Consider the following 47491-nt stretch of genomic DNA (forward strand, 5'->3'; position numbering starts at 1 on the left):
TGCAATTGCATACCTTTACTCGTTTCCTTGCAATACTAGGGGAGTCCATATACGTTCCTCGTTCTTGAGGATGACAGAGTTGCGAGCATATAAAAGAAAAGGGTTGATGCTTTCACATCAACCCTTTTAACAATTGTACTTTAATCGCAATTATTCACGTTCGTGAAGTGCTTTAAAGTCACGTTGCTCTTCACCAGTGTATAGTTGACGAGGACGACCGATACGGTTTGTTGGGTCGCTGTGCATTTCGTTCCAGTGTGCAATCCAACCGATAGTACGAGACATCGCGAAGATTACTGTAAACATAGACACTGGAATGCCGATAGCTTTCAGAATGATACCTGAGTAGAAGTCTACGTTCGGGTATAGCTTCTTAGACACAAAGTATTCATCAGAAAGAGCGATACGCTCAAGTTCCATTGCTACGTCAAGTAGTGGATCTTGGATGTTTAGCTCTTTAAGTACTTCGTGACACGCTTCGCGCATTACTGTTGCACGTGGATCGTAGTTCTTGTAAACGCGGTGACCGAAGCCCATCAAACGGAATGGGTCATCTTTGTCTTTCGCTTTTGCAACATACTCTTCAATGTTATCTACGCTACCGATCTCTTCAAGCATACGTAGACATGCTTCGTTTGCACCACCGTGAGCTGGGCCCCAAAGTGACGCGATACCTGCTGCGATACAAGCAAACGGGTTAGCACCAGATGAACCAGATAAACGTACTGTAGATGTAGAAGCGTTTTGTTCGTGGTCTGCGTGTAGGGTGAAAATCTTATCCATTGCACGAGCTACGATAGGGTTTACTTCGTACTCTTCACATGGGTTTGCAAACATCATGTGTAGGAAGTTTTCAGCGTAGCTTAGGTCGTTGCGTGGGTAGATAAACGGCTGACCAATAGAATATTTGTAACACATTGCTGCCAGTGTTGGCATTTTTGAAATTAGACGGTAAGCCGCAATTTCACGGTGTGTATCGTTGTTGATATCAAGTGAGTCGTGGTAGAACGCTGCTAGAGCGCCTACTACACCACACATTACAGCCATAGGGTGAGCATCACGACGGAAGCCGTGGAAGAAACTAGCAATTTGCTCGTGTACCATAGTGTGACGTGTCACGGTAGTCTTGAACTTTTCGTATTCAGCTCGAGATGGGGCTTCACCGTAAAGAAGTATGTAACATACTTCTAAGTAATCAGCGTTATTGGCAAGTTGGTCAATTGGATAACCACGGTGTAAAAGGATACCTTTACCACCGTCAATAAAAGTGATTTGAGACTCACAAGATGCAGTGGCAAGAAAACCAGGGTCAAAAGTGAAAAAACCATTAGATCCTAGTGTACGAACATCGATCACTGGAGTACCTAGTACACCTTCTGTAATCGGCAGCTCGATTGGCGCTTGACCTTCAATGTGAAGGGTAGCTTTCTTATCCGCCATAACAATCTCCTTTGTTTATTATTTAATCCGTCCAGGATGTTTATGAGCCATTTTTTTACTGGTCTTACGTGGGAAAGTCAATTTTTCTGCAGCTTTGTGTGCACTTGTTAGTATTTTTCACATTAAATTCGTTAAAAATCTGGTCTGTGTAGCATTATTTGTTGCGTCAATTGTATTAGAATGTTGCGAGCCGTATAGTGGCGATGAAAAATTTGGTTAAAAGCTTATAAATGCAAGGCTAAGAAGAAATGTGAGGTGTCTATCTTAACCGTGCCGTTAACAATTTTTTTACAATTATCTAAGGCTCAACTTCAGTTATTTGTTAAGTTAATGTTAAATTTTGAAGGTTTGCGATCAAATTTTGTCCATAACAATATCATAAGGTTATTTAATGACCATAATGCTCAATGGAGCTGAGTGAGCAAGCCCGTGAAAGAAAGAAAGACAAGACCTGTTAATTTAGATTTACAGACCATCCACTTTCCGATCACTGCAATAGCTTCCATCCTACACCGTGTGTCTGGGGTGATTACTTTTGTTGCGATTGGAATTTTGCTTTGGTTACTATCCATTTCCCTCTCATCCCCAGTAGGCTTTATGGAAGCTAGCGACATTGTCGACGGTTTCTTCGTGAAGTTTATTCTGTGGGGCATTTTAACCGCTTTGGCTTACCACATTGCTGGTGGTATTCGTCACCTTCTTATGGACTTAGGTCACTTTGAAGAGCTGGAATCTGGCGCGAAGAGCGCTAAGGTTGCATTCGCAGCGACAGCGGTATTGTCTCTACTAGCGGGGATCTTAGTATGGTAAACAACGTTTCGACATTTGGCCGTAATGGCGTTCACGATTTCTTATTGATTCGTGCAACTGCAATCATTATGACGCTATATACAATTTATTTGGTGAGCTTTTGTGCCTTCACCGATATCTCTTACGTATCATGGACTCAGTTCTTTGGTGGAACCTTCACTAAAGTATTTACCATGTTAGCGCTTACTTCGGTTCTTGTTCACGCTTGGATCGGTTTGTGGCAAGTGCTAACCGACTACATCAAGTGCGCTAAACTGCGTGTTGGCCTTCAAGTAGGTGTAGTTGCGGTTCTTCTTGGATATTTCTTCTCTGGTCTATTTATTTTGTGGGGTGCGTAAGTGACTATTCCTGTTCGTGAGTTTGATGCCGTAGTTATCGGCGCTGGTGGTGCTGGTATGCGTGCCGCACTGCAAATTTCAGAGCAAGGCCTATCATGTGCATTGCTTTCTAAAGTTTTCCCAACTCGTTCTCATACCGTATCTGCTCAAGGTGGTATTACGGTTGCGCTAGGTAATGCGCACGAAGATCACTGGGAACAACACATGTACGACACAGTAAAAGGTTCTGATTACATCGGTGACCAAGATGCTATCGAATACATGTGTAAAAATGGCCCAGAATCAGTTATTGAACTAGAAAAAATGGGTCTTCCATTTTCTCGTTTCGACAACGGCACCATTTACCAACGTCCTTTTGGTGGCCAATCGAAAAACTTTGGTGGTGAGCAAGCGGCTCGTACCGCTGCAGCAGCTGACCGTACTGGTCACGCATTGCTACACACGCTTTACCAACAAAACATCAAACACAAAACAACCGTGTTCTCTGAGTGGTACGCGCTTGATCTTGTGAAGAATGAAGACGGTGCCATTCTTGGTACAACAGCACTTTGCATGGAAACAGGCGAAGTATGCTACTTTAAAGCAAAAGCAACAGTCCTAGCAACTGGTGGTGCTGGTCGTATCTACGCATCAACAACTAACGCACACATCAATACTGGTGACGGTGTGGGTATGGCGATTCGTGCCGGCGTGCCTATGCAAGACATCGAAATGTGGCAGTTCCACCCAACGGGTATTGCCGGTGCGGGGACGCTTGTAACAGAGGGTTGCCGTGGTGAAGGCGGCTATCTCCTTAACAAAGATGGCGAACGTTTTATGGAGCGTTACGCTCCAAACGCGAAAGACTTAGCGGGTCGTGACGTTGTTGCTCGTTCAATGATGGTAGAAATCCGTGAAGGCCGTGGTTGTGACGGCCCTTGGGGTCCACACATTAAACTGAAACTGGACCACCTAGGTAAAGAAACACTGGAGTCTCGTCTACCTGGTGTATGTGAACTGTCTCGTACATTCGCACACGTTGATCCAGTAAAAGAGCCGATCCCAGTGATCCCAACATGTCATTACATGATGGGTGGTGTACCAACACAAGTTTCCGGCCAAGCGATTAAGCAGGGTACAGATGGTAGCGATGTAGAGGTACAAGGTCTATTCGCTTGTGGTGAGATTGCTTCAGTATCCGTACACGGTGCTAACCGTTTAGGTGGTAACTCACTGCTTGACTTGGTTGTATTCGGTCGTGCGACAGGTCTACACCTAGGTGAGACACTGAAGAAGCAAGCGGATGCGAAGCCAGCAACGGAAGAAGATATCGCTCGTTCTCTAGAGCGCTACAACCGTTGGGAAAACAGCACAGACGGTGAAGATCCAGCGCAAATCCGTAAAGATCTACAGCAATGTATGCAGAACAACTTCTCTGTATTCCGTGAAGGCAAAGCAATGGCTGAGGGCTTAGAAGAGCTTAAAGCGATTCGTGAGCGTCTGAAAAATGCACATTTGTCTGATAAGTCTACGGAGTTCAATACCCAGCGCGTCGAATGTCTTGAGCTTGATAACTTGATGGAAACGGCTTTTGCAACAGCATTTGCGGCTAATTACCGCACAGAAAGTCGTGGTGCACATGCTCGTTTTGACTTCCCCGATCGTGATGATGAACAGTGGCTGTGCCACTCTCTCTACAACCCTGAGTCAGAGAGTATGAGCAAACGAGGTGTAAACATGGAGCCTATCCATCGTGAAGCATTCCCACCAAAAGCACGCACGTACTAAGGAGACATGACCATGAAATTGACTTTCTCTTTGTATCGTTACAATCCAGACGTCGATTCGAAGCCTTACATGCAGGATTACACACTAGAGGTGGAAGAAGGCTCAGACATGATGCTTCTGGATGCGCTCATTCTATTGAAAGAGCAGGATCCGACCATCGCTTTCCGTCGCTCATGCCGCGAAGGTGTATGTGGTTCAGACGGCCTAAATATGAACGGTAAAAACGGCCTTGCGTGTATCACGCCACTGTCAACTCTTAGTAGCAAGGATAAAATTATTGTTCGCCCACTGCCGGGTCTACCTGTTATTCGTGACCTGATTGTTGATATGACTCAGTTCTATGATAACTACGAAAAAGTAAAACCATTCTTAGTGTCTGATGGTAACACACCACCGGCACGTGAAAACTTACAAAGCCCTGATGAGCGTGCTCATTTAGATGGACTGTACGAATGTATCATGTGTGCATGTTGTACAACGTCATGCCCATCGTTCTGGTGGAACCCTGACAAGTTCATCGGACCAGCAGGCCTACTTGCCGCGTACCGTTGGCTAATTGACAGCCGAGATACTGCAACAGATGAACGTTTGTCTGATCTTGATGATGCATTTAGCGTTTTTCGTTGCCATGGCATCATGAATTGTGTAAGTGTTTGTCCTAAGGGATTAAATCCGACGAAAGCGATTGGTCACATCAAGACCATGTTAGTTAATCGTTCGGTTTAAGTTATAAAAAAAATTGCCGCCCTAGAAGTTTTGGGGCGGCCTTTTAATAGCTCGGCATAGACCGCAGCAAACGTGAAAACTACTGGTTAAGGGAAAATATGCACAACGGCGTGATGAAGGCATGGCTCGAGTCTTCACACTTGGCTGGCGCCAATGCAACGTACGTAGAAGAACTCTATGAACTGTATCTAAGTGACCCCGATTCGGTAAGTGACGAATGGAGAAGTGTTTTTGAAGAATTGCCTGTGCAAGCTTCAGAAGCGGTGGAACAACCACACTCTCGTGTTCGTGAATACTTCCGTCGACTCGCTCAAGAAACAAAGCATTACAGTGTCCAAGTTAGTGATCCAGATGTCGATGCGAAACAAGTAAAAGTTCTGCAACTGATTAATGCTTATCGATTCCGAGGGCATCAAGCAGCAAATCTAGACCCCCTAGGTTTATGGAAGAGAGCGACAGTTGATGAACTGGACCCTTCTTTCCACACTCTTACCGAAGAAGACCTCAATGAGACGTTTAACGTCGGCTCTTACGCGATTGGCCAAGAGACGATGGTGCTTAAAGATTTACACAAATCTCTAAAGCAAACCTATTGTGGTTCAATTGGTGCTGAATACATGCACATGACTAATACAGAGCAAAAACGTTGGATTCAACAACGTTTAGAGTCTGTGTCTGGTCAACCCTCTTTCAACAAAGAAGAAAAGCAAGCTTTCCTAGAAGAGCTAACCGCTGCTGAAGGTCTTGAGCGCTATCTTGGTGCGAAATTCCCAGGCGCGAAACGTTTCTCGTTGGAAGGTGGTGATGCACTTATCCCAATGACGAAAGAGATCATTCGTCATGCTGGTGGACAAGGCATGCGTGAAGTCGTTGTTGGTATGGCTCACCGTGGTCGTCTAAACATGTTGGTTAACGTGCTTGGTAAAAAGCCGCAAGACCTGTTTGACGAGTTCGCGGGTAAGCACGACGAAACGTGGGGTACTGGTGATGTTAAATACCACCAAGGTTTCTCTGCGGATTTCGCGACACCAGGTGGCAACGTTCACTTAGCACTAGCATTTAACCCATCACACTTAGAAATCGTAAACCCAGTGGTTATCGGTTCAGTACGTGCACGTCAAGATCGCCTAGGTGATACTGATGGTAGCCGTGTACTGCCAATCACGATTCACGGTGACTCAGCAATCGCTGGTCAGGGTGTTGTGCAAGAGACGTTTAACATGTCTCAAGCTCGTGGTTTCTGCGTAGGTGGTACGGTTCGTATCGTTGTAAATAACCAAGTTGGTTTTACAACGTCTAACCCTCGCGACACACGCTCTACGATGTACTGTACCGATATCGCTAAGATGGTACAGGCTCCGATTTTCCACGTTAATGCTGATGATCCAGAAGCGGTTGCTTTTGTTGCTCGCTTAGCACTGGATTACCGTAATACTTTCAAACGTGATGTTGTTATCGACCTAGTTTGTTACCGTCGCCACGGTCACAACGAAGCCGATGAGCCGAACGCAACTCAGCCTTTGATGTATCAAAAAATCAAGAAGCACCCAACACCACGTAAGCTTTACGCTGACGTGCTAATGGAGCGCGGTGAGTTTGGTATTGATACGGCAACTCAACTGGTTAACGAATATCGTGACGCACTTGATCACGGTGAAGTTGTGGTTAAAGAGTGGCGCCCAATGGCACTTCACTCTGTAGACTGGTCTCCTTATCTAGGTCACGACTGGAATATTGACTGGGATAACAAGGTTGATATCGAGCGTCTAAAAGAGCTTGGTACTAAGATCTGTCAATATCCAGAAAGCCACAAGCTACAAAGCCGAGTTAATAAACTGTACAACGATCGTACTGCCATGGTGAATGGTGAGAAACAAGTCGATTGGGGTATGGCTGAAACTTTGGCTTACGCAACACTTGTTGACGATGGCAAGCGTATTCGTATCTCTGGCCAAGATTCAGGCCGTGGTACTTTCTTCCACCGTCACTCAGTACTGCACAACCAATCAGACGCAAGCACGTATGTTCCTCTTGCGAACATTCATGATAAGCAGGGTCCATTCCAAGTATTTGACTCAGTATTGTCTGAAGAAGCAGTGCTAGCGTTCGAGTATGGCTACGCAACAGCAGAGCCAAGCGGTCTAACCCTTTGGGAAGCGCAATTTGGTGACTTCGCAAACGGTGCACAAGTTGTTATTGACCAATTTATTTCGTCAGGTGAGCAAAAGTGGGCACGTCTATGTGGCTTGACTATGCTGCTTCCTCACGGTTATGAAGGCCAAGGTCCAGAGCACTCTTCTGCACGTCTTGAGCGTTACCTTCAATTATGTGCTGAACAAAATATGCAGGTTGTTGTTCCTTCAACACCAGCACAGGTTTACCACATGATTCGCCGTCAGGTTGTTCGACCAATGCGCCGTCCTCTGATTGTAATGTCACCTAAGTCATTGCTTCGTCACCCGCTGTGTACGTCTTCTCTAGAAGACCTAGCAGAAGGTACGTTCCAACCAGCTATCGCAGAGATTGATGATATCGCTTCTGAGAACGTAAAACGCGTCGTATTCTGTTCAGGTAAGGTTTACTTCGACCTACTTGACCAAAGACGTAAGAACGAGCAAGACGACGTTGCTATTGTTCGTATTGAGCAGCTATACCCATTCCCTTACGAGGATGTTCGCGCTGCAATTGCACAATACACAAATGTTGTTGATTACGTTTGGTGTCAAGAAGAGCCTCAGAACCAAGGTGCTTGGTACAGCAGCCAACATAACTTCCGAGCTGCTATCCCAGTAGGCGCTGATATTCAATACGCAGGTCGTCCTGCATCAGCATCACCAGCTGTAGGCTATATGTCGGTACACTTGAAACAACAAAAAGCGTTAGTAGATGACGCTCTGACCCTACCAAAGAACTAGAAGTAAAAGGAAAATACAGACATGACAATTGAAATTCTGGTTCCAGATTTACCTGAATCTGTGGCTGATGCAACAGTTGCGACTTGGCACAAAAAACCAGGCGAAGCGGTTGCACGTGATGAAGTCATTGTAGATATCGAAACAGACAAAGTAGTTCTAGAAGTACCTGCGCCTGAAGCGGGTGTTCTGGAAGCTATCATCGAAGACGAGGGTGCTACGGTACTTTCTAAGCAGCTTATCGCTAAGTTGAAGCCTGGCGCGGTTGCAGGTGAGCCAACAACTGATACAACAGAAGACACAGAAGCATCTCCTGACAAACGCCATAAAGCAGCGCTTACAGAAGAGAGCAACGACGCACTGAGCCCAGCTGTTCGTCGTCTTCTAGCTGAACACAACCTACAACCAGCTGACGTGAAAGGCACTGGTGTTGGTGGTCGTATTACTCGTGAAGACATCGACGCACACCTAGCGGCAGCGAAAGCGGCGCCGACAGCAGCTGCACCAGCGGTTGAAGCGCCAGCGGCAGCTCGTAGCCAGAAGCGCGTGCCTATGACTCGCCTACGTAAGACAGTAGCTAACCGTCTTCTAGAAGCGAAAAACAGCACAGCAATGCTAACGACTTTCAACGAAGTAAACATGAAGCCAATCATGGATCTTCGTAAGCAGTACAAAGACCAATTCGAGAAGCGTCACGACACGCGTCTTGGCTTCATGTCTTTCTACGTGAAAGCGGTAACTGAAGCGCTTAAGCGTTACCCAGAAGTAAACGCATCTATCGATGGTGATGATATCGTTTACCACAACTACTTCGACATCAGCATGGCGGTATCTACGCCACGTGGTCTAGTGACTCCAGTACTGAAAGACTGTGACACGCTAGGTTTCGCTGACATCGAAAAAGGCATCAAAGAGTTAGCGATCAAAGGCCGTGACGGCAAGCTAACTGTTGATGAACTAATGGGTGGTAACTTCACTATCACAAACGGTGGTGTATTCGGCTCTCTAATGTCTACGCCAATCATCAACCCACCACAAGCGGCTATCTTGGGTATGCACAAAATCCAAGAACGTCCAATGGCAGTTGATGGCAAAGTAGAAATTCTACCAATGATGTACCTAGCGCTTTCTTACGACCACCGTCTAATCGATGGCCGTGAATCAGTTGGCTTCCTAGTGACCATTAAAGAGCTACTAGAAGATCCTGCTCGTCTGCTATTAGACGTTTAGTATCGCTAAAACGTCTAGTTAGCCCAGTTAGCTAGACGTAAAAAGTTTCAAAGGCTAGGCTGCTCAACGTCTGGCCTTCACTTGAACTGTTAAGCCATTACAAAATGGACAGCAGTTGATTTGAGAAGACCCTACAGACGTAACACAGGAAACTGTGTCGTTATGGAAATAATAATCCCTTAAGGGAAAATAAACGGAATATCAAAATGAATTTGCATGAATACCAAGCCAAACAGCTGTTTGCAGAATTCGGTTTGCCTGTACCAGAAGGTTTCGCATGTGATACTGCACAAGAAGCTTTCGAAGCTGCTGGCCGTATCTCAACTGAGAAAAAAGTCGTTAAGTGTCAAGTACACGCTGGTGGCCGCGGTAAAGCGGGTGGCGTAGAGCTACACGACACAAAAGAAGGCGTTAAAGAGTTTGCACAAAAGTGGCTAGGTAAAAACCTAGTGACTTACCAAACAGACGCTAATGGTCAGCCTGTAACTAAGATCCTAGTTGAAGAAGCGTCAAACATCGCTAACGAACTTTACCTAGGTGCTGTTGTTGACCGCGCAACACGTAAAATTGTATTCATGGCGTCAACTGAAGGCGGTGTGGACATCGAGAAAATCGCTGAAGAAACTCCAGAGTTGATTCACCAATCTGCGATCGATCCTCTAGTAGGCCCTCAAGCTTACCAAGGCCGTGAACTGGCATTCAAACTTGGTCTAGTTGGCGATCAAATCAAACAGTTCGTTAAGATCTTCATGGGTCTTGGTGAAATGTTCGCTCAATACGATCTAGCTCTGCTGGAAATTAACCCACTTGTTATCACTGGTGAAGGCAACCTTCTTTGTCTAGACGGCAAGATCAACATCGACTCAAACGCGATGTACCGTCAACCTAAATTGCGTGAAATGCACGATCCATCTCAAGAAGATGAGCGCGAAGCACACGCAGCACAGTGGGAACTAAACTACGTAGCACTAGATGGTAACGTTGGCTGTATGGTTAACGGTGCAGGCCTTGCGATGGGTACGATGGATATCGTTAACCTACACGGCGGCAAACCAGCAAACTTCCTTGATGTAGGCGGCGGCGCAACGAAAGAGCGTGTAGCTGAAGCATTCAAGATCATCCTTTCTGATGACAATGTTAGCGCAGTACTAGTAAACATCTTCGGTGGCATCGTACGTTGTGACATGATCGCTGAAGGTATTATCGGTGCGGTTAAAGAAGTAGGCGTAACAGTACCTGTTGTTGTTCGTCTAGAAGGTACTAACGCAGACCTAGGTCGTGAAGTACTTGCTAATTCTGACGTTGATATCATTGCAGCTGAATCTCTAACAGATGCTGCTCAGAAAGTTGTTGCTGCTGCGGAGGCGAAATAATGTCTGTATTAATTAACAAAGACACTAAAGTAATCTGTCAGGGTTTCACTGGCGGTCAAGGTACATTCCACTCAGAGCAAGCTATCGCATACGGTACGCAAATGGTTGGTGGTGTATCTCCTGGTAAAGGTGGTCAAACTCACCTTGGTCTTCCAGTATTCAACACTGTACGCGAAGCAGTAGAAGTAACTGGCGCAACAGCAACGGTTATCTACGTTCCAGCACCTTTCTGTAAAGACGCAATCCTAGAAGCGATTGATGCAGGTATCGAATTGATCGTAACGATCACGGAAGGTATCCCAACAACAGATATGATCGACGTTAAAGTGAAGCTAGAAGAAACTGGCGTTCGCATGATCGGTCCTAACTGTCCAGGTCTTATCACTCCAGACGAGTGTAAGATTGGTATCATGCCTGGTCACATCCACAAGAAAGGTAAAGTAGGTATCGTATCTCGTTCAGGTACTCTTACTTACGAAGCAGTGAAACAAACAACAGATGAAGGCTTCGGTCAGTCTACATGTGTTGGTATCGGTGGTGACCCAATCCCAGGCTCAAACTTCATTGATATCCTAAAACTGTTCCAAGAAGACCCTGAGACTGAAGCAATCGTAATGATTGGTGAGATCGGTGGTACCGCGGAAGAAGAAGCGGCGGCGTTCATCAAAGAGAACGTAACTAAGCCAGTTGTTTCTTACATCGCAGGTGTTACTGCTCCTCCAGGTAAACGTATGGGCCACGCTGGCGCAATCATCTCTGGCGGTAAAGGTACTGCTGAAGACAAATTCGCAGCACTAGAAGCAGCAGGCGTTAAGACAGTTAAGTCTCTTGCTGACATCGGTAAAGGTCTACGTGAGATTACTGGTTGGTAATCAGCGCTTTAAGCGATAAATAATAAAAAGGCTTGGTCGATGACCAAGCCTTTTTTGTATGTTTTTTTAGATGCGCGATGCGCGATGCGAGAGCGTAACGTTAAGCTCGGCTCTTAACCATCTGAGACAACATAAACATCGTAGCAGCACTAATCACTACAGATGGGCCTGCTGGTGTGTCGTAGAACCAAGATAGGCTCAACCCACCACATACTGCGACTGAGCCAATAATTGAAGCAAAGAATGCCATCTGCTCAGGTGTACTTGAGAACTTTCTTGCTGTTGCTGCAGGGATAATCAGTAATGATGTCATGATTAACGCACCAACAAACTTCATACCAACAGCAATCACGATGCCGACCAGTAACATTAGAATCAGACGCATTAAATCAATGTTGATACCATCAACCGCTGCAAGATCTTCGTTTACCGTTGTCGATAACAGCGGTCGCCAAAAGATAGTTAACACCAGTCCAATGACAGCCGCACCTGCATAAATGAACATTAAATCTGTCGGGGAAACGGCAAGCAGGTCACCAAATAGGTAGCTCATCAGGTCGACACGAACGTTATCGAGAAAGCTAACTGCGACTAAGCCTAGTGATAGCGCACTGTGTGCAAGAATGCCGAGTAGGGTGTCGGTGGCAACAAGCTTCTGTTTTTGGAGTGTTACTAGGAGTACAGCCAACATCAAGCAGCAAATCAGCAGCGCGAAATAAAGATTAATATTGAATAGGAAACCAAGCGCTAAACCCATTAACGATGCGTGAGCCAATGTGTCACCAAAGTACGCCATCTTACGCCACACTACGAACGACCCGAGTGGACCTGCAATAAGCGCAATGCCTAGGCCAGCGAGAATAGAAGGTAAAAGAAACTCAAGCATTAGTGGTGATGTCCGTGTTTATGGTTAGAGCAGTCATGTACATCTCCAGATACAGGCTGGCCTGCTAAGTCATGGTGATGGTGGTCATGTTGGTGATGGTAGAACGCCAAGCTCTCTTGCACCGCGGTACCGAATAGGGCGATGTAAGAAGGGTGATGCTTGATATCTGCAGGCGCACCTGAACAACAGATGTGGTGGTGTAAACAGATCACGTCGTCTGTTTTTGCCATCACTAAATGTAAGTCGTGTGAAACCATAAAGACTGCACAGCCAAAGCGGTGACGAATAGAATCAATCAGTTCGTAGAGATCGATTTGACCTTGTACATCTACGCCTTGTGCAGGTTCATCAAGAACCAATAGGTCTGGCCTTCTCAAGAGAGAACGAGCAATTAGTACGCGTTGGTTTTCACCACCTGATAGCTGATGCATGTTGCTTTTCATCAGATGCTCAGCGCCAACGAGTTTTAGAGCTTCCAAGATCTCTTGTTTACTGAATCTACCGGTGAGCTTAAGGAAACGCTCTACATTGAGAGGCAGAGAATCATTCAGCTTTAGCTTTTGAGGAACATAACCAATTTTTAGTTTTTTTGATTTGGTAATCTTTCCAGAGTATTTGTGTTGGAGCCCAAGTAGTACTTTTACTAGGGTTGATTTTCCCGCACCGTTTGGCCCAATTAGGGTAGTGATTCTGCCACGCTCTAAATTTAGAGAGATATTGTCTAGGACTTTTCGACCGTCAAACTCGACGCTCACAGAATCTAGTTGGATTAAGTTATCCATGAATAGAACTCATTTGCAATTCGCTAATGTTATAATGTAACATTTACCTCAAGCCTAAGCTACTTTTCTATTATCGAGGAATTATGTCACGTTCATCTTATATACTTGCTACTTTGCTTTTAGCGCCAAGTGTTGCAAGTGCTAATACCATTCTAACAAGCTTCAAACCAATTCAAATGATTGTGACAGAATTAACGCAAAGCGTTAGTGAACCGGATGTGTTGATGAACAGCAATGCTTCGCCGCACGATTATGCGCTTAAACCGTCTGATGTCAAAAAAGTTCACAGTGCAGACATGGTTGTTTGGTTTGGCCCTGACTTAGAAGCGTTTCTGACTAAGGTGATTGAATCGAATGATAACGTTATCGAAATCGGTAAAATCCCTGGTATCAACTTACGAGAGTTTGGTCATGAAGAGCATGATCACGGTGCACATGAAGGGCACCATCATGGCAGCCATGACCCACACTTTTGGTTAGGCATCGATCAAGTGGAAGTAGCTGCTAAGTACATTTCAGATAAGCTAATTGAAACTGACCCAGATAATGCAATGGCGTATCAAGAGAATCTAGATTCATTCCTGATTGCATTGAAAGAAAAACAGCAGTCTATTCGCGAGCAACTGGCTCCAGTGAAAGACAAAGGCTACTACGTTTTCCACGATGCGTATGGTTACTATGAAGAAGAATTTGGCCTAAATAACTTAGGTCATTTTACAGTAAGCCCAGAGCGTAAACCGGGTGCAAAAAGCTTGATTGCGATTAAGAAGACAATAGTACGTGAAAACGTTCAATGTGTGTTTTCTGAGCCTCAATTTACACCGGCTGTAATTGACTCGGTGACTCGAGGAAGCAATGCGAAACAAGGTCAATTAGACCCAATTGGTTCTACAGTTGAAGTGAAGAGTGGAAGTTATTTCGATTTTCTTCAGCAACTTACCGATAGCTACGCAAGCTGTCTAAGTGCAAAGTAATCAATAGTAAGTAACTTTTACTCTACTTTGCTCTCTATATGATTATGAATAATGCCGCTTTTTGCGGCATTTTCGTGACCGCTAAGATAAAACCTTTCAACAAACAATAAACCTTCTTTCTCCTTCGTAGATTTCCGCTAAAATGGAAAGATAATAATAAGCACAAAAAAACTCAGTTTCTGGTCGAGCAGGTTAAGACATTGCGGTAGCCGAAACTTCATACGTTGTTGCTGTTCAGGATTAGAAGTTGTATCGAATCGTCTTCCGAATGTTCATGCTAATGAGCATTTCATTTAGCGCTCTTGCGTTAAATACATCACCGTCTGTCTTTTATCCTTTGCCTGTTCAAGCGCAAGGGAATTTTCTCGCGGCTAAAAATCTCTATCTAGGCGCAGGTGGTGGGCTTTGGATCCATGATGTGCATGGAAAAGTCCTGTTTTACGATGGTCGAGCTTTGCTACCACGAAAAGGCAGCCTGCTACAGTTCTCATCGGAACGCGTTGCTTTCCTGAACGATGAGTTTTGGACGTTTTTTGATAATGAGGTATATCGACATACTCCTGGGCTTGGTAACGAGCTTGCATTTAGCCTTAGCCCTGGTTCAGAGATAACCAATATTGGTGCCTCTGACAATTATATCTGGGTGACCGACGGCAATAATTTCTACACCTATAATACTCAGTCGTTAGAATTTAATACCTATTCACTTCTCAAACTGTACCGATACAACAACAGCAGCGACATTACGATTAATGATGCTGAGTGGGTATTATCAAAATGGGTATTGGCAACCAGTTCCGGCACTTACCTATCCGAAAATCAAGAATTTACTCATGTTGCTGCCTCCGATAAACACTACATCGAGACCGTGTACTTTTCGAATGCGCGACGTGAATTACTGATTGGTACATTAAATGGTGTTGTGATTGTTGATTTGGCTAATTCTGAGAAAGAGACCAAGATCAATGGCTCGCATGTGCTCTCTGTTGCTGAAACCACGAATCAATATTGGATTGGTACTGAGCACGGCTTGATTAGCTACAACTTTATTACCGGCGAAATCACTCGTTTTGAACAAGCTGCTAACCAAGACTTTTCGTTACCGGGCGAGAAAATTTACTCACTAATTAACGATCATGCTGGTGGGATGTGGGTCGCGACCAACAACGGTATTCGGTATTTTTCTTTGTTTAGTAAGACATTCTCAAGAACGCCACTCACCGGAATGGGCATGCACTCCAGCAGTATGGTGATCAATAAAGTTGAGCCAATCGGTGAGCATCTATCTTGGGTGGCATCTTCGATGGGCCTCTACCTCGTTGATTCTGAAACTGAAGAGAGGCCTAGGCGCGTATATCCCAAACCAGTAAAGGACTTTCAGGTTTTTGGTAGGTCAATTTGGTTGGCGACCGAAGAAGGGATTATAAGCTTCAATACCGAGACGTTGGAGTTTGAAGCGCTGAATTTGCCAAGAGCCATTGAAGGCGTCCACATCGAGAATTTTGCTCTTCAAGGTGATAACACCCTTTGGATGACCTCTGGTCAAAGCCTCTATTCATTATCGATCGACCATATGGAGCTTACGGGCTACGGAATGGATTGGTTGGTGGATAAGTTCCTGCCAGCAAAAATTACAGATCTAAATATTGGTTTACAAGGTCGTGTCTACATCGGCACCGACCATGGCTTCTATTCCTTTGTTGATAAACGGATCAGTTTTAGTCGTTCCAGCGAACGATTTGGCAAAGTGGTTGATATAGAAAAAGCTAATGATGGCTCTCAGTGGTTTGCGGGTAGTTATGGCGTTTATCGGATCCCTCACGATGGTTCGATGATAGAAGAGATCGCCTTGGTTGAAGAGAATATCAGTCCGAGTTGTCTGATTAGCGATGAGAATGGTGTGTGGTTGGGGTCTTCAAAAGGACTTAGCTATTATGGACTGGATGGTCAACTGCACAAGCACATAGGTTCACCATTTGGTTTGATCACCAATGAATTGGCGGCCGGTGCATGTGAACTCTTTTATAGTGAGGAGAATCAATCCTCACGGTTAGTTTTAGGTTCTAAGTATGGTGTGGTGAGTGCATTGTCTAATGAGTTGTTGGTATCTACCACGCCTCATAGCCGAGCATTGCTGAGTAAGATAAGTGTTAACCAAAAGACCGTATCATTGGGTGGGAAGGCCGCGGATTTAGCCGAGATCCCTTATGGTTCATCGATTGGCTTTAAGCTAGGCACTTTGCCTGCTACATTTGCCCCTGCGATGGAGTATCGACTCAATGATGATGAACCTTGGAGTGAGTTTGAAGGTGGCTTATTAACACTCGACCACTTGCTTCCGGGAGATTATACGCTCGAAGTGAAGCCGGTAAAGGATTCACACTATCGTTTTGTCTCCACCAGTCAAAGCTTCTCTATAGCGGAACCTTGGTATCTCAGTAATTGGGCTGCTGCGAGCTCTCTTATCTTACTGATTTGTGTGGTCACCATTTTGGTTTTTTGGCGTTCGCGTTACGTCACTTTTGCCAACAGACATCTTAAAGCACAAGTAGCTTTGAAAACTGATCAGTTGAGGCACCAAAGTCGGATACTACTGACGACTAATCTGCAACTTAAGAAGCAGTTATCGGTTAAGAATGCGCTTGTGTCTCATACAGCCGACGAACTCTCTTCAGAGGTTAACCAAGTTGCAGCCATGCTCCCTAATTGGAGTGATGAACAAGGTAAATCGCCGATTCTTGCGTTAAAGAATGGTTTGGCTCAATTGAGTAATCGCCGGCAAGGTGGTGGTGCCGTTGGTTACGATATGATCTTAATCTTGGAGTCGGTGCTTAAGGCGTGGCAAGAAGACTTAGCTAAAGCCGGTATTGAGCTAGAGATAAAAGTAGAGACGAAGCATAGACATGTCTCTTTGCTGTATTTTAATCTAGACATCATCTTCAATAGCCTGATCGCGAGCATCATCAAGCGTAACTTTAAGTCGCAGAGTATGGTGGTCATGGTGGAGGAGCTGAAAGAACACTTGGTCGTTACCATTTTAGATCATGGCATGCCTTTCCCTAAGTTAACTTCCAGTATTAGTGACAACAGTGGTAAGTCGACCGACTTAAACATAGAAAAGTTGCCGTTGCTGATGAATCAGAGTGGTGGTGAAATCAATGCCTTTGTGTCGGATTCCCAAAATAAGGTTCAGCTTACTTGGCCAATCGACTATCAGGTATTAGATAGTCTCGAAACCAGTACAATAGAGCAGATTGAGACTATTAAGCTCGCTAATACCTCACCTGAGCAGTTAAAGCTTAGTGCAGAGCAAGAGTGGAAGAACCGAGTGTCTCAGCTTGTTAGTGAGCACTACGCTGATGCTGAGTTTGGTACCGCTACTGCTGCTAAGTATCTATTTATGTCTGAGAGAAGCTTACAAAGGCGCTTTAAGATGGCTTATAACAAGACCTTTAAAGAACATTTGAATGAGGTTCGCTTGGAGCATGCGTGTGAGCGGTTACTCGCGGGAGAGAAGATATCAGACGTTGCTTTTGACTCTGGCTTTAATGACCCGTCTTATTTCAGCCAAAGGTTCAAACATCACTTTGGTGTGTCTCCATCTAAGTTTGCTGAAAACAGTGAAGACTAGAGCGAACAATATTAACCAGCCAGTCTTACGCTAACGACAGATAGTTTCATTGAAGCCTCGACATTCGTGTTGGGGCTTTTTTATGCTTCTACGAGATACGAGATACGAGATACGAGATACGAGATACGAGATACGAGATACGAGATGTTTGGGTTAGTTTTTTGAAGATTGTTTTGCAGGGATTAAACAAGATAAGAAAAAAAATATCGTGGTATAGCCGGGGGGACTATACCACGGGTGCCAATGACACCTTCGCTTGCTGCCGGAGTGATATGGCAAGCCACATCACCTCTGGAATTAAATTAAAGAGAAGGAGTTTCTCTTCGATGGAGTAACTATACGATTAGTGACTTATTTTACTTATAAAATTAACGACAGAAGGCTATGAGAAAAGCGACATTTTCATAAGCTATTGATATTTAATGGTTTGTTATGTTTCTGCTTGTGGTGTACTAGTGAGGTAGTTCTCACTAGTTGTTGAAAGTGACGGTTTTGACGTAAACGTTTTTAACGAAACTTACGAGTATATATTTTCGAAAACATTGATTTCACACAATAGAATTGTGGTCATGTATGTGTATTATGCTGTTAATAACAATCTTTCTCATTATCAATCACGAATTGGGTATTTATGAAACTCTCACAACTAGAGCAAGGAAAAGCGGCTTCTATAGTTGCCTTAACCGGCTTAACACCAGAAGTTAGAAAAAAGCTAATGGTCATGGGTATGTTACCAAACACTGAAGTTACACTAATCCGTCGCGCGCCGATGGGGGATCCGCTTCAAGTGGAGGTGAGAGGAGTCTCTATCGCCATTCGTGAAAGCATCGCAGAACAAATCGAGGTTATCTAAATGGATTATCAAGTTCTTACCGTTGGTAACCCGAATAGTGGTAAAACAACGTTATTCAATGCACTAACCGGTGCGAAGCAGCATGTTGGTAACTGGGTAGGCGTAACCGTAGAAAAGAAAACGGGTGTCTATTCACATGCGGGTGACCAATTTCAGCTAACCGACTTGCCTGGTATCTACGCACTAGATAGTGGTAATGATGCGAATAGTATTGATGAGTCTATCGCGTCGCGAGCTGTTCTGACTCACCCTGCTGACGTGATCATTAATGTTGTTGATGCAAGCTGCTTAGAACGAAGCTTATACATGACATTGCAATTGCGAGAGTTGGGTCGTCCAATGATCGTTGTATTGAACAAAATGGATGTATTAAAGCGCGAGCGTCAGGTGATTAACCTGAAAGCGCTAGAGAAAGAGCTAGGTTGCCCGGTTCTTAGCTTGTCTGCGAACGATAAAGGCCAAGTGGCTCGTTTCAAAGAGCGCCTACATAAGCTTCTTGTTCAAGGTGTGAGCCTTGATCCTATCTCTATTAACTATGACGAAGCATTAGAAGCACTTATTCCTTCTGTTGAATCACATTTTTATGATGCTGATGTTTCTCACCGAGCGCTTGCGATTCGTGCTCTAGAAAATGATTACTTGGTGCTAAACGGTTTAGCTCCGCAAACACGTACTCAAATTGATAATGTGCGTCTTGGCGCCGAGTTTGATATCGACCTTGCGGTAGCAGACGCGAAGTACACCTTCTTACACGATCTGTGTAAACGTGTTCGCCGCAGTGAAGGCAAACTAAGCCGTAACTTCACAGAGAAAGCTGACCAATTCATTCTGAACAAATGGGTCGGTATCCCTTTCTTCTTTGTCATCATGTACTTAATGTTCATGTTCTCTATCAATATCGGTAGCGCGTTCATCGACTTCTTTGATATTGGTGTTGGTGCAATTTTGGTTGATGGTGGACACCATTTATTAGACGGACACCTACCAGTTTGGCTGGTTACTATTCTTGCAGATGGTATCGGTGGCGGTATTCAAACTGTCGCAACCTTTATTCCGGTTATCGCGGCGCTTTACTTGTTCTTAGCGGTACTTGAAAGTTCAGGCTACATGGCGCGTGCTGCGTTTGTACTTGATAAAGTGATGCAAAAGATTGGTCTGCCGGGTAAGGCGTTTGTACCGTTAGTGCTTGGCTTCGGCTGTAACGTACCGTCTATCATGGCTACTCGTACTCTTGATCAAGAGCGTGAGCGTAAACTAGCTGCATCTATGGCACCATTTATGTCATGTGGTGCTCGTCTACCGGTATACGCACTTTTTGCAGCGGCGTTCTTCCCTGGTGCTGGTCAAAACGTGGTATTTGCTCTGTACATCATGGGTATCCTTGCTTCTGTATTTACTGGTTTGTTCCTTAAAAACACTGTCTACCCAGGTAGCAGCGATAGCTTAGTAATGGAAATGCCTGACTACGAGCTGCCAACTGTACAAAACGTGATGTTGAAAACGTGGCAGAAACTGAAGCGATTCGTACTTGGTGCAGGTAAAACGATTGTGGTTGTGGTAGCAATCTTAAGCTTCTTGAACTCTCTGGGTATGGACGGGAGTTTCGGTAACGAAGACAGCGAAAATTCAGTACTTTCTAAGGCAGCGCAAGTTGTGACTCCTGTGTTCCAACCAATTGGCATTACAGAAGAAAACTGGCCAGCAACGGTAGGTATCATTACTGGTATCTTCGCGAAAGAAGCGGTAGTAGGTACCTTGAACAGCCTTTACACAACGCCTTCTGATGAAGAAGCGGCTGAGTTTGATTTGGCGGCGAGCTTAGAAGAAGCGGTGATGACGATCCCTGAGAATCTAGCCGGTCTGAGCTACTCGGATCCTCTAGGCATTGAAGTGGGTGACTTAAGCGATTCTGGTGCAGTTGCCGAAGAGCAAGAGGTTGACTCGTCTATCTTTGGTAACCTGAAAGACAAATTTGTTTCTGGTCACGCTGCGTTTGCTTACTTAATCCTTATCTTGCTTTACACACCTTGTGTGGCTGCAATGGGTGCTTACGTTCGTGAATTTGGTCAAATGTTTGCACGCTTTATTGCGGTCTGGACTATGGCGCTTGGCTACTTTGGTGCAACTTTCTACTACCAAGCGGCAAACTTTGCAGCACACCCTGTGACAAGTGCAGTGTGGATGGTCGCGATTGCTGGTGGCTTTGTGATTACCTACCGTGTATTTAAGAAAGTTGGCAGCAAGCAAAAAGCATTAGAGGTGCAAGTCGTATGATTTTAACTGAACTTCATCAGTACATTGACAGCCAAGGTGTCGCAGCTCGTAAAGAGATTGCAGCGAAATTTGGTATGAGTGAAGACGGCGTGGATGCGATGTTGAGCGTGTGGGTCAAGAAAGGCAAAGTATCTCGCTTGGTTGACACCAACAAACATGGTCATACAACGCGTGTTCGCTACACCATCAGCAAACAAGATGGTCTGTCACTGAATGTGATGATGTAGTTTGGTCAATATCTAACAAAAAACCGCAGCCTATGAGCTGCGGTTTTTTTGTTTGTGTTTATCGACTTAAGACTCTTTGGTTTCACCTAACCCAAGCACTTTAAGGCCGATACTCAGTAACAATATGGATACTGGAAGAACCAAAATATCCCATCCAATACTGTCGAAATTGACGAGCACAAGCTCCAAAAACTTCACGAAGAGAATGATGATAATCACTTCAGCCAAAATGTTTTTCAGGTGACCAATATTGGGGGTTTTTATCCAACTAAGTACTTTGCTTTTATTGACTTGTTGGTCGCTTTTTGCAGCATTGCTCTTATCCGAAATGAACAGAGTGAACACTCCGTGAGAAAAGATGAAGAGTACAAACGCAATCAAGAACGTATCCAGAGACTTAATCAAGTACGAGATCGCAATATCTGTTGTGTCTAAATGCGCGAGCGATTCTGGTGGTACCTGATTGAGCATGAAGATCGCAAAAGCAGAGTAAGTTTTGGTTGCTCCCATAAAGAATAAGAGTAGGGAAGCAAGCATAGAACAGATGATGGCGATCCAGCTGATATGACGAAATAAGTTGAAGGTTTGTTTCATGATGCTCTCTCTATGTTGTGTGCAAGAGAGTATACGCAGGAGTTTGTGTTGTGATAATGGGGCGTTTTTGTGAATTATTATTACACATTGGTAATAATCGTGATGCCTAGCAAGAGGCATCACCTGTGTCACAAGGTTAAGCTTTCTTAAAGATAGAGCTTAGTGACAGAACATTTTGAATACGAGTTAGGATAGCTGCTTGCTCTTCTTCACTGCGCTGTTCACCTGTGGTGTTGCCCCACACTGGGCCAGGCCACGCCACATCATTTTTGAAACGTGCGATATGGTGGATGTGCAGTTGTGGCACCATGTTACCTAGTGCGCCTAGGTTGAGCTTATCCGGTTGGAATGTAGCTTCTAGTGCTTGGCTTACTGCTTGAGATTCATGTAAGAACTGCTGTTGCTCTTTCATTGGTAAGTGATGCAACTCTTTGAGGTTGGCACGTTTTGGGACCAGAATAACCCAAGGCACGGCGTTGTCTTTGTGTAGTAATGCAAGGCTAAGCGGGAATTCGCCAATAACTGTGGTGTCTTTTGCCAATTGAGGATGAAGTTCGAAGCTCATGATCTTTCCAATTAATTGTTTTAGTTGAGTATAAGGTTGGAAAGAGAATGTGGCTAGCGCTTACGACCTCAATAAGCAGATGTCCTAGCACGCTCTCTCATCAATGAAGGGGATGGCGGGGGAAGGATAGTGGGAACGCGCCATTGATCCTGTCTCGGACTTACGGCATTCATTGCCGTCATCTCCTAGAGCGACGAAGGAGCGTAGTAGGAGATCTCTTGCAACGGAAGTTTGCGGATAGTTAAGTAAATATAACCTCCAAATAAAACAAAAGGTTGACGTTTTCACGTCAACCTTTCTAATTATCTCGAATCTCGAATCTCGAATCTCGAATCTCGAATCTCGAATCTCGAATCTCGAATCGCTTACATGCGTTCTAGAGTCTCGATGCCTAGAAGCGACAGACCTTGTTTGATTGTCTTCGCTGTTAGGGCAGCAAGCTTCAGACGGCTCTGTTTAACCGCTTCGTCTTCTGCTACTAATATAGGGCACGCTTCGTAGAAGCTAGAGAACTGACCTGCTAGTTCGAACAGGTAGCTACACATGATGTGTGGTTGACCTTCACGAGCAACAGATTGAACCGCTTCTTCAAATTGTAGAAGTTTCGCGATAAGTGCTTTCTCTTTCTCTTCAGTGATTTTGATTTCACCTTCAAGAGAGTCCATAGAAACGCCAGCTTTAGCAAATACAGAAGCAACACGAGTGTATGCGTATTGCATGTAAGGTGCTGTGTTACCTTCGAACGCAAGCATGTTGTCCCAATCGAACACGTAGTCAGTAGTACGGTGCTTAGAAAGGTCTGCGTACTTAACCGCTGCCATTGCAACTGTGTTAGCGATCGCTTTCTTCTCGTCTTCTGCTAGTTCTGGGTTCTTAGATTCGATCAGTTGTGCTGCACGAACTTCTGCTTCATCAAGAAGGTCAGCTAGACGAACCGTACCGCCTGCACGAGTCTTGAATGGCTTACCGTCTTTACCTAGCATCATGCCGAACGCGTGGTGCTCAAGAGAAACCGATTCTGGGATGTAACCTGCTTTACGAACGATAGTCCAAGCTTGCATTAGGTGTTGGTGCTGACGAGAGTCGATGAAGTAAAGAACGCGGTCTGCGCCTAGCTCTTCAAAACGGTATTTTGCACAGGCAATATCAGTTGTTGTGTAAAGGAAACCGCCGTCGCGCTTCTGGATGATAACGCCCATTGGGTCACCATCTTTGTTTTTGTATTCGTCTAGGAATACAACTTGTGCGCCGTCATCTTCTTTAGCAAGACCTTGCTCTTTAAGATCAGCAACGATGCCTGGAAGCATGTGGTTGTACATGCTTTCGCCCATTACGTCATCACGCGTTAGTGAAACGTTTAGACGATCGTAGTTGCGTTGGTTTTGAATCATTGTTACGTCAACAAGCTTCTTCCACATCTCTGCACAGAACTCGTCGCCGCTTTGCAGTTTCACTACGTAGCCACGTGCTTTAACTGCGAACTCTTCGTCTTCGTCGTAAAGCTTTTTAGATTCACGGTAGAAGCCTTCAAGGTCAGCAAGTTCCATTGAAACTTCACCTGATTCAGCCTGAACGCGCTCAAGGTTTGCGATAAGCATACCGAATTGAGTGCCCCAATCACCGATGTGGTTAGCACGGATAACTTTGTGGCCTAGGAATTCCAGTGTACGAACAACGGCATCACCGATGATTGTTGAACGCAGGTGACCAACGTGCATTTCTTTTGCAACGTTTGGCGCTGAGTAGTCAGCAACAATGGTTTGTGCTTCAGCTGCCGCAACACCAAGGCGAGAGTCAGCAAGTGCTGCGTCTGCTTGTTTTGCTAGGAAAGCCTCATCTAGGAAGATGTTAAGGAAACCTGGACCTGCGATCTCAACTTTAGAAGCGATACCGTCTAGGTTTAGAACGTCCAATACTTTCTGAGCAAATTCTCGCGGGTTAGTGCCTAGTCGCTTAGCAACGCCCATTACGCCGTTTGCTTGGTAGTCACCAAATTGTGGTTTTGCAGATTGGCGAACAGCAGCAGGAGAGCCTGCAGGTGCGCCAGCGGCTTCTAGAGCCTGAGATACTTTGTCATTAATAAGTGCTTGGATATTCACACGCGTTTCCTTCAATTCAAGGATGATAAGAGTGGCCGTTATTTCGAGGTCATTAAATTTGGTTAATTATGCGTCTAGTTAACGATTTAATGCCGAAATGAACAACAGACACTGTTTAAGTTCACAAAAATGGCAGTAATCATACCAATTTTGTGCGGTTTCTTATAGGTCGAATTGATAGAAAATTAACATTTCCTAAGGGGTTTTTGACATTCAATTTTCGCCATGCCGCGTTTGTGTATTTAGGAATGTGAGCCAACGTGCTTATCGGCTGTCTTTTTATATACGCAGTGCTTGTTGAACAAGGTAAAACTGATACCATGCAGCCATTATTTGGAGAACGCAGACAATGACAATGAGCCTCAAGCAAGCTGAATTAGAACCGCAACAAATGATCGCCCGCCTTGATACGTTTATGGCGAAAATTGAGAACCTAGGTAACGTACTGGGTTTGGATCTGAGTTTTGCTCAAGCGGATCATATCGCGCTAAGAATCAATGAAACGGAATTAGCGAAAGCGGCGCATCAAGCATGGTCTGAATTCGGCTCTACGATTTCACAAGCGATGATCAATGGTCGTCCAATTGTTGTAATTGCTTTTGATCAGCCTTTGCAAAGCCGTGGCTGGAGCATTGAGTGTTTAGAGTTACCATACCCCGCAGAAGGCAAGATTTACCCGAGCCAAGATTGGGAACACGTTGAGTTCGTAATTCCGTCTCATGCTCACACGGCTGACGAGTACTTAGCGGATCTGAAAGACACTTACCCGCAGTTCGCTGCTAACTTTGAAACGCTGGCTGAGCAAGGTATTAAGATCAAGCTGTCTAGCCCGAAAGGTGAGTGTGAGCGTTTGAACAACCCAACCGTTGCATTTAAGCATCAAGGGATCTGTATCAAGCTGCACCCACATTCGTTGAAGAAGATTGTAGAATCAGAGCAAGCTTAGTTTTAGTCGATAGTTTAAAGGGGCGAGATTCCTGATCTCACCTAGGCTCATCGGAACGACGAGGTTGCCGGTTAGTGGATGTGTTGGTCTATCAACTGTAGTGAATGCTTGATTTGATATTAAAATTTTCAGATAGAGCGCGGATGTGTGCAGTGGTTGTGCCTTACTATCATTCGGTTTGACTGTATCTCTTCTGAGTCATCGTTTTTACTAGCAAGAGAACACCGTCATTCCCGATAGCGACGAAGGAGCGTAGTCGGGAATCTCATAAAGCTGGTCTGATTATCAGATACAAAAAACGCGTAATGGGGCAATCCTATTACGCGTTTTTTATTGGGTTCTAATCGTTGTTGAACCTACAGAATGACAGTCTTGTTGCCGTAAACAAACACGTGATCATTGATCACCTTGTTTAGCGCCTTACTTAGAACATTCTTCTCTACGTCACGCCCCGCTTGCGCCATGTCTTTCGCACTGAAGTTATGATCAACAGGAATAACGTCTTGCTTAATGATTGGGCCTTCATCCAAATCGTTAGTCACGAAGTGCGCCGTTGCACCAATGATCTTTACGCCGCGCTCATACGCTTGTTGGTAGGGTTTCGCACCGATAAATGCAGGCAAGAAGCTGTGGTGAATATTGATGATCTTGTGGTTGTACTTTTCAACAAATCCCGGAGTAAGCACTCGCATGTACTTAGCCAAAACAAGGTAATCAGCCTCGTATTGGTCAATCACTTCTAGCATTTTTTGCTCATGTTCTTCACGGTTCAGACCTTCGTGTGAAACATGGTGGTAAGGAATATCAAAGCGCTCGGTTAGGCTTTGTAAAATATCGTAGTTACCGACAACCGCTGCGATTTCAACGTCTAAGCTACCATCGAAGTTCTTCATTAGAATGTCGCCAAGGCAGTGTGCTTCTTTCGTCACGAGAATAACCACACGTTTTCGAGAAGAGCCAACGAGCTTACGTTTCGCGTTTTCTGGCAGGGCTTGGTCTAGGTCTGCTAGAAAGGTTTCATCATTGAAATACCCTTCAAGCTCTGTGCGCATAAAGAAGTGTCCACTAGTGTTATCTACGAACTCGTTATTGTGAACAATATTGAGTTGGTGCTTGTAACAAATGTTGGTGATCTTTGAGATGAGGCCTGGGGCATCAGTACAATGTGTTAGTAATGTTTTTCTTTCCATTTGCATCTTACTTCCATGAAATATTTTTTATTCTTCAAATTAAATACAGGCCGTCGAACGGTGAACTGAGCTGCAATATCACCGTTATAATTAATCTATTATCAATTTGGTTTCAACAAATTCTGCTGCTCATTTATCGCTTTGATAAATTGTTTGATGTCGAAATATCAGTTTTCAGATAGCAAAACAGGCAGAAGCTTCATTTTTAAAGTTTTGACCGTAGTACGCATTTGAGCTTCAACCGGGGCATTTTCGCCTTGGCCAAAAATAGAGGTGATACTTATGGATAAAGAGTTACTAGCAAAAAAACTGTACTGCAAACGCGTGAGTTCATTGGCTGGGCAGCACAGAGCTAGATGGAAATGTTCTCGATGAAATGTGGGAAAGCAAAACCCCGCCAAGCGATGCAGTAAAAGCGATACAGCCAAATGATAATGAATTTGAGGGTGCTCCTTGGCTATCTCGTTATCTCAATCGAAAATAAGCAATTAACCTTTAAGCTAAAATAGCAATCTCGATTTTCATTTCTGTTCTCTAAATCATTTGAAACAACCCAGACACCTCCGGTGCGAAGTCATTCTTGATTCGCGCCGGCTCACTAAACCTGCCATAATTCGCCTTCACTTTTTCTAAACTTCGTACTCTATGATATCTAAAACGTTTTCTGCTGATGGCGCACTGGGTAAAGCAATCCCAGGCTTTCAACCAAGACAAGCTCAGTTAGACATGGCTGAAGCAGTTTCACAGGCCATTCAGCAACAGAGCCAATTGGTGGTAGAAGCAGGGACGGGTACCGGTAAGACATTTGCTTATCTTGTACCGGCACTGCTTAGTGGCAAGAAAACCATTATTAGTACGGGGTCTAAAAACCTTCAGGAACAGCTGTTCCACCGTGATCTGCCTTTGATGACCGATGCCCTTGGTTTTCATGGTCAAGTTGCCCTGCTCAAGGGCCGTTCAAACTATTTATGTTTGGATAGGTTGAGCCGCCAAATGATCGAAAGTCATGGCACTCATACAGATCCAACGCTACTCGCTCAGTTAGTCAAAGTTCGTAGCTGGTCGTCATCCACGCAAACCGGTGATTTGGGTGATTGTGATGATATTGCTGAAGATAGCCCAGTAATCCCAACGATTACCTCGACCAACGACAATTGTTTAGGCAAAGAGTGTCCAAGTTATACTGATTGCTTTGTACTTAAAGCGCGTAAAAAAGCGATGGATTCCGATGTGGTCGTAGTAAACCATCACCTTTTCCTAGCCGATCTCGCGATTAAAGAGACCGGATTCGGTGAGCTTATCCCAGAGGCAGGTGTGTTTATCTTCGATGAAGCGCATCAACTTCCTGACATTGCAAGCCAATATTTTGGTCAGTCTGTATCGAGTAGACAAATTCACGAGCTCGCCAAAGACATTGAGATTGGCTATCGCACCGAAGCGAAAGACATGCGTCAGTTACAAAAGGTCGGTGACAGGCTGGTTCAGTCCTCATCTGATTTAAGAATCGCGCTCGGTGATACGGGGTTTCGTGGTAATTGGCGTGAGGCCTTAAAATCTGAGTCAATTGCACGAGAACTTGTTCGCCTGCAAGATGCATTGCAACTGGCTGTAGATGTATTGAAATTAGCACTCGGGCGAAGCCAACTATTGGATACCGCTTTCGAGCGTGCAAACATGATTAAGTCACGTATTGAACGTGTATGTGATGTGTCGATTACGGGTTATTCGTATTGGTATGACACAACACCGCGCCATTTTGCTTTGCACATTACGCCGCTTTCAGTTGCTGACAAATTTCACGAGCAGATTGAGCTGAAGCCGGGCGCTTGGGTGTTTACCTCAGCAACCTTGGCGGTATCGGACGATTTCGACCACTTCACTTCGCGACTAGGCTTAAAGCCCTCGGCTCAGTTTTCACTGCCGAGCCCATTCGATTATCCGAATCAAGCACGTTTATGTGTGCCTCGTTATCTTCCAGAACCGAATAGCCCGGGCTTAGCCGATAAACTGGTTCGTATGCTGACACCGGTAATTGAGCAAAACCAAGGCCGCTGTTTCTTTCTGTGCACCTCACACAGCATGATGAAAGAGTTGGGCGAGCGATTCCGAGAAACCCTGACGGTTCCAGTTCTATTGCAAGGTGAGACAAGTAAGCAAAAAACCTTAGCCGAGTTCATGGAATTGGGTAATGCCTTGCTGGTGGCGACAGGCGCTTTCTGGGAGGGGATAGATGTTAGGGGCGATGCATTAAGCTGTGTTATCATCGATAAATTACCCTTTACAGCCCCTGATGACCCTTTACTTAAGGCTCGCATTGAGGACTGTAAGTTAAAAGGGGGTGATCCTTTTGCACAAGTACAGTTGCCAGACGCTGTGATTACCTTGAAACAAGGTGTCGGCCGATTGATACGTGATAAGCGTGATAATGGTGCTTTGATTATTTGCGATAACCGATTGGTGACTCGCGATTACGGTGGCATTTTTTTGGCGAGTTTACCGCCTATCCCTCGTACACGTGACTTAGGGGTCATTAAAGAATTCTTAGCTAAAGACCATTCAACCGCTGCCGAGTAACTGGCATTGTTGAGCTTAGCCATTATTTTTAGATTAGATAACGAATATTTGAGACACAAATGAGCGCGAAAATTCTTGCAGTAGATACCGCAACTGAAAACTGTTCAGTTGCATTAGTAATTGGTGACCAGGTGTTCGCTCGTAGCGAAGAGGCACCTCGAGACCATACGAAAAAAATTCTACCTATGGTTGATGAAGTACTGAAAGAAGCGAATATCGCTTTAACCGATATTGATGCTATCGCGTTTGGTCAAGGCCCAGGCAGTTTCACGGGCGTACGTATTGGTATTGGTATTGCTCAAGGCTTGGCTTTTGGTGCAGATTTACCAATGATCGGTGTCTCTACATTGGCAGCGATGGCGCAAGGCAGCTACCGTAAATTTGGTGAAACTCATGTAGCAACCGCTATTGATGCGCGTATGAGTGAAGTTTACTGGGCTCGTTACAGCCGTGAACAAGACGGTCGTTGGACTGCGGTTGATGCTGAGTGTGTTACACCGCCAAGTGAATTGGCTGCGCAGCTTGAAGCTGACTCTGAAACATGGGCAAAAGTGGGTACTGGTTGGGAAGCTTACGCCGAGCATATGGATACACTCGCGATCAACACCAAAGCGTGTGAAGTGCTATTCCCAGAAGCTCAAGATATGGCGTTCCTAGCTCAATTCGCTTATGCAGAGGGTAAAGCGGTTGCTGCGGAAGAGTCTGAGCCAGTTTATCTGCGTGATAAAGTGACGTGGAAGAAGCTGCCAGGTCGCGAGTAATTTTTTACAAGGTTCTGATGCAAGTTAGATCTAAATGCGTATTATTTAGATTTGAGAGGGCAGATATTTAGTCATGGTATCAATTAATAACTTACCTCCTTCTTCGATAGGCAATACGTCTAAGCCGAATCGAGTTAAAAAGAAGGAGCAGGCAAAAAAATCTGATGCTAGCACTGCGGTTGGGCAACCAACCAAAGTGGCCAATGCTGTCTCTCATTCTATTCGTCAAGTTAAAGAGTCTGAGCTACACAAGGCTCAAATCCAGTATGATCTTCCAGAAGGCCGAGGACGTAAGGCTATGGAAGAATACATGGATGTAATGAACCAGGCGAAAAAAGAAGAACTTGCAAAGCTCATCGGTGTCGATATTTACATCTAAAGCGTTTTATTAATGCCTGTTGAAGGACCAGAACCATGTCTAATTACTTATCTAAAATACGCTTAATTGCCCTTTCTATTGGTATCTTGGTGCTTGCAGGGTGTTCATCACTTCCTAGTGAGCTTGAAGCAAAATCAGAGCCTGTTATCAGCGACTACCAGCAATGGGTCGACCAACTGCCGGATGCGAAAAGTGTTCGGTTAGGCGGCGTCATTTCTAAAGTGACAAACTTAAAAGACAGAACTCGAATTGAAGTTGCTAACATGCCAATTTCAAGCAATGGTAAGCCAGATCTCGATGCCGAACCGAGTGGGCGCTTTGTTGGTTATATTGAAGGATACGTTGAGCCGTTAAGCTTTGCTGAAGGCCGTTTGATTACGCTAGTTGGTCAATCAGACGGTAGTGAAGATGGTAAAATCGGCGAGTACCCTTACACCTTCCCAGTGATGAAGGTAGATAACCAACGACTGTGGAACATTACGGAACGTGTCGTTGTTAACGATTTCGCACCAACCTACTATTCGTGCAGAAGCCTACATTGCCGTAGCTTCCAAACTATGCCAAGGCACGGTCGAGTTATACAGGACGTAGAGTAGCTCACTTTGCTAGGCCTAGATTGTACAGTCAGATGGAATGAGATGTTTGATGATTGAAAAGTCATACTCCCTTGCGAGCGGGACGCTTGCCACACAGCAGATGGGCAATTCAGAAACGACCGTTACGACGGTCGTTTTTATTCATGGGTGGTTAGATAATTCTGCGAGTTTTTCTTCTGTTATTGCCAACCTACAAACCAGACTACCTGATTGTCATCTGATTGCGATTGACCTCTTTGGTCATGGTCTTTCGTCGCATAAGTCGGGAAGTTACTACCCATTTCATGACTATATCGATGATTTACATCAGATTGTGACTAAATTATCGCCAAACAGACTGGTGCTAGTAGGACATTCACTTGGTGCATTGATAGCAAGTTGCTATAGTGCCGCCTTTCCTGAAAAGGTGTCAGGATTAATTCAAATTGAAGGTCACGGACCTCTTTCTGAAGCTCCCCAAGAAACGGTCTCTCGTCTAAGAGATGGGGTACTCAGTCGTCTTCGACAGCGGAGAAAGCCTTCACGTCCTTTAGCAAGCCTAGAGGATGCTATTAAGCTGAGAGCACACGCCAATCAAATCAATGCCGAACTCATTGCTCCTATTGTAGAACGAGGGATTGCCGAGTTAGACGACTCCTGGCAATGGCGATGCGACCCTAATCTAAAATGTGACTCTTTATATCGAATGTCACAGGCGCACGCAGAAGCGATTATGGCGGCTATTGAATGCCCTCAACTCATAATATTAGGCAATGATGGATTTAGACATTTGCAGCATAATCGCTACAAATCAGCCCATAGTCCTCTAAAAATCGAGACTGTTCCCGGCGGACATCATTGTCATTTAGAGAGCCCAGAGCTAGTTTCAGAGCTAATTCTTGGTTTAGTTAACAAAATTTAAACAAGTGTTTGAGCCTTTTAGTGCTCATGCACTAAAGCTGTGCTGTAATACCGTAATGATAAAAGCGGCGAAGCAGTCGTCAGCTGATAAACGAGGAGTAACATAGTGGATAAACCTTGGCTTTCACGTTATCCAAGTGACGTACCAGAAACGATCAACCCAGATCAATACCCATCTCTTATCGAAATGTTCGAGCAGTCTGTACAGAAATACGCAGACCAACCTGCTTTTGAGAACATGGGCTCAGTAATGACATTCCGTAAGCTTGAAGAGCGCAGTCGTGCTTTTGCTGCTTACCTGCAGAATGATTTGAAGCTCAAGAAGGGTGATCGCGTTGCACTGATGATGCCAAACTTGCTGCAATACCCAATTGCACTCTTTGGTGTATTGCGCGCTGGTATGATTGCAGTGAACGTCAACCCACTGTACACACCTCGTGAGCTAGAGCACCAACTGAACGATTCAGGTGCAAAGGCGATTGTTATCGTTTCGAATTTCGCGAGTACGCTTGAGAAAGTGGTCGACAACACTCCTGTGAAGCACGTAGTACTGACTAGTCTTGGTCAAATGCTACCTCGTGCAAAAGGTACTATTGTCGATTTCGTCGTGAAATACGTGAAAGGTATGGTGCCTAAGTATGATCTACCGGGTGCTATCTCGTTCAGAAAAGCGCTGCATAAAGGTCGTCGCCTTCAGTATGTAAAACCATTTATGACTGGGGATGATATTGCATTCCTTCAGTACACTGGTGGTACTACGGGTGTTGCGAAGGGTGCAATCCTAACGCATCGCAATATGATCGCGAACGTACTTCAAGCGAAAGGGGCGTATGGTCCGGTTCTGCATGAAGGCCGAGAGCTAGTGGTAACAGCATTGCCGCTGTATCACGTATTTGCACTGACAGTAAACTGCTTGCTGTTCGTAGAAATGGGTGGTCGTAACCTTCTTATCACTAACCCTCGTGATATTCCTGGTTTCATCAAAGAGCTGCAAAAGGTTCCGTTTACCGCAATTACTGGTGTAAACACACTGTTCAATGCGTTAGTAAACAACGAAGATTTCCACGAATTAGACTTCAGTAACCTACGCCTATCTGTTGGTGGTGGTATGGCGGTTCAACGCGCTGTTGCTGAACAATGGAAGAAAGTGACAGGTATCCACCTGTTAGAAGGTTATGGTTTAACCGAGTGTTCACCGCTGGTAACGGGTAACCCATATGACCTAAAAGATTACACGGGTGCTATCGGTTTACCGGTACCTTCAACCGATGTTCGTATCATTGATGATGAAGGTAACGTGGTTGCTAATGATCAAGTGGGTGAGCTGCAAGTTCGTGGTCCTCAAGTGATGCAAGGTTACTGGCAACGTCCAGAAGCGACCAAAGAAGTGATTGACCAAGACGGTTGGTTATCGACGGGTGACATTGTTAAGTTTGATGACGAAGGTTTACTGCACATTGTTGACCGTAAGAAAGACATGATTCTTGTGTCTGGCTTTAACGTTTACCCGAATGAGATTGAAGATGTCGTTGCACTGCATGGTCAAGTGCTAGAAGTAGCAGCGATTGGTCAACCTCACGAAGTGTCTGGTGAACTGGTTAAGATCTATGTGGTTAAGCGTGATCCTAGCCTAACCAAAGAAGACATTATCGCGCACTGTCGTGAACACCTAACGGGTTACAAAGTGCCTAAACTGGTTGAGTTTAGAGAAGATCTTCCAAAGACCAACGTAGGTAAGATCTTACGTCGCGTATTACGTGAAGAGAACGATGCAGAACTTGCTAAACGCGCAAGTGAGTAACAAGCACAGTTTCGCCTGAAATCATTGAAACGCTTAATCTAAGCGGGCGTGGTAAAATGGTGTTAGAATGCCGACAGTTAATGTCGGCATTTTTGTATCCGGCGATCAAATAGAAACCAGTGAGAGTTTTTGTGGATTATCAAATCATTACCCAATTGAAAGACCTTGAGCGAGTTTGCCAACAAGCACGTGAAGCCGATGTCGTTATGCTTGATACGGAGTTTGTTCGTACAAGAACCTATTACCCTCAATTAGGCTTGATTCAGTTATTTGACGGTGAAACGCTGTCTCTGATTGACCCTATTGCTCTTGATGAAATGACACCGTTCGTTGGGTTATTGAAAGACGCTTCAGTACTGAAAGTGCTACACGCATGCGGTGAAGATTTAGAAGTATTCCAGAACGCATTTGATTGTACACCAACCCCAATGGTCGATACTCAAATCATGGCGGCGTTCTTAGGACATGGCTTATCAACGGGCTTTGCTGCTTTGGTTTCAGAGTTTGTTGGTGTGGATTTAGATAAGAGTGAATCTCGCACTGATTGGCTGGCGCGTCCGCTTTCTCAAAAGCAACTCGACTACGCGGCAGCAGACGTTCATTACTTAATGCCTATGTACAATAAGCTTCTTGAGAAAGTGATGGAAGCAGGCTGGTGGGAAGCGGCGCAACAAGAGTCTGATCTACAGGTGGCGAAGCGTATCCGTAAAGTAAATCCAGATACGGCTTACCTTGATATCAAAGGTGCATGGCAACTTAAGCCACAGCAACTTGCTATCTTGAGACCACTTGCAACATGGCGTTTGAAAGAAGCGATTAAGCGCGATCTCGCATTGAACTTTATCTTTAAAGAACAAGATCTTTGGGCTGTCGCGCGTTTTGCGATTAAGAATCCGAAGCGTATGGAAGAGGAAGGTTTTGATTTCCGCTCTGTACGTCGTCATGGCGCGAAGATCAGCTCAATCGTTAAGTTAGCGGAACACACGCCAGAAGAAGAGTACCCAGCACCAGTTGAACGCTTGATGGACTACCCGGGCTATAAGCAAGTCTTTAAAGTGTTGAAAGATGAAGTGAAAACCGCTTCGCAACACAGTGGCCTAGTGACTGAATTTTTGGCATCGAAGAAGCAACTAAACCAAATGTTGAGTTGGGTTTGGAAGCACGATCGTAATCCAGAAAAACTGCCGGATGTGATGCAAGGTTGGCGTATAGAGCTGGTTGGCGAGAGGCTGAATAAAGCAATCAAATAGCCAAACTGTTTAAGAACAAAACGCAGACACAAAAAAGAGAGCCTAGGCTCTCTTTTTTATTCAATCTGCTGACGAGATAGTGATGATTACTTATCGTCTTCGGGCAGTTTAACGTTCAGCTCTAATACTGAGATATCGTCATCTTTGTGTTCGAACGTAAGGTCAACCATTGATGGATCCACTTCTACGTACTTAGCAATACACTTCAAGATGTCTTCTTTTAGTTGCGGCAGGTAAGACGGCGCTGGGTCGTCATGGCTACGGCGTTCAGCAACAATGATCTGCAAACGTTCTTTGGCTAGGTTTGCAGTGGTCTTCTTCTGTGGTCTGAAAAACTCTAGTAATGACATTGCGCATTAGCCCCCGAACAGTCGTTTGAAGATGCCTTTCTTCTGTTCCGTTAAGAAGCGGAAGTCAACTTGGCTACCTAGTAGTCGTTCTACAGTATCATTGTAAGCCATACCTGCGTCGGTTGCTTCGTCAAAGATCACTGGAACACCTTTGTTCGATGCGTTCAGTACCGCTTGGCTCTCAGGGATTACGCCCAGTAGAGAAATGTGTAGGATCTCTTCAACATCTTCCACACTCAGCATCTCGCCTTGATTTACGCGAGCAGGGTTGTAGCGAGTCAGTAGAAGGTGAGTTTTCACAGGCTCCAAGCCGTCCTCTGAACGACGAGATTTAGAGTCAAGAATACCTAGAATACGGTCTGAGTCGCGTACTGAAGAGACTTCAGGGTTAGTCGTTACAATCGCTTCATCAGCAAAGTACAGCGCCATCAGAGCGCCTTGCTCGATACCCGCTGGAGAATCACAGATGATGAAATCAAAGCCCATCTCATCCAGTTCATCAAATACGCGACGAACACCGTCTTTGGTTAGTGCATCTTTATCACGAGTTTGAGAAGCAGGGAGAATGAATAGGTTTTCTGTGCGTTTATCTTTGATCATCGCTTGGTTAAGCGTTGCTTCACCATTGATAACGTTAACGAAGTCGTAAACAACACGACGCTCACAACCCATGATTAAATCAAGGTTACGCAGACCGATATCAAAGTCGATAACTGCGGTTTTCTTTCCTTTTAGAGCCAGACCAGAGGCAATAGCTGCACTAGAGGTCGTTTTTCCTACCCCGCCTTTACCTGACGTTACAACGATAATGCGTGCCATTATTTTTTCCTTTTATTTCTCTTATATTGCGAGGACGTCAACGTGTAATACATCGTTTGCCATACTAAACATGGTTTTCTTCTGCCAGTACTCGCTTTCAATTTGATCGCTGAGCCAGTAATTTCCTGCAATAGAAACCAGCTCGGCTTGTAAATCATTACAAATTATTTTTGCTTCAGTTTGACCACTTGCACCGGCAATCGCACGGCCGCGTAATGTGCCATGAATATGGATGCTGCCGTCGGCAATCACTTCTGCACCTGCACTTACGTGGCTTAGGATTAATAGGTCGCCATCTTTTGCGTATACCTGCTGCCCAGAACGAATCGGGGTTCTAATTACTTTAATAGGCGCCATTTTTGCAGGTGCTTGCGATGGTGATTTACTAGCCGTCATGACCGCAAAGCCAGCTTCTCTAGCAAGGTTCTGCATGCGTTTGTCAGAACAGCCAGCGACGCCAACCGGAATCATACCCGCTTGAGAGATACCATCTTTTAGCTTTACGAAGTCGATATCGCCAGCCACTTTGCTGATGTTGATAACCACAGGTGCGGCAGCAAAAAAAGTGGGTGCTTGGTCTACCTTCTCTTGAAGAAAAGAGACTGCATTTTCGACTTGATCATCGGATAAGTGCAAAACAGATAGCGTAAAGCTGCTACCTTTTAGATCTGGGTTACTAGACATCGAAAAACTACAGGACCTCAATAGCGAATTGGTACAATTTCTTTATTAATAAAATAAAGGGCATTGCCTGAAACTAGGTTTATCATGTTATATTCCCAAATCAAGCACAGCAAGTAATCTTGTTGTCAAATGGACGTTTTGTTCCCAATATTTCCCTAACATAAACTATTGATCTCGCATGTGAGAGTTTTGTAGTCATAATCAATTAAAAAGGTTTGTCATGCTGTGTTCTATATATAAAAGCTCAAAGAAAGAAGGAACATACCTTTATATCCCGAAGAAGGATGATTTTTCACAAGTTCCTGACGCATTGATGCAAATGTTTGGTAAACCTAGTTTTGTAATGGTAATTAAAATGGACGGTCGCAAACTGGCTCAAGTGAACATCGATAAGGTGAGAGAATCACTGAACACCGATGGTTTCTTTTTGCAAGTTCCGCCTCCACCAGTAAACGAACTTGAGCTGTACAAAGAGCGCAAAGCTCAGCAAAACAATCAAGACGAAGAGTGATAGCTATCTCAATTCAGGGAGGAGTGATCGTTGAGTAAATTTTCGAAAAGCATATTGGCGGTGTCGGCATTACTTTTAGGTAATAGCCTGACCATTGGCTCAGTACAGGCTCAAGAACAGAGCTTTGAGCAATATGTAGAAAAACTAAAGCAACAAGGCCGTGAAGAAGGCATTTCTGAAGCGATCATTGATGAAGCCTTTGATGGTGTAACGTTTAAGCCAAGAGCGGTCAAAGCGGATAAAAACCAACCTGAAAAGAAACTGACTCTGGATGAGTATATTCCACGAGCAGTGCCAGATTGGAAAGTGAAGCAAGCAAGATCACTGTATAAGGAGCATTACAAAGCGTTAAAGCGCATTGGTGATGAATATGGCGTTCAGCCGCGATTCATTGTCGCTTTGTGGGGTGTTGAGAGTAACTTCGGTAAATTCACGGGTAATTATAGCGTTATCGATGCCTTAACAACTATGGCTTACGAAGGGCGTAGAGAAGCGTTTTTCCGCAGTGAAGCGATGGCGGCGTTGACTATTCTTGACCAAGGCCATATCACCCCGAAAGAGATGAAAGGCTCTTGGGCTGGTGCTATGGGCCAACCTCAGTTTATGCCTAGCTCGTTCTTAGCGTATGCCGCTGATGGTAATGGCGACGGCAAGAAAGACATTTGGGGCACTGAAGAAGATGTGTTTGCTTCGGCGGCGAATTATCTGAGCCAATCCGGTTGGGATGATAAGTACACTTGGGGTCGTCAGGTTCATGTACCATCAACGGTGTCTATTGATTTGCAAGGTCGTTCTGAAGACAAAGCGAAATACCTAAAAGAGTGGTCTGAACTTGGTATTAAGCGGTACGACGATCGCCCATTGCCTAACCTTGATGAAGACATTAAAGCTTGGTTAATCATGCCAGATGACGAAGCGGGTCGCTCTTACCTCGTTTACAACAACTACAATGTGTTAATGAAGTGGAATCGTTCTTACTACTTTGCTTTGGCGGTTAGCCATCTAGCAGACAGAATCAAGTTTGATTAGTAGACCTAATTGTATTAATCGTTATGACTTGCTCTGATAGCATTTGGCCTACCATAGGCAGAACGAACTAAAGGACTCTTCGGAGTCCTTTTTGATTTTATATTTTTGAGTTTTAAGAAGGTGGTCTTGTGCTAACAGATAGAGCTGCACAGATGGTGATATTCCATGCATTAATTAAGCACGATGGCTTTACCAGTGCTGCAAAAAGCTTGAACGTTTCGGTGTCTCATATCAGTAAGCAAGTTGCTTTGCTCGAAGACTCCATTGGAATCAAGCTAGTACAAAGAACCACACGTAGCCTAACGCTAACGGAAGCGGGGGAAGTCTTCTATCAGCACTGTGAGCAACTGTTTAACACGGTAAAAGCGGCTCAAATGGATATGGACAGCCAGCGTGATGATATCTCAGGAATACTGCGTGTTGGGCTGTCGCAGTCATTTGGCACCTTACATATTATTCCTGCGATTGATGAGCTCAGACAGCTTTATCCTCAGTTGAGAATCGAAGTCCACCTGTTCGATTACAAAGTGGACATGATTGAAGAGCGTTTAGATCTTTGGATCACCAATAATGAAGACCTGCCAGAAGGGTACATTGCGCAGCGATTAGCTGATAGCCAGTTTGTGGTAGCAGCATCGCCCGATTACCTGATTAAAGCCGGGACACCACACGTACCGTCTGATTTGATTGACCACAACTGTCTTATCTATCGCAGCCGAGAGCGAGACTACACATCGTGGGCGTTTGATAACGGACAAGAGAACCTTAGTGTTAAAGTGGCCGGGGATTACTCGGTGGATTTAGCTGAGGCAGTTCGAGACGCAGCGGTATCCGGGTGGGGCGTGGCTTACTTGGCCACTTACTTAGTGAAGGAAGAGTTCAGAACGGGCAAATTAATCCAAGTCTTGCCGGAATGGAGAGCGAGTCAGCTGATGCCATTCTATGCTGTGTATCCGAGTCGAAAGAACATGCCGAAGAAGCTTTCTGCGGTGATTGAGTTCATAAAAGATCATATTGGATCGCCGACGTACTGGGATGAAAACCTAAAAACGTGCGTCGAACTGCATCGTTAACTGTTTCCAAATCTATAAATATAATTTCCATATGGAAAAAGTACGCTTTTTAATCAAATTTAATTATTAAAATTCAATAGCTTAATTAAAATCATTACTCAAGAGTGATTACCCCAACATCACATTAACAACCGCCGCTTGCCGCAAACGATTTCCTCTATAGAATGCGTCGCCTTTCCTAACTACAACTTTTAGGTTGACGCACATGGCTTCGCTACTTGGAATTATTACTATTTTAGTTGCCGCTTGGTTACTATCTACGGACAGAAAAAATATTCCACTAAGAACAGTCTCTCTGGCTTTCTTACTACAAATCTCATTCGCGCTATTGGTTCTATATGTTCCAATGGGTAAAGAAGCGTTGAATGCAGCCACTGGTGCGGTATCTAGCTTGATCAACTACGGTCAAGAAGGGATTAACTTCCTATTTGGTGGCCTTACGAACAACGGTTTCGTTTTCGCGATTAACGTTCTGGGCATTATTATCTTTTTCTCTGCGCTTATCTCTGGTTTGTACCACATAGGTTTTATGCCAAAAGTGATCAACCTTATCGGTGGCGCGCTGCAGAAGTTCTTGGGCACAGGCCGTGCAGAATCCCTGTCTGCGACAGCAAATATCTTCGTTGGCATGATTGAAGCACCGTTGGTGGTTAAGCCTTACCTGAAACACATGACGGATTCACAACTGTTCGCAGTGATGGTATGTGGTTTGGCATCTGTTGCTGGTGGTACGCTTGTTGGTTATGCATCGCTTGGTGTTGACCTAAACTATCTGATCGCAGCGGCATTCATGTCTGCACCTGCAGGTTTGTTGATGGCTAAAATCTTAGTACCAGGTAATGCTGACGATGTTCAAGAAAACATTGAGTCAGATGTTGAAATTCCACGAGCAACAAACGTAGTTGAGGCAATGGCAGATGGGGCTATGTCTGGACTTCGTATTGCCGTTGCGGTGGGTGCGACACTTCTTGCCTTTATCAGTGTGATTGCAATGCTGAATGGCTTGCTAGGTATTGTTGGGGGATGGTTTGGCGTAAACCTAAGCTTCGAGCTTATCCTAGGCTATGTGTTCGCACCCGTTGCATGGCTGATCGGTGTGCCGTGGTCTGAGGCTATCGTTGCAGGTTCACTGATCGGTAACAAGATTGTTGTGAACGAATTTGTCGCTTTCATTCAGTTAATGGATGCGAAAGAGGTTCTTAGCGAGCATTCACAAGCGATTGTAACCTTCGCACTGTGTGGCTTTGCCAACATCTCAACAATGGCGATTTTGATTGGTGGCCTAGGTAGCTTGGTACCAGAGCGTCGCTCTTTCATCTCACAATACGGCTTTAAAGCGATTTGTGCTGGTGTGTTTGCTAACTTAATGAGTGCTGCGATTGCTGGCGTGGTACTTTCACTCTAGCTAGATGATAAGTACCGAGTGAACGAGTCAGTCATTTTATTTCCCCTATAGTAAAGTGACTGATTAATCACAATAATATTCGGTTAGTATGAAAAAGAGAGCCTATAGTTTAATGACGTAGGCTTTCTTGTTTCAGTAAATAGATTTGGACCGCAGGGTGTGGCACCAATTATTTAGGGGCATAAATGGATTTGTCGATTACTTCTTCTTTGGCGCTAATTGGGCTCTTGTCTTTAGCTTGTCAGTTGCTCGGCTGGCGATTGCGTCTCCCCGCGATTCTCCCTCTTCTCATTGTCGGCCTGTTGTTGGGCCCCGGCTTAAATGTCCTTAACCCAGATGTCATTTTCGGTGATGTTCTGTTTCCGCTGATTTCATTAGGTGTTGCCATCATTCTATTCGAAGGCGCATTGACGCTTAACTTTAAGGAGATCAGAGGTCATGGTCGCATGGTGACTCATCTAGTGAGTGTAGGCATGCTGATTACATGGGCGTGCATTGTTGTCGGTGCTTACTACTTTGTTAACTTTAGTTGGCCATTAGCGGCGTTATTCGGTGCTTTGGTGGTGGTGACAGGCCCGACAGTAATTGTGCCTATGCTGCGTAGTATTCAGCCTAAAGCCTCTCTTGGTAGCATTTTGCGATGGGAAGGTATTGTTATTGACCCAATAGGCGCTCTGTTTGCCGTTCTGGTTTATGAATACATTGTCTCTTCAGCCGATCCTACCGGTCATGTGTTGTCAGCGCTTGGGCTGACTCTGGCTATTGGTTTAGGCTTGGGGATCATCGGTGGCTATTTGATTGCCAAGATGCTGCAAGGACATTGGGTGCCACATTATCTGCGTAATGTAGCAGTGCTGACATTAATGTTGGCAGCGTTTTCGTTCTCTAACGACCTGAGTGAAGAATCTGGCTTGTTAACCGTGACCATCATGGGGATCTGGCTTGCCAATGTGAAAGGCTTGGATATCGAAGACATCATCGAATTCAAAGAAACCCTGACTGTATTACTCATTTCTGCGTTGTTTATTTTGTTAGCCAGTCGGCTCGATTCAGGCGCGTTTTTGTCGATAGGTTGGGGTGGTATAGGGTTATTAGCAGTGGTTATGCTGGTGGCTCGCCCATTAAGTGTGTGGATCAGCGGGATCGGTACGGATCTTAGCTCAGCAGATAAATGGTTTTTAAGTTGGATGGCACCGCGCGGGATCGTGGCGGCAGCGGTTTCTTCTCTGTTTGCGATCAAACTTCAAGAGAAGCAATTGATCGAGGGCGCAGACCTGTTGGTCCCTATGGTGTTCTTGGTCATCATAGGGACGGTTGTTATTCAGAGCTTAACCGCGAGCTGGTGGGCGAGAAGGCTAGGTGTCACTCAAGAGAAAGCGCAGGGGGTTATCTTCTTTGGTGCCACCCACTTTGCAAGGCAGTTTGCCAAGGTGCTCGCGACTCACAACATCAATAGTGTACTTGCGGATACCAACTGGGAGAGCATTCGGTTGGCGCGCATGGATAACTTGAATGTTTACTTTGGCAACCCAGCTTCCAGTCACGCCGAAAATAATTTGGAATTGGATGGGATAGGGCGAGCGATGATTGTTTCGCCTTATCGTCAAACTAACCCGTTAGTCAGCATGCATTATCAAGACGAGTTTGGTGCCAATAAGGTTTTTGAGCTTGAGTCACCAGAGAGTAAGCATGAAAGGCATCAAGTGAGTCGAGATGGCAACCGAAGTCTATTTGAGGAAGGCGTCACTTACTCCAAGCTCAACTCATTAATGGCACAAGGTAGCCAAATCAAGAGTACAGGGCTGACAGAGGCATTTGTTCTGAATGAGTTTAACGCGCTTTATCCTAAAGCGATTTTGCTTGGAGTCATCAATGACGGAGACTTCCGTTTAATTACTCAAGGGGCTGACTTAGAAAAGCTGATATCGACAGAATGTGAGATCATCAGTTTACTGCCGCCTTCAGAGCCGGTCGAGACTCCAGATAAGTAGTAAGTGGTCTTTCGCAAAAAAGCCGCAGCGTATATCACGTTGCGGCTTTCTAATTCTATTTATACTGCGCTGATAGATTACTTCGAGTGAAATTGCTCACAAGCGATCATTGTGTTCTCAATCAGGCTTGCTACTGTCATTGGACCTACACCACCCGGTACTGGTGTGATAAAGCTTGCGCTCTCTTTCGCGACATCGTATTCAACGTCACCGACTAGCTTGCCAGAATCCAAACGGTTGATACCAACATCGACCACAACTGCACCTTTCTTAATCCAAGCACCAGGAATGAAGTTAGGCTTACCTACAGCAACCACAACAACGTCTGCTTGACGTACGTGGCCTTCAAGGTCTTTAGTGAAACGGTGACATGTAGTCGTTGTACAACCTGCTAGAAGCAGTTCTAGGGTCATTGGACGACCTACGATGTTTGAAGCGCCAACAACAACAGCGTGCTTGCCACGTAAATCGATGTTGTAACGGTCAAGCAGGGTGATGATACCTTTTGGCGTACAAGAGCGAAGCTTTGGCATACGCTGAGCCAAACGGCCGACATTGTATGGGTGGAAGCCATCAACGTCTTTTTCTGGTGTGATGCGCTCAAGAACGTGAGTGCTATCGATGCCAGCAGGTAGAGGCAGTTGAACCAGAATACCGTCGATCTCTGGATCTAGGTTCAGTTGGTCGACTAGGTTTAACAGTTCATCTTCTGTTGCAGTAGCTGGCAAATCGTAAGATTTAGATACGAAGCCAACTTCTTCACACGCTTTACGCTTACTACCAACGTAAACCTGAGAAGCAGGGTCTTCACCCACTAAAATAACCGCTAGGCCCGGAGCGCGTAATCCAGCTTCAGTACGAGCTTTTACACGTGCAGCTACTTCGGAGCGAACCGTTTGAGAAATTAGCTTTCCATCAATATTTTGAGCAGTCATGAATTTCCTTAGTATTGATATTCAAGTTAGTGGCTGATGTTTTTGGCGCATTATTCCAGAAAATCTTTTTGATTACCACAAGGCAAACGATTGCTTTGCTCTGTTTTTCAACACTTATAAGTTTGTTGACCTTTTTTTACTCACTTAGATCAGAATGTTACATAAAGCCGTTGCTTTCATGATTCGAATTCGTATAATCCATTCCTGTAGCGCGCCCTTAGCTCAGCTGGATAGAGCACGTCCCTTCTAAGGATGTGGTCGTAGGTTCGAATCCTACAGGGCGTGCCATTATTTACGGGGCGTAGCAGGTTAGTACTTGCTACGCCCTTTTTCGTTTTTATCATTTGTGGTCAAGTATATGGTCAAGTAACGATGAACCTGCAGGCTACGACCTGATACGGCATGAAACACATTCAAAGTTACTCCCGGCTATAGGCTTTCCTATCTTCTCCCTTTGCCTCGATGTATTTTTTTAAGTTCTACTAATGCATCCCGCATTCGCAGCCATTTAAGTCAATCCGACTCAAGTTATCGATCATTACACCTGCATGGTGTATACATTTATTATAGATAACTACATGTTTATTAAAAGTTTTTATATTGACTGATCGTTTTTTGTGCTGTATTTTTATTTCAAATAGCGAAACATAGCCAGTATTTGGTACAGATCCATCCTGGAGTCGGTATCAGTAGGTTATGAGAGGTAAAATATGAATGAGCAAACTACTCACGATTGAAGATATTATTTACACCTTTGATATTAGTCGAACTACCTTTTGGAGAATGAGGCAGGATGACACGTTCCCAAAACCGATCATGGTTTCTAAACGCTCTCCCCGTTGGAGCGAGCAAGAGGTATATATGTGGTATGAAGCTAGTAGATAGATTAATGTTGAGGCGGCATAGTCTGTTTTGTAGTTAGCAAGGACGCTAGCTTGTAATCGGTATTCAGAGTATAGGGCAAGCTTCAGATATTTACTTCTCTACTAGCGAGCTCATTCCAATCGCATACCTATATACTATAAAGCGTTAGCTCTCTCTTTTTGTGTCCCCGGTCTGTTATTAAAGAAGGCAGCGCTTTATGCTTGCGGAGTTAACTAGTGCTAGTTGATATTTCTTGGAAGTCGAAGAGAGCTGCTTGTTATCCACGCAAACATCTAAGCGTTTGAGTAAATATTTAATCAGTGCTCGTCGGCAACTAATTGTGAGTGGAGAATTATGCATTCCGTAATCGGCTTTTACTATGTGTTGCTGTGCTGTGGTGATAGATGTGAGTTTGGAGTGATTTCATTTGTTTCTTCTGTTGTCCAATCTGAACGGCTTCAATGCAAATATCTGATTCATTGAGCAGCTCTGGCTCTCCTCTAAATCGGATGAACACGAAATCTAAGAACATTGTTCTCTATTCAAAATATGCTCGTACATACCAACGGAACCCATCAAATACGATGGTGTGTGGAATGATGTTTCGACCTCGCACTTCAGGGTTATCCATCGAAACATACTCAATATCAACTCTGCGCCTTTCTCGTGCTGCTTGTAGAAGTCTACGAACGATCATAGTGGCAATCTGCCTATTTGGGACTGAAAGGAAAATAGAGTCAGCAAAGCCAAGATCTTTCAAGTTGAAGCCATCTACGTGGTCGCTGTTATACTTGTGCAGCAGCGACAAGTATTCGTTTGGAGTGCCTTTCGTAGACTTTGGCGCAAAATGATCAGTAAGTCGATATCATTTTATACTAAGGTCGTGCACGAGTGGCGGGGTTGGAAACTGTTCTTGATAGGCCTTTGAACCATTAAACGCTGTAATTCGGTATTAGAAAGCTCATTCGTTACGTTGCTACCCAAATTGCCGGGTTGCTTGTGTTTATGCCAGTTAATCAGTGTGTGGCTCATATTCTTACCTAGAAGTATCGCGCCCAAACCACAGGTCTTTGTATGGTGAGAGGAGTAAAAGAGGCGACGAAAGGAGCACCAATGTTCATCTTTGCGATTGTGTTTAGTGGATCGTTGGCTTGGGTATCAATGGGGTTAGGTGCAGTGATTGAGGGGCGCCAGCTGTCTACGGCTTTTTGGCCGAGTTTGTTCTTACTGTTTGGTGGCTTTCTATTTGGTGTTGGCGCGGCAATCAATAGCGGCTGCGGGGGGTCTACAGTGAGTAGATTAGCTTTGTTATATATTTCGGGAATTGCACTCTGTTTGTGTATTAAAATCTTGAATGTTAACAATCGGCGCAGTGCTCCGATTGGATATGTTGGCTTGTCACTATGCAGTAGAATTCAGCAGTACGCATACTCCAGTAAACGATTTGGCATAGTATGATCAGAGATGGGTAAGCGATGGTGTTCCTCCTAGCCATATAACCTGTGCTGGTCATATTTAGCCTGATTGCTTTGAAACGATGCCTGTAACACCTCTGATATGTTCTGCGCTATAGCAGGAATGGTGATACGTTTTGTTGTACAATGTTTGTAATGTTATACAAAGCGTATCATTTAAAATGAACCCCTCACAACTAGATAAACTTAAAAAGTTATCAATGTTTACTACCTCAGATGCCGCGAAATTCAACATCACTCGTGCAGCGCTTTCTCGCGCCGTGGAAAAAGGCCATTTAGAAAAACTTCAGAGAGGGCTTTATGGATATGTAGGGCGAGAAGAGTCAGAAATGCAATCTTATGCGGAGGTTAGTGCTAGAGCGAAAAATAGCGTTATTTGCCTTTTGTCGGCTCTTAGATACCACGACCTCACCACCCAAGCGCCATTTCAGGTGTGGATCTGCATTAGTAAAAACGATAGAGCGCCTAGTATTGACTACCCAAACATACGAATTGTTCGCACCAGAGACATGGCCAATTTTGGAGTTGTCTCAAGACAAGTTGATGGTGTTCCTATTTTGGTGACTGATATTGAACGGACTATTGTTGATTGTTTTAAGTTCCGTAATAAAATCGGGATTGACGTTGCGATTGAAGCATTTGTGGAAGCAAAACGAGCTAATAAGCTCAATCACGATAAGCTCTGGGAATATGCCAAGTATTACCGAATGACTAATATCATGATGCCCTACCTTGAAGCGCTGAGTTGGAATTAATAAGCTCTTTTTTGCTTCTGAATGCTGATACTAAAATTCCCATGATTTTCACGCCTTTTTACACTTTTTTTTCATCAAGATATTGTCCTCTTTTCCTGTGAATAGGTGGTACATCTGCGCCAATAGGCAGTACTAGTGCGCCAATAGGCAGTGCTAGTGCGCCAATAGGCAGTACTAGTGTGCCAATAGGCAGTACAAGTGCACCAACAGGCAGTACTACTGCGCCAATAGGCAGTGCTAGTGCGCCAATAGGCAGTACTAGTGCACCAACAGGCAGTACTAGTGCGCCAATAGGCAGTACTAGTGCACCAATAGGCAGTATTAGTGCGCCAATAGGTATTGCAACTGTGCCTTTCTTAGTCTTTCATTTACTAGATTTTCACTGCAAAGTGGGCTAGGCGGTGGGGCTTGTAAGGGCATTTAGTCAATACGACAAGTTTCAGGCATACCTAACCACATGTCCCGTGCTTTTTGGTTTTCTGTTCACCTTCGCCATAAACCTTAAGACTAATAGCATTAAAGGGCTAGGTGCTGGATTCTTCCTCTTGTTTTAGTCTAAAAAGAGGCCTCAATTTGCTTAGATCTACGATTGATGTAAGTGTAACGTGGGCAACTTAATGAAATGCAGGCAAGTCTAAATATCGAGTCGATAAATCTTTGTAGCGCTCTCAGTGGCATAGAAAAAACTCGCTTCACCCTGAGCGTTGTCGTTATAACTAAATCTCTGAATCGATGAGGCCTCTCACGCTTATTCCATTTTCTTTGTGCTCCCCCATATATCGCTTCGTCATCAAGGGCGTTGTTGCCTAAATCAGTTGAACCTTTTTCGAGTCCTGCGATCTGATCCTTT

At 44.7% G+C, this 47491-nt stretch carries 40 protein-coding genes, 1 tRNA gene and 3 pseudogenes; 31 read left to right on the forward strand and 13 right to left on the reverse strand.

What is annotated here, in order from left to right; genetic code table 11:
* Positions 1-150 precede the first annotated feature (150 nt).
* Entirely contained in the window at positions 151-1440 is a 1290-nt protein-coding gene (locus JC606_RS15450) for a citrate synthase (protein ID WP_004737907.1), read from the reverse strand.
* Positions 1441-1857: 417 nt separating this feature from the next.
* Between JC606_RS15450 and sdhC the strand changes: the two genes are divergently transcribed.
* The 8 genes from sdhC to sucD all read left to right on the forward strand — a co-directional run bounded on the left by sdhC (position 1858) and on the right by sucD (position 11468).
* The gene (gene sdhC / locus JC606_RS15455; RefSeq protein ID WP_019820486.1) at positions 1858-2250 is read left to right on the forward strand and encodes a succinate dehydrogenase cytochrome b556 subunit; all 393 of its coding nucleotides are present in this window, start codon (positions 1858-1860) and stop codon (positions 2248-2250) included.
* On the forward strand, positions 2244-2588 hold the full coding sequence (sdhD, locus tag JC606_RS15460) for a succinate dehydrogenase, hydrophobic membrane anchor protein (RefSeq protein WP_004737911.1): 345 nt from the start codon (positions 2244-2246) through the stop codon (positions 2586-2588). The genes sdhC and sdhD overlap by 7 nt, the downstream gene beginning before the upstream one ends.
* A complete protein-coding gene (sdhA, locus tag JC606_RS15465) occupies positions 2589-4355 on the forward strand; it encodes a succinate dehydrogenase flavoprotein subunit (protein ID WP_137407939.1) in 1767 nt (588 codons plus the stop codon). It abuts the gene before it with no gap.
* Positions 4356-4367: 12 nt separating this feature from the next.
* On the forward strand, positions 4368-5081 hold the full coding sequence (locus JC606_RS15470) for a succinate dehydrogenase iron-sulfur subunit (protein WP_063523935.1): 714 nt from the start codon (positions 4368-4370) through the stop codon (positions 5079-5081).
* Between the two features lie 98 nt (positions 5082-5179).
* Complete coding sequence (gene sucA, locus JC606_RS15475; RefSeq protein WP_198778915.1) at positions 5180-7996, forward strand: 2-oxoglutarate dehydrogenase E1 component; 2817 nt, start codon at positions 5180-5182, stop codon at positions 7994-7996.
* Positions 7997-8017: 21 nt separating this feature from the next.
* Positions 8018-9223 carry a 2-oxoglutarate dehydrogenase complex dihydrolipoyllysine-residue succinyltransferase gene (gene odhB, locus JC606_RS15480; protein ID WP_198778916.1) on the forward strand — a complete coding sequence of 402 codons (1206 nt, stop codon included), beginning with the start codon at positions 8018-8020 and terminating at the stop codon, positions 9221-9223.
* Between the two features lie 206 nt (positions 9224-9429).
* Positions 9430-10596 (forward strand): ADP-forming succinate--CoA ligase subunit beta, encoded by a 1167-nt coding sequence (gene sucC, locus JC606_RS15485; protein ID WP_004737918.1) that lies wholly within the window; start codon positions 9430-9432, stop codon positions 10594-10596.
* On the forward strand, positions 10596-11468 hold the full coding sequence (gene sucD / locus JC606_RS15490) for a succinate--CoA ligase subunit alpha (RefSeq protein WP_004737919.1): 873 nt from the start codon (positions 10596-10598) through the stop codon (positions 11466-11468). Before sucC ends, sucD begins: the two co-directional genes overlap by 1 nt.
* A gap of 100 nt (positions 11469-11568) precedes the next feature.
* On the opposite strand, the gene znuB is transcribed toward sucD, so the two are convergent.
* Positions 11569-12354 carry a zinc ABC transporter permease subunit ZnuB gene (gene znuB, locus JC606_RS15495; RefSeq protein WP_137407938.1) on the reverse strand — a complete coding sequence of 262 codons (786 nt, stop codon included), beginning with the start codon at positions 12352-12354 and terminating at the stop codon, positions 11569-11571.
* Positions 12354-13136, reverse strand: a complete 783-nt coding sequence (gene znuC, locus JC606_RS15500) for a zinc ABC transporter ATP-binding protein ZnuC (protein WP_061034153.1) — start codon at positions 13134-13136, stop codon at positions 12354-12356. The genes znuB and znuC overlap by 1 nt, the downstream gene beginning before the upstream one ends.
* An 83-nt stretch (positions 13137-13219) precedes the next feature.
* Between znuC and znuA the strand changes: the two genes are divergently transcribed.
* The 5 genes from znuA to JC606_RS15525 all read left to right on the forward strand — a co-directional run bounded on the left by znuA (position 13220) and on the right by JC606_RS15525 (position 21095).
* The gene (gene znuA, locus JC606_RS15505) at positions 13220-14110 is read left to right on the forward strand and encodes a zinc ABC transporter substrate-binding protein ZnuA (protein ID WP_198778917.1); all 891 of its coding nucleotides are present in this window, start codon (positions 13220-13222) and stop codon (positions 14108-14110) included.
* 268 nt (positions 14111-14378) lie between these two features.
* Positions 14379-17741, forward strand: coding sequence for a helix-turn-helix domain-containing protein (locus JC606_RS15510; protein WP_198778919.1), 3363 nt, complete (start codon positions 14379-14381; stop codon positions 17739-17741).
* A gap of 631 nt (positions 17742-18372) precedes the next feature.
* On the forward strand, positions 18373-18594 hold the full coding sequence (locus JC606_RS15515) for a FeoA family protein (RefSeq protein WP_150897811.1): 222 nt from the start codon (positions 18373-18375) through the stop codon (positions 18592-18594).
* The gene (gene feoB, locus JC606_RS15520; RefSeq protein WP_150897812.1) at positions 18595-20868 is read left to right on the forward strand and encodes a Fe(2+) transporter permease subunit FeoB; all 2274 of its coding nucleotides are present in this window, start codon (positions 18595-18597) and stop codon (positions 20866-20868) included.
* A complete protein-coding gene (locus JC606_RS15525) occupies positions 20865-21095 on the forward strand; it encodes a FeoC-like transcriptional regulator (RefSeq protein ID WP_004737929.1) in 231 nt (76 codons plus the stop codon). Before feoB ends, JC606_RS15525 begins: the two co-directional genes overlap by 4 nt.
* Before the next feature lie 66 nt (positions 21096-21161).
* Here JC606_RS15525 and JC606_RS15530 read toward each other — a convergent pair whose 3' ends face one another.
* From JC606_RS15530 to argS, 3 genes are all read right to left on the reverse strand, one after another.
* A complete protein-coding gene (locus tag JC606_RS15530) occupies positions 21162-21689 on the reverse strand; it encodes a YqhA family protein (RefSeq protein WP_137407936.1) in 528 nt (175 codons plus the stop codon).
* A 136-nt stretch (positions 21690-21825) separates the two neighbouring features.
* A complete protein-coding gene (locus JC606_RS15535) occupies positions 21826-22254 on the reverse strand; it encodes an HIT family protein (protein WP_137407935.1) in 429 nt (142 codons plus the stop codon).
* A gap of 365 nt (positions 22255-22619) precedes the next feature.
* Positions 22620-24353 carry an arginine--tRNA ligase gene (gene argS, locus JC606_RS15540; RefSeq protein ID WP_116871769.1) on the reverse strand — a complete coding sequence of 578 codons (1734 nt, stop codon included), beginning with the start codon at positions 24351-24353 and terminating at the stop codon, positions 22620-22622.
* Positions 24354-24702: 349 nt separating this feature from the next.
* Here argS and JC606_RS15545 point away from each other — a divergent pair, with 349 nt between their 5' ends.
* Positions 24703-25299: a VOC family protein gene (locus JC606_RS15545; RefSeq protein ID WP_137407934.1), complete on the forward strand. Its 597-nt coding sequence runs from the start codon at positions 24703-24705 to the stop codon at positions 25297-25299.
* A gap of 356 nt (positions 25300-25655) precedes the next feature.
* Here JC606_RS15545 and purU read toward each other — a convergent pair whose 3' ends face one another.
* Entirely contained in the window at positions 25656-26489 is an 834-nt protein-coding gene (gene purU / locus JC606_RS15550) for a formyltetrahydrofolate deformylase (protein ID WP_008221206.1), read from the reverse strand.
* 282 nt (positions 26490-26771) lie between these two features.
* On the opposite strand from purU, the pseudogene JC606_RS15555 reads away from it, so the two are divergent.
* From JC606_RS15555 to rnd, 8 genes and pseudogenes are all read left to right on the forward strand, one after another.
* Positions 26772-26973 (forward strand): annotated as a pseudogene (locus JC606_RS15555) (hypothetical protein).
* A gap of 161 nt (positions 26974-27134) precedes the next feature.
* Positions 27135-29063, forward strand: a complete 1929-nt coding sequence (locus JC606_RS15560; protein WP_137407933.1) for an ATP-dependent DNA helicase — start codon at positions 27135-27137, stop codon at positions 29061-29063.
* Positions 29064-29122: 59 nt separating this feature from the next.
* Positions 29123-29824 (forward strand): tRNA (adenosine(37)-N6)-threonylcarbamoyltransferase complex dimerization subunit type 1 TsaB, encoded by a 702-nt coding sequence (gene tsaB / locus JC606_RS15565; protein ID WP_061033714.1) that lies wholly within the window; start codon positions 29123-29125, stop codon positions 29822-29824.
* Positions 29825-29897: 73 nt separating this feature from the next.
* The gene (locus JC606_RS15570) at positions 29898-30203 is read left to right on the forward strand and encodes a hypothetical protein (RefSeq protein WP_004737940.1); all 306 of its coding nucleotides are present in this window, start codon (positions 29898-29900) and stop codon (positions 30201-30203) included.
* 35 nt (positions 30204-30238) lie between these two features.
* Positions 30239-30799 (forward strand): Slp family lipoprotein, encoded by a 561-nt coding sequence (locus JC606_RS15575; RefSeq protein WP_102422978.1) that lies wholly within the window; start codon positions 30239-30241, stop codon positions 30797-30799.
* 49 nt (positions 30800-30848) lie between these two features.
* A complete protein-coding gene (locus tag JC606_RS15580) occupies positions 30849-31700 on the forward strand; it encodes an alpha/beta fold hydrolase (RefSeq protein WP_102422977.1) in 852 nt (283 codons plus the stop codon).
* A 105-nt stretch (positions 31701-31805) separates the two neighbouring features.
* Complete coding sequence (gene fadD, locus JC606_RS15585; protein ID WP_102422976.1) at positions 31806-33500, forward strand: long-chain-fatty-acid--CoA ligase FadD; 1695 nt, start codon at positions 31806-31808, stop codon at positions 33498-33500.
* 131 nt (positions 33501-33631) lie between these two features.
* On the forward strand, positions 33632-34750 hold the full coding sequence (gene rnd / locus JC606_RS15590) for a ribonuclease D (RefSeq protein WP_198778918.1): 1119 nt from the start codon (positions 33632-33634) through the stop codon (positions 34748-34750).
* A gap of 86 nt (positions 34751-34836) precedes the next feature.
* On the opposite strand, the gene minE is transcribed toward rnd, so the two are convergent.
* From minE to minC, 3 genes are read right to left on the reverse strand one after another with little or no spacing between them, the layout of a single operon-like run.
* Entirely contained in the window at positions 34837-35100 is a 264-nt protein-coding gene (gene minE / locus JC606_RS15595) for a cell division topological specificity factor MinE (RefSeq protein ID WP_004737949.1), read from the reverse strand.
* 6 nt (positions 35101-35106) lie between these two features.
* Positions 35107-35919, reverse strand: coding sequence for a septum site-determining protein MinD (minD, locus tag JC606_RS15600; RefSeq protein WP_008221225.1), 813 nt, complete (start codon positions 35917-35919; stop codon positions 35107-35109).
* 21 nt (positions 35920-35940) lie between these two features.
* A complete protein-coding gene (minC, locus tag JC606_RS15605; RefSeq protein WP_063523955.1) occupies positions 35941-36603 on the reverse strand; it encodes a septum site-determining protein MinC in 663 nt (220 codons plus the stop codon).
* A 220-nt stretch (positions 36604-36823) separates the two neighbouring features.
* Between minC and JC606_RS15610 the strand changes: the two genes are divergently transcribed.
* The 5 genes from JC606_RS15610 (at position 36824) to JC606_RS15630 (ending at position 42612) form a co-directional block, all read left to right on the forward strand.
* Entirely contained in the window at positions 36824-37114 is a 291-nt protein-coding gene (locus tag JC606_RS15610; protein WP_004737952.1) for a YcgL domain-containing protein, read from the forward strand.
* A 30-nt stretch (positions 37115-37144) separates the two neighbouring features.
* Positions 37145-38143 carry a lytic murein transglycosylase gene (locus JC606_RS15615; RefSeq protein ID WP_137407931.1) on the forward strand — a complete coding sequence of 333 codons (999 nt, stop codon included), beginning with the start codon at positions 37145-37147 and terminating at the stop codon, positions 38141-38143.
* A 152-nt stretch (positions 38144-38295) separates the two neighbouring features.
* Positions 38296-39216: a LysR family transcriptional regulator gene (locus JC606_RS15620; protein WP_080566522.1), complete on the forward strand. Its 921-nt coding sequence runs from the start codon at positions 38296-38298 to the stop codon at positions 39214-39216.
* A gap of 205 nt (positions 39217-39421) precedes the next feature.
* Complete coding sequence (locus JC606_RS15625; protein ID WP_137407930.1) at positions 39422-40621, forward strand: NupC/NupG family nucleoside CNT transporter; 1200 nt, start codon at positions 39422-39424, stop codon at positions 40619-40621.
* A 185-nt stretch (positions 40622-40806) separates the two neighbouring features.
* Positions 40807-42612: a cation:proton antiporter gene (locus JC606_RS15630; RefSeq protein ID WP_137407929.1), complete on the forward strand. Its 1806-nt coding sequence runs from the start codon at positions 40807-40809 to the stop codon at positions 42610-42612.
* Positions 42613-42689: 77 nt separating this feature from the next.
* Here the strand turns inward: JC606_RS15630 and folD are convergent, their stop codons facing one another.
* On the reverse strand, positions 42690-43547 hold the full coding sequence (gene folD / locus JC606_RS15635) for a bifunctional methylenetetrahydrofolate dehydrogenase/methenyltetrahydrofolate cyclohydrolase FolD (protein WP_063523959.1): 858 nt from the start codon (positions 43545-43547) through the stop codon (positions 42690-42692).
* A 211-nt stretch (positions 43548-43758) separates the two neighbouring features.
* On the opposite strand from folD, the gene JC606_RS15640 reads away from it, so the two are divergent.
* Together JC606_RS15640 and JC606_RS23685 are read left to right on the forward strand one after the other, a co-directional pair.
* Positions 43759-43835: transfer RNA gene (locus JC606_RS15640), tRNA-Arg, on the forward strand.
* Positions 43836-44261: 426 nt separating this feature from the next.
* The gene (locus JC606_RS23685) at positions 44262-44432 is read left to right on the forward strand and encodes a helix-turn-helix transcriptional regulator (RefSeq protein WP_137407928.1); all 171 of its coding nucleotides are present in this window, start codon (positions 44262-44264) and stop codon (positions 44430-44432) included.
* Positions 44433-44949: 517 nt separating this feature from the next.
* Here JC606_RS23685 and JC606_RS23410 read toward each other — a convergent pair.
* Positions 44950-45171, reverse strand: a complete 222-nt coding sequence (locus tag JC606_RS23410; RefSeq protein ID WP_233090392.1) for a WYL domain-containing protein — start codon at positions 45169-45171, stop codon at positions 44950-44952.
* Between the two features lie 353 nt (positions 45172-45524).
* On the opposite strand from JC606_RS23410, the pseudogene JC606_RS23690 reads away from it, so the two are divergent.
* Positions 45525-45716: pseudogene (locus JC606_RS23690) on the forward strand (YeeE/YedE thiosulfate transporter family protein); the annotation flags it as partial.
* A gap of 286 nt (positions 45717-46002) precedes the next feature.
* Positions 46003-46641 carry a type IV toxin-antitoxin system AbiEi family antitoxin domain-containing protein gene (locus JC606_RS15660; RefSeq protein ID WP_233090394.1) on the forward strand — a complete coding sequence of 213 codons (639 nt, stop codon included), beginning with the start codon at positions 46003-46005 and terminating at the stop codon, positions 46639-46641.
* A 452-nt stretch (positions 46642-47093) separates the two neighbouring features.
* Here the strand turns inward: JC606_RS15660 and JC606_RS15665 are convergent.
* Positions 47094-47491: pseudogene (locus tag JC606_RS15665) on the reverse strand (transposase); the annotation flags it as partial.

It is taken from the genome of Vibrio sp. IB15, assembly GCF_016406055.1.
In the GTDB taxonomy this organism is placed as follows: Bacteria; Pseudomonadota; Gammaproteobacteria; order Enterobacterales; family Vibrionaceae; genus Vibrio; species Vibrio chagasii.

Coding starts and splice junctions, on each gene's coding strand:
- JC606_RS15450 (WP_004737907.1), bottom strand. CDS start 1,440: ATGGCGGATAAGAAAGCTACCCTTCACATTGAAGGTCAAGCGCCAATC.
- sdhD (WP_004737911.1), top strand. CDS start 2,244: ATGGTAAACAACGTTTCGACATTTGGCCGTAATGGCGTTCACGATTTC.
- JC606_RS15470 (WP_063523935.1), top strand. CDS start 4,368: ATGAAATTGACTTTCTCTTTGTATCGTTACAATCCAGACGTCGATTCG.
- sucA (WP_198778915.1), top strand. CDS start 5,180: ATGCACAACGGCGTGATGAAGGCATGGCTCGAGTCTTCACACTTGGCT.
- odhB (WP_198778916.1), top strand. CDS start 8,018: ATGACAATTGAAATTCTGGTTCCAGATTTACCTGAATCTGTGGCTGAT.
- sucC (WP_004737918.1), top strand. CDS start 9,430: ATGAATTTGCATGAATACCAAGCCAAACAGCTGTTTGCAGAATTCGGT.
- sucD (WP_004737919.1), top strand. CDS start 10,596: ATGTCTGTATTAATTAACAAAGACACTAAAGTAATCTGTCAGGGTTTC.
- znuB (WP_137407938.1), bottom strand. CDS start 12,354: ATGCTTGAGTTTCTTTTACCTTCTATTCTCGCTGGCCTAGGCATTGCG.
- znuC (WP_061034153.1), bottom strand. CDS start 13,136: ATGGATAACTTAATCCAACTAGATTCTGTGAGCGTCGAGTTTGACGGT.
- znuA (WP_198778917.1), top strand. CDS start 13,220: ATGTCACGTTCATCTTATATACTTGCTACTTTGCTTTTAGCGCCAAGT.
- JC606_RS15510 (WP_198778919.1), top strand. CDS start 14,379: ATGTTCATGCTAATGAGCATTTCATTTAGCGCTCTTGCGTTAAATACA.
- JC606_RS15515 (WP_150897811.1), top strand. CDS start 18,373: ATGAAACTCTCACAACTAGAGCAAGGAAAAGCGGCTTCTATAGTTGCC.
- feoB (WP_150897812.1), top strand. CDS start 18,595: ATGGATTATCAAGTTCTTACCGTTGGTAACCCGAATAGTGGTAAAACA.
- JC606_RS15525 (WP_004737929.1), top strand. CDS start 20,865: ATGATTTTAACTGAACTTCATCAGTACATTGACAGCCAAGGTGTCGCA.
- JC606_RS15530 (WP_137407936.1), bottom strand. CDS start 21,689: ATGAAACAAACCTTCAACTTATTTCGTCATATCAGCTGGATCGCCATC.
- JC606_RS15535 (WP_137407935.1), bottom strand. CDS start 22,254: ATGAGCTTCGAACTTCATCCTCAATTGGCAAAAGACACCACAGTTATT.
- JC606_RS15545 (WP_137407934.1), top strand. CDS start 24,703: ATGACAATGAGCCTCAAGCAAGCTGAATTAGAACCGCAACAAATGATC.
- purU (WP_008221206.1), bottom strand. CDS start 26,489: ATGGAAAGAAAAACATTACTAACACATTGTACTGATGCCCCAGGCCTC.
- JC606_RS15560 (WP_137407933.1), top strand. CDS start 27,135: ATGATATCTAAAACGTTTTCTGCTGATGGCGCACTGGGTAAAGCAATC.
- tsaB (WP_061033714.1), top strand. CDS start 29,123: ATGAGCGCGAAAATTCTTGCAGTAGATACCGCAACTGAAAACTGTTCA.
- JC606_RS15570 (WP_004737940.1), top strand. CDS start 29,898: ATGGTATCAATTAATAACTTACCTCCTTCTTCGATAGGCAATACGTCT.
- JC606_RS15575 (WP_102422978.1), top strand. CDS start 30,239: ATGTCTAATTACTTATCTAAAATACGCTTAATTGCCCTTTCTATTGGT.
- JC606_RS15580 (WP_102422977.1), top strand. CDS start 30,849: ATGATTGAAAAGTCATACTCCCTTGCGAGCGGGACGCTTGCCACACAG.
- minE (WP_004737949.1), bottom strand. CDS start 35,100: ATGTCATTACTAGAGTTTTTCAGACCACAGAAGAAGACCACTGCAAAC.
- minD (WP_008221225.1), bottom strand. CDS start 35,919: ATGGCACGCATTATCGTTGTAACGTCAGGTAAAGGCGGGGTAGGAAAA.
- minC (WP_063523955.1), bottom strand. CDS start 36,603: ATGTCTAGTAACCCAGATCTAAAAGGTAGCAGCTTTACGCTATCTGTT.
- JC606_RS15610 (WP_004737952.1), top strand. CDS start 36,824: ATGCTGTGTTCTATATATAAAAGCTCAAAGAAAGAAGGAACATACCTT.
- JC606_RS15620 (WP_080566522.1), top strand. CDS start 38,296: ATGGTGATATTCCATGCATTAATTAAGCACGATGGCTTTACCAGTGCT.
- JC606_RS15625 (WP_137407930.1), top strand. CDS start 39,422: ATGGCTTCGCTACTTGGAATTATTACTATTTTAGTTGCCGCTTGGTTA.
- JC606_RS15630 (WP_137407929.1), top strand. CDS start 40,807: ATGGATTTGTCGATTACTTCTTCTTTGGCGCTAATTGGGCTCTTGTCT.
- folD (WP_063523959.1), bottom strand. CDS start 43,547: ATGACTGCTCAAAATATTGATGGAAAGCTAATTTCTCAAACGGTTCGC.
- JC606_RS23685 (WP_137407928.1), top strand. CDS start 44,262: ATGAGCAAACTACTCACGATTGAAGATATTATTTACACCTTTGATATT.